Source organism: Streptomyces sp. NPDC005728 (assembly GCF_040630895.1).
GTDB lineage: Bacteria > Actinomycetota > Actinomycetes > Streptomycetales > Streptomycetaceae > Streptomyces.
In genome coordinates, this window is record NZ_JBEXYL010000062.1 from 1 (window position 1) to 56,332 (window position 56,332).

At 71.4% G+C, this 56,332-nt stretch carries 49 protein-coding genes and 5 pseudogenes (1 of these 54 cut by a window edge); 22 read left to right on the top strand and 32 right to left on the bottom strand.

What is annotated here, in order from left to right; genetic code table 11:
- The 6 genes from ABZ471_RS32190 to xylB all read right to left on the bottom strand — a co-directional run.
- A partial coding sequence (locus ABZ471_RS32190) for an aldehyde dehydrogenase family protein (protein ID WP_359071380.1) occupies positions 1-503 on the bottom strand: 503 nt, incomplete at its 3' end.
- A gap of 56 nt (positions 504-559) precedes the next feature.
- On the bottom strand, positions 560-1,867 hold the full coding sequence (locus tag ABZ471_RS32195) for a GAF domain-containing protein (RefSeq protein ID WP_359071382.1): 1,308 nt from the start codon (positions 1,865-1,867) through the stop codon (positions 560-562).
- A gap of 78 nt (positions 1,868-1,945) precedes the next feature.
- Positions 1,946-2,548 carry an N-acetylmuramoyl-L-alanine amidase gene (locus ABZ471_RS32200; RefSeq protein WP_359071384.1) on the bottom strand — a complete coding sequence of 201 codons (603 nt, stop codon included), beginning with the start codon at positions 2,546-2,548 and terminating at the stop codon, positions 1,946-1,948.
- A 62-nt stretch (positions 2,549-2,610) separates the two neighbouring features.
- Positions 2,611-3,624: an acetamidase/formamidase family protein gene (locus ABZ471_RS32205; protein WP_359071385.1), complete on the bottom strand. Its 1,014-nt coding sequence runs from the start codon at positions 3,622-3,624 to the stop codon at positions 2,611-2,613.
- A 517-nt stretch (positions 3,625-4,141) separates the two neighbouring features.
- On the bottom strand, positions 4,142-5,347 hold the full coding sequence (locus ABZ471_RS32210) for an ROK family transcriptional regulator (RefSeq protein ID WP_359071387.1): 1,206 nt from the start codon (positions 5,345-5,347) through the stop codon (positions 4,142-4,144).
- Positions 5,348-5,404: 57 nt separating this feature from the next.
- Positions 5,405-6,850, bottom strand: a complete 1,446-nt coding sequence (gene xylB, locus ABZ471_RS32215; RefSeq protein WP_359071389.1) for a xylulokinase — start codon at positions 6,848-6,850, stop codon at positions 5,405-5,407.
- Positions 6,851-7,034: 184 nt separating this feature from the next.
- Here xylB and xylA point away from each other — a divergent pair, with 184 nt between their 5' ends.
- Together xylA and ABZ471_RS32225 are read left to right on the top strand one after the other, a co-directional pair.
- The gene (gene xylA, locus ABZ471_RS32220; RefSeq protein WP_359071391.1) at positions 7,035-8,201 is read left to right on the top strand and encodes a xylose isomerase; all 1,167 of its coding nucleotides are present in this window, start codon (positions 7,035-7,037) and stop codon (positions 8,199-8,201) included.
- A gap of 346 nt (positions 8,202-8,547) precedes the next feature.
- Positions 8,548-8,838: a hypothetical protein gene (locus tag ABZ471_RS32225; protein WP_359071392.1), complete on the top strand. Its 291-nt coding sequence runs from the start codon at positions 8,548-8,550 to the stop codon at positions 8,836-8,838.
- A gap of 11 nt (positions 8,839-8,849) precedes the next feature.
- Here the strand turns inward: ABZ471_RS32225 and ABZ471_RS32230 are convergent, their stop codons facing one another.
- The 4 genes and pseudogenes from ABZ471_RS32230 to ABZ471_RS32245 all read right to left on the bottom strand — a co-directional run.
- A complete protein-coding gene (locus ABZ471_RS32230; RefSeq protein WP_359071451.1) occupies positions 8,850-10,190 on the bottom strand; it encodes an esterase-like activity of phytase family protein in 1,341 nt (446 codons plus the stop codon).
- A 165-nt stretch (positions 10,191-10,355) separates the two neighbouring features.
- A pseudogene (locus ABZ471_RS32235) lies at positions 10,356-10,881 on the bottom strand (SWF or SNF family helicase); the annotation flags it as partial.
- 675 nt (positions 10,882-11,556) lie between these two features.
- The gene (locus ABZ471_RS32240) at positions 11,557-13,584 is read right to left on the bottom strand and encodes an ATP-dependent DNA helicase (RefSeq protein WP_359071394.1); all 2,028 of its coding nucleotides are present in this window, start codon (positions 13,582-13,584) and stop codon (positions 11,557-11,559) included.
- A gap of 407 nt (positions 13,585-13,991) precedes the next feature.
- Positions 13,992-15,546, bottom strand: a pseudogene (locus ABZ471_RS32245) (SNF2 helicase-associated domain-containing protein); the annotation flags it as partial.
- A gap of 214 nt (positions 15,547-15,760) precedes the next feature.
- Between ABZ471_RS32245 and ABZ471_RS32250 the strand changes: the two are divergent.
- Positions 15,761-15,943, top strand: coding sequence for a hypothetical protein (locus ABZ471_RS32250; RefSeq protein WP_359071395.1), 183 nt, complete (start codon positions 15,761-15,763; stop codon positions 15,941-15,943).
- A 95-nt stretch (positions 15,944-16,038) separates the two neighbouring features.
- Here ABZ471_RS32250 and ABZ471_RS32255 read toward each other — a convergent pair whose 3' ends face one another.
- A complete protein-coding gene (locus ABZ471_RS32255) occupies positions 16,039-16,893 on the bottom strand; it encodes a hypothetical protein (RefSeq protein WP_359071397.1) in 855 nt (284 codons plus the stop codon).
- A 142-nt stretch (positions 16,894-17,035) separates the two neighbouring features.
- Positions 17,036-17,332, bottom strand: a complete 297-nt coding sequence (locus tag ABZ471_RS32260; RefSeq protein WP_359071399.1) for a hypothetical protein — start codon at positions 17,330-17,332, stop codon at positions 17,036-17,038.
- Between the two features lie 98 nt (positions 17,333-17,430).
- Here ABZ471_RS32260 and ABZ471_RS32265 point away from each other — a divergent pair.
- Positions 17,431-18,307 (top strand): annotated as a pseudogene (locus ABZ471_RS32265) (oxygenase MpaB family protein).
- On the opposite strand, the gene ABZ471_RS32270 reads toward ABZ471_RS32265, so the two are convergent.
- A complete protein-coding gene (locus ABZ471_RS32270) occupies positions 18,284-18,817 on the bottom strand; it encodes a PadR family transcriptional regulator (protein WP_359071400.1) in 534 nt (177 codons plus the stop codon). The pseudogene ABZ471_RS32265 and the gene ABZ471_RS32270 sit on opposite strands and share 24 nt — an antisense overlap.
- Positions 18,818-18,938: 121 nt before the next feature.
- Here ABZ471_RS32270 and ABZ471_RS32275 point away from each other — a divergent pair, with 121 nt between their 5' ends.
- Complete coding sequence (locus ABZ471_RS32275; protein WP_359071401.1) at positions 18,939-19,694, top strand: alpha/beta hydrolase; 756 nt, start codon at positions 18,939-18,941, stop codon at positions 19,692-19,694.
- A 13-nt stretch (positions 19,695-19,707) separates the two neighbouring features.
- Here the strand turns inward: ABZ471_RS32275 and ABZ471_RS32280 are convergent, their stop codons facing one another.
- Positions 19,708-20,307: a methyltransferase domain-containing protein gene (locus ABZ471_RS32280; protein WP_359071403.1), complete on the bottom strand. Its 600-nt coding sequence runs from the start codon at positions 20,305-20,307 to the stop codon at positions 19,708-19,710.
- Positions 20,308-20,459: 152 nt separating this feature from the next.
- On the opposite strand from ABZ471_RS32280, the gene ABZ471_RS32285 reads away from it, so the two are divergent.
- From ABZ471_RS32285 to ABZ471_RS32305, 5 genes are all read left to right on the top strand, one after another.
- Positions 20,460-21,233 carry an MHYT domain-containing protein gene (locus ABZ471_RS32285; RefSeq protein ID WP_359071405.1) on the top strand — a complete coding sequence of 258 codons (774 nt, stop codon included), beginning with the start codon at positions 20,460-20,462 and terminating at the stop codon, positions 21,231-21,233.
- Between the two features lie 48 nt (positions 21,234-21,281).
- On the top strand, positions 21,282-23,804 hold the full coding sequence (locus tag ABZ471_RS32290; RefSeq protein WP_359071406.1) for a nitrate- and nitrite sensing domain-containing protein: 2,523 nt from the start codon (positions 21,282-21,284) through the stop codon (positions 23,802-23,804).
- On the top strand, positions 23,801-24,238 hold the full coding sequence (locus ABZ471_RS32295; RefSeq protein ID WP_359071408.1) for a roadblock/LC7 domain-containing protein: 438 nt from the start codon (positions 23,801-23,803) through the stop codon (positions 24,236-24,238). Before ABZ471_RS32290 ends, ABZ471_RS32295 begins: the two co-directional genes overlap by 4 nt.
- A gap of 18 nt (positions 24,239-24,256) precedes the next feature.
- The gene (locus tag ABZ471_RS32300; protein ID WP_359071410.1) at positions 24,257-24,670 is read left to right on the top strand and encodes a DUF742 domain-containing protein; all 414 of its coding nucleotides are present in this window, start codon (positions 24,257-24,259) and stop codon (positions 24,668-24,670) included.
- A 197-nt stretch (positions 24,671-24,867) separates the two neighbouring features.
- On the top strand, positions 24,868-25,470 hold the full coding sequence (locus ABZ471_RS32305) for an ATP/GTP-binding protein (protein WP_359071412.1): 603 nt from the start codon (positions 24,868-24,870) through the stop codon (positions 25,468-25,470).
- Between the two features lie 3 nt (positions 25,471-25,473).
- Here ABZ471_RS32305 and ABZ471_RS32310 read toward each other — a convergent pair whose 3' ends face one another.
- Positions 25,474-25,902, bottom strand: coding sequence for a PPOX class F420-dependent oxidoreductase (locus ABZ471_RS32310; RefSeq protein WP_359071414.1), 429 nt, complete (start codon positions 25,900-25,902; stop codon positions 25,474-25,476).
- A gap of 92 nt (positions 25,903-25,994) precedes the next feature.
- Between ABZ471_RS32310 and ABZ471_RS32315 the strand changes: the two genes are divergently transcribed.
- Positions 25,995-26,408 (top strand): roadblock/LC7 domain-containing protein, encoded by a 414-nt coding sequence (locus ABZ471_RS32315; protein WP_359071415.1) that lies wholly within the window; start codon positions 25,995-25,997, stop codon positions 26,406-26,408.
- Between the two features lie 126 nt (positions 26,409-26,534).
- Entirely contained in the window at positions 26,535-27,590 is a 1,056-nt protein-coding gene (locus tag ABZ471_RS32320; protein WP_359071417.1) for a DUF6397 family protein, read from the top strand.
- Positions 27,591-27,601: 11 nt separating this feature from the next.
- Here the strand turns inward: ABZ471_RS32320 and ABZ471_RS32325 are convergent, their stop codons facing one another.
- Both ABZ471_RS32325 and ABZ471_RS32330 read right to left on the bottom strand, forming a co-directional pair.
- Positions 27,602-28,468 carry an acyl-CoA thioesterase II gene (locus ABZ471_RS32325; RefSeq protein ID WP_359071419.1) on the bottom strand — a complete coding sequence of 289 codons (867 nt, stop codon included), beginning with the start codon at positions 28,466-28,468 and terminating at the stop codon, positions 27,602-27,604.
- Between the two features lie 19 nt (positions 28,469-28,487).
- Positions 28,488-31,001 (bottom strand): DUF3516 domain-containing protein, encoded by a 2,514-nt coding sequence (locus tag ABZ471_RS32330; protein WP_359071420.1) that lies wholly within the window; start codon positions 30,999-31,001, stop codon positions 28,488-28,490.
- 145 nt (positions 31,002-31,146) lie between these two features.
- Between ABZ471_RS32330 and ABZ471_RS32335 the strand changes: the two genes are divergently transcribed.
- Positions 31,147-31,941: a metal-dependent hydrolase gene (locus ABZ471_RS32335; RefSeq protein ID WP_359071422.1), complete on the top strand. Its 795-nt coding sequence runs from the start codon at positions 31,147-31,149 to the stop codon at positions 31,939-31,941.
- Positions 31,942-31,955: 14 nt separating this feature from the next.
- On the opposite strand, the gene ABZ471_RS32340 is transcribed toward ABZ471_RS32335, so the two are convergent.
- The 4 genes from ABZ471_RS32340 to ABZ471_RS32355 form a co-directional block, all read right to left on the bottom strand.
- Entirely contained in the window at positions 31,956-32,219 is a 264-nt protein-coding gene (locus ABZ471_RS32340) for a type B 50S ribosomal protein L31 (protein ID WP_359071424.1), read from the bottom strand.
- Between the two features lie 42 nt (positions 32,220-32,261).
- Positions 32,262-32,732 carry a DUF5709 domain-containing protein gene (locus ABZ471_RS32345; RefSeq protein ID WP_359071425.1) on the bottom strand — a complete coding sequence of 157 codons (471 nt, stop codon included), beginning with the start codon at positions 32,730-32,732 and terminating at the stop codon, positions 32,262-32,264.
- Positions 32,733-33,200: 468 nt separating this feature from the next.
- A complete protein-coding gene (locus ABZ471_RS32350) occupies positions 33,201-34,982 on the bottom strand; it encodes an ABC transporter ATP-binding protein (protein WP_359071426.1) in 1,782 nt (593 codons plus the stop codon).
- Complete coding sequence (locus ABZ471_RS32355; RefSeq protein ID WP_359071428.1) at positions 34,979-36,805, bottom strand: ABC transporter ATP-binding protein; 1,827 nt, start codon at positions 36,803-36,805, stop codon at positions 34,979-34,981. The genes ABZ471_RS32350 and ABZ471_RS32355 overlap by 4 nt, the downstream gene beginning before the upstream one ends.
- A 236-nt stretch (positions 36,806-37,041) precedes the next feature.
- Here ABZ471_RS32355 and ABZ471_RS32360 point away from each other — a divergent pair, with 236 nt between their 5' ends.
- The 3 genes and pseudogenes from ABZ471_RS32360 (at position 37,042) to ABZ471_RS32370 (ending at position 41,061) form a co-directional block, all read left to right on the top strand.
- Positions 37,042-37,797 carry a L,D-transpeptidase family protein gene (locus ABZ471_RS32360; RefSeq protein WP_359071453.1) on the top strand — a complete coding sequence of 252 codons (756 nt, stop codon included), beginning with the start codon at positions 37,042-37,044 and terminating at the stop codon, positions 37,795-37,797.
- A gap of 81 nt (positions 37,798-37,878) precedes the next feature.
- Positions 37,879-39,513, top strand: coding sequence for a peptide-N4-asparagine amidase (locus ABZ471_RS32365; RefSeq protein WP_359071430.1), 1,635 nt, complete (start codon positions 37,879-37,881; stop codon positions 39,511-39,513).
- Positions 39,514-39,681: 168 nt separating this feature from the next.
- A pseudogene (locus tag ABZ471_RS32370) lies at positions 39,682-41,061 on the top strand (cation:dicarboxylase symporter family transporter).
- 59 nt (positions 41,062-41,120) lie between these two features.
- Here the strand turns inward: ABZ471_RS32370 and ABZ471_RS32375 are convergent.
- Entirely contained in the window at positions 41,121-41,570 is a 450-nt protein-coding gene (locus ABZ471_RS32375; protein WP_359071431.1) for a MarR family transcriptional regulator, read from the bottom strand.
- A gap of 115 nt (positions 41,571-41,685) precedes the next feature.
- Between ABZ471_RS32375 and ABZ471_RS32380 the strand changes: the two genes are divergently transcribed.
- Positions 41,686-43,494 carry an ABC transporter ATP-binding protein gene (locus ABZ471_RS32380; protein ID WP_359071432.1) on the top strand — a complete coding sequence of 603 codons (1,809 nt, stop codon included), beginning with the start codon at positions 41,686-41,688 and terminating at the stop codon, positions 43,492-43,494.
- Between the two features lie 74 nt (positions 43,495-43,568).
- Positions 43,569-44,462 (top strand): endolytic transglycosylase MltG, encoded by an 894-nt coding sequence (mltG, locus tag ABZ471_RS32385; protein ID WP_359071434.1) that lies wholly within the window; start codon positions 43,569-43,571, stop codon positions 44,460-44,462.
- A 15-nt stretch (positions 44,463-44,477) separates the two neighbouring features.
- Here mltG and ABZ471_RS32390 read toward each other — a convergent pair whose 3' ends face one another.
- The 5 genes and pseudogenes from ABZ471_RS32390 to ABZ471_RS32410 form a co-directional block, all read right to left on the bottom strand.
- Positions 44,478-45,563, bottom strand: coding sequence for an NAD(P)-binding domain-containing protein (locus ABZ471_RS32390; RefSeq protein WP_359071436.1), 1,086 nt, complete (start codon positions 45,561-45,563; stop codon positions 44,478-44,480).
- 81 nt (positions 45,564-45,644) lie between these two features.
- Positions 45,645-46,657 (bottom strand): annotated as a pseudogene (locus ABZ471_RS32395) (ABC transporter substrate-binding protein).
- A 45-nt stretch (positions 46,658-46,702) separates the two neighbouring features.
- Complete coding sequence (locus ABZ471_RS32400; protein WP_359071438.1) at positions 46,703-47,458, bottom strand: ABC transporter ATP-binding protein; 756 nt, start codon at positions 47,456-47,458, stop codon at positions 46,703-46,705.
- A complete protein-coding gene (locus ABZ471_RS32405) occupies positions 47,431-48,333 on the bottom strand; it encodes an ABC transporter permease (protein WP_359071439.1) in 903 nt (300 codons plus the stop codon). Before ABZ471_RS32405 ends, ABZ471_RS32400 begins: the two co-directional genes overlap by 28 nt.
- Before the next feature lie 136 nt (positions 48,334-48,469).
- Positions 48,470-48,553 carry a putative leader peptide gene (locus tag ABZ471_RS32410; protein WP_349817350.1) on the bottom strand — a complete coding sequence of 28 codons (84 nt, stop codon included), beginning with the start codon at positions 48,551-48,553 and terminating at the stop codon, positions 48,470-48,472.
- A gap of 122 nt (positions 48,554-48,675) precedes the next feature.
- On the opposite strand from ABZ471_RS32410, the gene ABZ471_RS32415 reads away from it, so the two are divergent.
- The 3 genes from ABZ471_RS32415 to ABZ471_RS32425 all read left to right on the top strand — a co-directional run bounded on the left by ABZ471_RS32415 (position 48,676) and on the right by ABZ471_RS32425 (position 51,196).
- Entirely contained in the window at positions 48,676-49,098 is a 423-nt protein-coding gene (locus ABZ471_RS32415) for a secondary thiamine-phosphate synthase enzyme YjbQ (RefSeq protein WP_359071441.1), read from the top strand.
- Positions 49,099-49,337: 239 nt separating this feature from the next.
- Positions 49,338-49,541, top strand: a complete 204-nt coding sequence (locus ABZ471_RS32420) for a cold-shock protein (protein WP_094222296.1) — start codon at positions 49,338-49,340, stop codon at positions 49,539-49,541.
- A 170-nt stretch (positions 49,542-49,711) separates the two neighbouring features.
- On the top strand, positions 49,712-51,196 hold the full coding sequence (locus ABZ471_RS32425) for a DEAD/DEAH box helicase (RefSeq protein ID WP_359071443.1): 1,485 nt from the start codon (positions 49,712-49,714) through the stop codon (positions 51,194-51,196).
- A 135-nt stretch (positions 51,197-51,331) separates the two neighbouring features.
- On the opposite strand, the gene ABZ471_RS32430 is transcribed toward ABZ471_RS32425, so the two are convergent.
- The 3 genes from ABZ471_RS32430 to ABZ471_RS32440 form a co-directional block, all read right to left on the bottom strand.
- Positions 51,332-52,072 (bottom strand): class I SAM-dependent methyltransferase, encoded by a 741-nt coding sequence (locus ABZ471_RS32430; RefSeq protein WP_359071445.1) that lies wholly within the window; start codon positions 52,070-52,072, stop codon positions 51,332-51,334.
- A gap of 119 nt (positions 52,073-52,191) precedes the next feature.
- The gene (locus ABZ471_RS32435) at positions 52,192-52,407 is read right to left on the bottom strand and encodes a DUF4177 domain-containing protein (RefSeq protein WP_116152660.1); all 216 of its coding nucleotides are present in this window, start codon (positions 52,405-52,407) and stop codon (positions 52,192-52,194) included.
- A 211-nt stretch (positions 52,408-52,618) separates the two neighbouring features.
- Positions 52,619-53,806, bottom strand: coding sequence for a cytochrome P450 (locus tag ABZ471_RS32440; RefSeq protein WP_359071447.1), 1,188 nt, complete (start codon positions 53,804-53,806; stop codon positions 52,619-52,621).
- Between the two features lie 99 nt (positions 53,807-53,905).
- Between ABZ471_RS32440 and ABZ471_RS32445 the strand changes: the two genes are divergently transcribed.
- Positions 53,906-55,198, top strand: coding sequence for a hypothetical protein (locus tag ABZ471_RS32445; RefSeq protein ID WP_359071448.1), 1,293 nt, complete (start codon positions 53,906-53,908; stop codon positions 55,196-55,198).
- Between the two features lie 7 nt (positions 55,199-55,205).
- Here ABZ471_RS32445 and ABZ471_RS32450 read toward each other — a convergent pair whose 3' ends face one another.
- The gene (locus ABZ471_RS32450) at positions 55,206-56,027 is read right to left on the bottom strand and encodes a LuxR C-terminal-related transcriptional regulator (RefSeq protein ID WP_359071455.1); all 822 of its coding nucleotides are present in this window, start codon (positions 56,025-56,027) and stop codon (positions 55,206-55,208) included.
- Between the two features lie 239 nt (positions 56,028-56,266).
- On the bottom strand, positions 56,267-56,332 hold the 3' end of the coding sequence (locus tag ABZ471_RS32455; RefSeq protein WP_359071450.1) for a hypothetical protein. Its footprint extends 1,677 nt past the window's final position; 66 of the gene's 1,743 nt are visible here — the last part of the coding sequence; its start codon lies beyond the right edge, outside the window; its stop codon occupies positions 56,267-56,269.

The following is a 56,332-nucleotide window of genomic DNA, read 5'->3' on the forward strand; positions in this document are numbered from 1 at the left end:
CGCCCGGCCGGACGGGCGAGACGGTGCAGCAGCAGGGGGTAGAGGCGGAGCAGCAGCAGGGCCGCGATGATGCCGGTCAGTACCGGGGCACCCTCCTGCGCGCGGATGGCACCCGCGAAGTAGCGGAAGTGGTCGATGGCGAGCGGGATGTCGGCCGCCAGCGTCTCGCGCACCGGCTTGCCGTTCTCCCAGCTCTCGGCCACCGCGAGCGATTCGAGATGGGCCTCCATGCGGTCGGCGATCTTCAGCAGCGTGTCGGAGCGCTCGGTCACCGACGTACGGCCCCAACCGGGCGCGGCCTCGTGCGCCGCGTCCAGCGCCCGCTCGACGTCCTCCGCGGTGCCGCGCGCGATCTCGGTGAACGGCAGTCCGTTGACCGGCGACGGATTCTCGAAGTACTGGCCGCGCAACGGCGGCACGTACTCACCGCCGATGAAGTGGTCGTAGCGCGCCTGGTAGGAGACGATCGCGCCCTCGGTGCCGGGTGCCGCGTAACGGGTCATGCTGGTCTGCCTCCCGGTGAAGCGCTGCCCGCCGTTGGGCAGCTCCCGGCGCGAGGCTAGGCGGGCGGACGTTGCAAGTAGGTTGCGCCGCCGTTCTGCGCGGGTGCCCGGCACATCGGCACGGCCAGCTCGGCCTCCAGCGCCGCGAGCCGTGCCCGCACCGGTGCCGTGGGCCGTACCGCCGCGAGGGCCCGCCACACGTCGAGGTCGTCCTCACCCCACGGAGCGTCCGCCCAGCCGGAGAGCAGATCGGGGTCGCCGTGGGCGATCAGGGCCGTGCGCAGCCCGTCGGCGAGGCGACGCCTGAGCCGTACGACCGCCGGGGCCTGCGACCCGGGCAGCAGCGGGCCGCTGTAGGCCTCCACCGCCGATGTGAGCGCACCCGCCTGCAGCCGCCGTTCCACGAAGGCGGCATCGGACTCGACCTCCGCCGTCAGCCGGTACGGCCGGGAGGCGAGCAGCCCCGGCCCCACCAGCCGTCTCAGCCGGGCCAGTTCGGCGCGCAGCGTCACCGGGGTCACCGACTCGTCCGCGTACAGAGCACAGAGCAGTTCGTCGCCGGTCAGCCCCTCGGGATGGCGGGCGAGGAGGGCGAGGATCTCGCTGTGCCTGCGGCTGAGCCTGATCCGGCCGCCGTCCAGGCGGAGTTCGGCCTCGTCGCGGCCCAGCACGCTCAGCAGGGCGGAGTCCTCGGCACGCCGGGGCGGGGCGAGCAGCGCGAGCTGTGACTCGGCGGCCCGCGCCACCGCCTGGACGAAGCCCAGACTGTGCGGATGCGCCAGCCCGTCCCCGCCGGTGATGTCGACGGCGCCGAGGACCCGGCCGGTGTGCGGATCGTGCACCGGCGCGGCCGCACAGGTCCACGGCTGCACCCGCCGTATGAAGTGCTCCGCCGCGAACACCTGTACCGGTCTGTCCAGGGCGACCGCGGTACCCGGCGCGTTGGTGCCGACGGCCGTCTCCGACCATCGTGCCCCCGGTACGAAGTTCATCCGGTCCGCCAGGCGCCGGGTCGCCGCATGCCCCTCGACCCACAGCAGCCTGCCGTGCGCGTCGCACACCGCGAGCAGATGCTCGCCGTCGGCGGCGAACGTGCCCATCAGCTCCCGGAACAGCGGCATCACCTGGGCCAGCGGGTGCCCGGCCCGGTAGGTGCCGAGGTCGCCGTCGGTCAGCTCCACGCGCGCGGTGCCGTCCGGCCCCACACCGGCTCGTGCGCTGCGTCGCCAGGATTCGGCCACCACCGACCGCACCGGGTGCGGCACCGTGCCCGCCGTGGTGAACGTCTCGTGCGCCCGACGCAGCACCCGGACTCGCTCGGCAGGGTCGGCCCCCGGCTCCAGGGCCACCCACGGATCGGTCAACTCGTCCTCCCGGGAGGTGGAACGGCTGGGACCATCGTCACGCGCCGTGTTCGCGCGGACAACCGGTTCGACGTCCGCCTAGGCGAAATTGACCAGGTTGAGGTAGCGGACCCAGTCCCAGTTCGGTCCCGGGTCGGTGTGGTCGGTGCCCGGCACCTGGTAGTGGCCGATGACGTGGTCCCTGTCCTTGGGGATGCCGTATGTGGCGCAAATCGCCGCGGTCAGCTTCGCGGACTGCTCGTAGAGGGCGTTGGTGAAGTAGGCGGGCTGGTCCACCCAGCCCTCGTGCTCGATGCCGATGCTGCGGGTGTTGTAGTCCCAGTTGCCCGCATGCCAGGCGATGTCGGCCTCGTGCACGCACTGCGCGACATGCCCGTCGGCCGAGCGGATCACATAGTGCGCGGACACCTTCTTCTGCGGGTTCTGGAAGATCGCCAGTGTGTCCGGATACGTCTCCTGGGTGACGTGGATGATCACGCGGTCGATGTCGTAGGCCGCGGGGCGGTCGGAGGAGGTGTAGTTGCCGGTGCTCGCCGGCTGCCACTCGGCCGAGGGGTAGTCGACGGTTCCCTCCGCTCCCGCGCGGGCGGCGGGGAGCAGCGCGTAGGGGGCGGCGGCGAGAGCCGCGCCCCTCAGGATCCGTCGCCTGCTGAGCTGTGGTCCGGGCGGGTTCGTGTCCATCGTCGGCTGCCTTTCAGGAACGGGGTGTGGGGGCGACACCGGCCTGGGCGACTGATGTGGCGTCAGAGGCGGAGCGCTCGTGCGGTCTCCCGCAGCCGCGCGTGCATGCCGCGGTGAGTCTCCCGCGCAGGCAGCCACTCCTTGCGGAGCTTGGCCACGCACGTGTAGTTGGTGTCGCACACGTTGGCCAACGGCGATTCGACCGCCTGGGTTGCGAACTGATACGCGTCCAGCTCAGTGAACCCGTAGTCGCGCACCAGCCACTGCACCAGGTCGAGCTGCGATATCCGGAACGCGTCCTCCAGCGGGCGCGCCGAGCCGGTCGAGATGAGATGCGTGTCCGATTCCAGCCTGGGCCAGGGAGTGGCGACGTCCTTGAGGAGATCGACGATCACCACGGTGTTCATCGCGCATTCCACGGCCACCCCGCAGGTCTCGCCCTCACCCTGCCGTGCATGCCCGTCGCCGAGGCTGAGCAGGGCGCCCTCGACATTGACCCCCAGATAGCAGGTGACGCCGGCCCGCATTTCGGGCGTGTCCATGTTCCCGCCGTGCGCGTCCGGGACCAGGGCCGATCGCACCTCCAGGTTGGCCGGGGCCACGCCCACCGTGCCGTGCATCGGGTCCATGGGCAGTTCCAGCTCGAGGTCACTTTCCTGCGCCCGGAAGAGGGCGGTGCGCCGGGTGCGGTCGAGCTGCCAGATCCAGACTCGCTCCGGGAGCGGGGGCTGCAGCGTGGCAGTGGTGTGCGTCGAGGTGAGCGCGCCGAAGAGGGGGACCGTGGTCGACGCGGCCCAGTCCCGGGCCGGTTCGACGGACACGAAGTGCACCGCCACGGTGTCGCCGGGTTCGGCACCCTCGACGTGGAAGGGGCCGGTCTGAGGATTGAGGAAGGGAAACTCGCAGACCTCGGAGACGAGGTCCTTCTCCGACCGCACCCGCCCGGCGAAACAGTCCTCGGTGTAGAGGTCGAGAACCGTTCCGGGTTCGATCCGGGCCACCGGGGGAGCACCGCCGAAGGTCCAGGCGTACTCGTCCGGTTCCGGACGCACGGTCAGGATGCGGGGGTCGGTCATGGCGGCGTCGGTCCTTTCTGCGAGGCGGTCATGGGGTGGTGCCGGCCGGTTCGCTCCGCGATGACGCCGTCTCAGCACCCGCAGCGCTGGCAGTACACGCGGTACTGGCAGCGCCCGCGGTACTGGCAGCACCCGCAGCACCACCAGCAGCAGCACACCGGCCGTCGACAACTCCCGCGCCAGGTCGGCCACGCCCCCGATCGTCTCCCCGTGCACGTGTCCCCCCGATGCGTGTCAGCCGACCGTCACTCGACGCGTGAGCATCCCCTCGATCCGCGAGCGGTCCACTGCGAAGGCAGGTCCGGCGGCGCCTCTCGTGCGAATCACGGTACGGCGCGGGGGAGTTGGGCAGAAGGGCGCGCCGAAGTTCCGTGGACAAGCTGCGCACTGTGGAAATCTCGGCCACCCGATCGAGTGGGATCAGGCAGTCAGCAGGTCCTTGGAACCCACCGTGTCGCAAGGGACGAGCAGGAGTCCGACCGCCCGTCCACCGGGCGTCGCACCCGTCTCCGAGTCGTCAGGGCCGTTCCGCCACCGCCGCCGGATCGTCGAGGACGGCCCGTACGACCGAGTGTGCGGCGCCCAGGAGCGGGCCCTCGGGCCCCAGTCCGGACACCGACACGGGACAGGCCGGCCCCGCCGTACGGCCCGTCAGTTCGGCCTCCAGCGAGGGCAGCAGCCAAGGGGAGAGGCCGGCGAGTGCCCCGCCCAGGACGACCGTCTCGGGGTCCAGCAGATTGACCGCGCCGGTCAGGGCTATGCCGAGCGCCGTACCGGCGTCGTGCAGAGCCCCCCGTACGGTCTCGTCGCCCTCCTCGGCGCGCTCCGCGAGCAGGCCGACCAGATCCTCGTGCGGCTCCAGCCCGGCCGCGCGCAGCACCGCCTCCTCGCCGGCGTACTGCTCCAGGCACCCGCGCCCGCCGCACGGACAGGGGGGTCCTTCCGGGTGGACGGGCACATGGCCCAGTTCGCCCGCGAAGCCCCGCGTGCCGCGCAGCAGGTGCCCGTCCACGACGACCGCGGCGCCGATGCCGATCTCGGCCGACACGTGCAGGAAGTCGCGTGGGGCACCGGAGCCGAGCCACAGCTCGGCCAGGGCACCGAAGTTGGCCTCGTTGTCCACGGTCAGCGGCAGGCCGGGCAGCAGCGGGCCGAGGTCCGTGTCGTTCCAGTCGAGGTTCGGGGCGCGTACGACCGTACGGCCGTCCCGCGCCACCAGGCCCGGCACGGCGACCGCGAGACCGGCGGGCCACAGCTCCTCGCGCTCCGCCTCGGCCACGACCCGGCGGATCAGCGCCGTCAGCTCCTCGATCACCGACGCCGGAGCACGGCCCCGGTTCGCGCCGTGCCGCACGGCCCGGGCGCGGACCCTGCCGCGCAGGTCGACCGCGCACACCGCGAGGTGATCGACGCCGACCTCGGCCCCGATGCCGGCGGGACCGCGCCCGCTCACCGCGAGAGCCGATCCGGGGCGACCCACCCGGCCCGGCCGTTCCGGGCCCAGTTCCTCCAGCAGCTCCCAGCTCATCAGCTCGTCCACGAGGGTCGACACCGCCGCCCGTGTCAGGCCGATGTGCGAGGCGACCGCGGCCCGTGACAGCGGGCCCTCCGCGCTGACGGCGTGCATCACCCGGGCGAGGTTGCGCCGGCGCATGCCCTGCTGGGTGTCCGGCAGGGAGCGTCCGGTACCGGCCGGGCGGCCCTCGTGCAGCGGTGCGGTCATGCCCTGGTCAATCCTCGGTGTCTACGGCCGGGCTCAGCTCGGGTGGTGCGGCTGGCCTCAGCGTGATTCCGGCCCCCGCTCCAGCAGCGGGGCCGCGTCGGAGAGTACCCCGCTGATCCTGGCCAGCGTCGTCTCGTCCCGCTCCACGGCCTCCAGTACCGGGCCTGCGGCCGTGTTCCAGCGGCGGGCCACCGCGGCCGGGTCCTCGCCGGTCAGCAGGCCCGCAGCCTGCGCCGCGGCACCGAGGGCGACCAGTTCCCTGGCCTCCGGGACCTGGACCGGCCGCCCCGACAGCCGCCGTACCGTCTGCTGCCATGCGGTGCCCCGGGCTCCGCCGCCGATCAGCAGCAGCGGGGTGGTGCGGTCGGCGTCCTCGTCGAGGACCAGGTCGAGCGCGCCGAGCAGTGCGTGCACCGCGCCGTCGTAGGCCGCCTGCAGCAGCTGGCCGCCGGTGGTGTCGTGCCGCAGCCCGTGCAGCAGGCCGGACGCGTTCGGCAGGTTCGGGGTGCGCTCGCCGTCCAGGTAGGGCAGCAGGGTGACGGACGTACCTGGCTCCACGGCCTCCCGGTCAAGGCCCAGCAGGGCCGCGACGCGGTCCACGGCGAGCGTGCAGTTCAGGGTGCAGGCCAGCGGCAGCCAGTCCCCGTGTGCGTCGGCGAAGCCCGCCACCGTGCCCGTCGGGTCGGCGGGGCGGCGCCTGGAGACGGCGTACACGGTGCCCGACGTGCCGAGGCTCAGCACCGGGGTGCCCGGCCGCAGGCCGAGGCCCAGCGCGGCGGCCGCGTTGTCGCCGGTGCCCGGCGCCACCAGGGTGCCCTTGGAGAACGGCAGGTCGTGGTGTTCGCGCACGGTGCCGGCCACCTCGCCGGGCCGCACCACCCGGGGCAGCAGCGTGGGGTCGAGCCCCACGTGCGCCAGCGTCTCCTCGTCGTACGCCTCCGTCCCGGACGCCCACCAACCGGTGCCCGAGGCGTCGCCGCGGTCCGTGGTGCCGTGCCCGGTCAGACGCTCCGTGAGGTAGTCGTGGGGGAGCCGCACCGCCCTGGTGGCACGCACCGCCTCCGGCTCGTGCTCGGCCAGCCACGCCCACTTCGTCACCGTGAACGAAGCCCCGGGCACGCTGCCGGTGCGCTCCGCCCAGCCCTTGGGACCGCCCAGCTCCTCGACGAGCCGGCGGGCCTGCGGTGCCGAGCGGACGTCGTTCCACAGCAGCGCCGGGCGTACCGGCTCGCCCCGCTCGTCCAGGGTGACCAGGCCGTGCTGCTGGCCGCCGATGGACACCGCGGCCGCCTCGTGCGCAGGTTCACCGCACTGGCGCAGCGCCTCGCACAGCGCATCCCACCACTGGCGCGGATCACTCTCCCGGCCCGCACCCGAGGACACGGTGTGCGGCGCCTGACCGCTCGCCACGATCTCCCCGGTGGCCGCGTCGACGACCAGCGCCTTCGTGGATTGCGTGGACGTGTCCACACCGACGACGAGCGGACCCTCGGCTGCTGACATCGGCTCTCTCCTCTTCCGCGGCTCTGCGGGATGTGCTGTGAGCTGGCAAGACGTCGATCGACGACACCCGTCGAATGGCACCTTGTCGGCAAAGACTCACCGTGTCTCTTCCCAGAGGTGCTCCCGCATACTAATTTGTAAACGGCCATGACGAAATAGCCGTACCCACGCAAGGAGCCGCGGCATGAGCTACCAGCCCACCCCCGAGGACAGGTTCACCTTCGGCCTGTGGACCGTCGGCTGGCAGGGAAGGGACCCGTTCGGCGACGCCACCCGCCGTGCCCTCGACCCGGTCGAGACGGTGCAGCGTCTGGCCGAGCTCGGCGCCCACGGGGTGACCTTCCACGACGACGACCTGATCCCCTTCGGGGCCGCCGGCACCGAGCGCGAGTCGCACATCAAGCGTTTCCGTCAGGCCCTGGACGCGACCGGCATGTCCGTCCCGATGGCCACCACGAACCTCTTCACGCACCCCGTCTTCAAGGACGGCGCGTTCACCGCCAACGACCGAGACGTCCGCCGCTATGCGTTGCGCAAGACGATCCGGAACATCGATCTCGCCGTCGAGCTGGGCGCGAAGACGTACGTCGCCTGGGGTGGCCGCGAGGGCGCCGAGTCCGGCGCCGCCAAGGACGTGCGCACGGCCCTCGACCGGATGAAGGAGGCCTTCGACCTCCTGGGCGAGTACGTCACCTCACAGGGCTACGACGTCCGCTTCGCCATCGAGCCCAAGCCGAACGAGCCGCGCGGCGACATCCTGCTGCCCACCGTCGGCCACGCGCTGGCCTTCATCGAGCGCCTGGAGCGCCCCGAGCTGTACGGCGTCAACCCCGAGGTGGGCCACGAGCAGATGGCCGGGCTGAACTTCCCGCACGGCATCGCTCAGGCCCTGTGGGCGGGGAAGCTCTTCCACATCGACCTCAACGGGCAGTCCGGCATCAAGTACGACCAGGACCTGCGGTTCGGCGCCGGTGATCTACGGGCCGCCTTCTGGCTCGTCGACCTTCTGGAGAGCGCCGGTTACGAAGGGCCCCGCCACTTCGACTTCAAGCCGCCGCGTACCGAGGACCTCGACGGCGTGTGGGCGTCGGCGGCCGGCTGCATGCGCAACTACCTCATCCTGAAGGAGCGTTCCGCCGACTTCCGTGCCGACCCGGAAGTCCAGGAAGCGCTCCGGGCCTCGCGCCTTGACCAGCTGGCTCAGCCGACCGCGGCGGACGGCCTCCAGGCCCTGCTCGCCGACCGCACGGCGTTCGAGGACTTCGACGTGGAGGCGGCCGCCGCCCGCGGGATGGCCTTCGAACAGCTCGACCAGCTGGCGATGGACCACCTGCTGGGCGCCCGGGACTGATTGCGCACGCGCGCGTGCGAGTCTGTTTCCGAGCGGCCCGCACGCGCGCGTGGCTGCCGATCTCCAGGGGCCTCGGCGAGGAGCCTGTCCTGCTGCCCGGCCGCGCATGTGAGAGACGGCGGAATGGTGCGGTCCGTGACATGAGCCCGTATCAGCTTCCGTGCGCGGGTGGCCCCGTGACCGGTCGGTGGCGACTCTGGACGGTATGCCCCTGCCTCCCGTACCTCCCGTGCCGCCCGAACCGCCGCGTGGTACCCCGCCTCCGTCCGGCGGTTTCGGACCGCCGCCCGGCGGCTACGGCCCACCCGCGTCGGGCGGGCCGGACCGGTCATGGCCGCCGGAGCCCTTGCGACGCAGCCGCGGCCCGTTGTTCGCCCTCCTGACCGTCCTGGTGGCCGCCGCGGTCGTCCTCGCCGTGGTGCTGATGGGTTCCGGAAGTCACGGCACGGGGGACGAGAAGGGGCCGGACGGGAGCGGCACGAGCGCGAGCCGCTCTCCCCGGCCCTCCTTCAGTCTTCCCACCGAGCTGCCCAGTCGGCTGCCGTCGCGGCTGCCGACCGAGCTGCCCTCAGGATTCCCGAGCACCCTGCCGAGCGAGCTGGAGTCGCTGCTGCCCTCTCAGGGTCAACTGCCCTGAGAGGGCCCCTCTCACAAGCCCTTGGGCAGTCGCACGTACGTCAGGATCGTCTTGACCCCGCTGTCGACCAGATGGCCCTGGGCGTCGAACGCACCCGCGCCGTCGGTCATCCCGAAGTCGTTGTCGTTGATGAGAGCGAGCGTGTCGTGGTCCACGCGCGCGACGCCCTCGATCTTCCCGGGCACACCGCTCACCTTGCCCAGGTCGACGACGAGCCGCTTGCTCAGCACCGGTACGCCTGCCGCGGCCGGGTCGTCCAGCTGCTCCAGCGACGGAGACGTCATGTCGTCGTCCCAGGAATCGCCGAGGATGTCGGCCTTGTGCCCCAGCCTGACCAGCTGGAGCCGGGCCGCCCTGTCGGTACGCTCCTCCACCAGCAGCCGGTCGCCGCCGACGGCCACGACCGAGGAGATCTTCAGTTCGGACGTGTCGTCCTCGCCGGGGTCGACGACGTTCACCGGGTCGAAGCGGTAGGCGTACTCCGCGGTGACGGCCTTCTTCCGCGGCGAGAAGCGCAGCAGACGGGTCGTGCGCGAGGCGTCCCCGGCGCCCGAGTCGGGCAGCGAGAGCGGGCTCTGCAGAGCCATCACCAGATCGCCGCCGGGAAGCTGTGCCAGCCCTTCGAAGCCGCGGTTGATCTTGCGGTGCAGCAGGACGGACGGCAGGGCCTCCACCACCGGGTAGTCGGCTCCGGTGAGGTTCAGCCCTTTGGGCACATAGCGGGTGAGCACCTTCCCGCGCGCGGAGACGTGGATCAGCGAGGGGCCGTACTCGTCCACGAGCCAGAAGGTCCCGTCCGTGGCCCGCACGATGCCCTCGGTGTCCAGACCGTTCGGGTTGTGCGACAGCGGCGTCGAGGCGTCGTACGTGTACGGAGCCTCGTCCCGGCTCTTCTGGTTGGGCAGACCGGTGACGGCCTTGCCCGAGGACGTGGTGAGCGGGATCGCGTCGACCACCTCGATCTCGTCCCCGCAGACCCGGATCTTCACGATCGCAGGATCGAATCCCGGCACCGGGAAGGTCCGGCGCTTCTTGCCGTCCACCTTGATCTGGCCGTTGGGGCCGCGGTCGGTCACGGTCCAGTACTCGCCCTGGCGGCCGGCCGGGTAGATGTCGCTGCCGATGCCCCCGAGATCCACTTCGCGGTCGTTGTCCACGCTTCCGGGCAGCAGCGCGTTGCTGAACGCGCCGAGCGGGATCTCCCCGAGGGTCGCCGTACGGATGACACGGGCGTCCCCGGACGGCGTCGCCTCGGCCGTTCCCGCGGCCACCAGGGCGGCGGCCAGGGCCAGGGGCAGGCCCGTGGCGACGGAACGGGGTATGCGGGGCCGGCCGGCGGACTGCGGGGACATCGTGCCTCCTGGGGACAAGTTCGTTGACTGTGGCCACATTTGGGCCCCAGGAGGAACGCCGCACGACCCAGGGGTGAACAAGTGGCGTCCACCGCTCGTCGGATCGTTTCCGCCAATGGATGACGACCTGTCAGATACTTCCCTTCGCTGATCCTCAGGGCTGAGGCGCGCCGCAGCCACCGCCGTCGCCGGATCGCGGTCCGCTTCGCCGGCCGGAACCCAGCGGCCGTCCTCCTCGCGGTACGGCCACCACCGGCCGTCCCGGCCCAGGCGCAGCTGGACCGCCTCGTCCGGGGCGGTCCAGCGTTTGCCGGTCCGCCGGAACGGCGGCCGTTCGTCCTCCTCCCATGCCGCGTCGAGAGCCGCACGCGCGCGTGCGAGGGCCACGCGCCGCCGCTCCTCCGGTGCGCCAGGCGTGCACGGCCGTGGCCAACCCGTCACGGCCCCGCCCCGACCCTTCGGCGAGCCGGTCGGCAACAGCACCGGATGCCGGTCCGTCGGCGAGCCGAACGACGTCCTGAGCAGCCGTCAACTCCCATACGTCGGCGAGCAGGGCGGGATCCTGAGTAGCCGTCAACTCCCATAGATGCCCGCCGCTTCGCTCACCGGCGCCGAGGGCCAGGCCGAGCATCCGACGGGCCTCGGCGGCCGTCCGTCCGGCCAGGTACTCCAGTGCCGCAGCATCGATCCCGGACACCGGAGCCACCATCGCTAACAAGAACAAGGAGATCGTCCGGCTTCGCGACGATGTCCAGGGATTCCTGGCGGAGAACACGCGACTGACCCTGGAGAACGAGGAGTTGCGGGACGTGCTCAGCGGGCGCCCGAGCAACGTCACTCCGCTGCGGGCGGGACCAGGTAGCCGGTGAGCGGTAGCGCGAGACACTATCCCGCACTGCGAATCCATTACAGCCTGGTGGTCGCCTACTCGTCCGAGGCGAACCCCTCGGACGGGTAGAGCAGGTCGCAGACTCTGTCGGTCTGAGTGTGCGTGTCTCGATGCTCGCCATGGCACAGATGCTGCGTCCGCAAAAACGGGGGTCTGAGGTTTTTTCGGCAGCCCGTGGACACCCGCGTGGACACTGGAGATCGCAAAAAGCCCCTGACCGGCATAGTGCCTGGTCAGAGAGCTTTCTCTGAGGTAGCCCCGACGGGTCACACAGCAGATGGATGCTGGACGTGCCGCTGGTCATCAGATCCGTGTGCTCGCTGGACCGATCTGTCGTATGAGTACCGGTTCGCGGTTCGCTTCGGGCGAGCGTGAGTTCTGCCGACGAGGCCAGCGGGGCCGCCAGGCCGGCCTGCGTACGTTGACGGCGCGTTGGGGCACTTGTGCGCCCGCGGCGACCACGCGGGCGCCGCGCCATCATGCGGGCTGGGTGGTGATGGTGCACAGGCGCTTGGTGGCCCGGGTCAGGGCCACGTACAGGTCCCTCTCCCCGCCGGGGTGGGCCGTGATGATCTCCTCGGGGTTCAGGACGACGACCCCGTCGAACTCGAGGCCACGTGCTTCGGACGCGGGCACGATGCGTGCGTGGTCGGCGATGCCGTGAGCCGTCAACTGGCTCACCCGGGTGTCCGCGCAGATCACTCCCAGGAGTTCGTCCGGCTGCGCGGTGCTCTGGGCGCGCAGTTCCTCCACGACGGCGGTGACCAACCCGTCCCCATGTGTGGTCACGGTGCGCGGGCTCTCACCGCTGCGCAGTGACCGTGTGGGCCGCTGGTCCGGAGCGATCCGCGCGAGCAGGTCCCGGACGCTCTCCAGGATCTCCTGCGTGGTGCGGTAACTGACCGTCAGGTCGTGCAGTCTGAACCGCGTCCCGACATGCGGGCTCAGGGCTTCCTTCCAGTCGCGTGCCGTCGTGGCCGGGCCCGATTGGGCGAAGTCACCCACCAGCGTCATCGCCCTCGCCGGGCAGCGGCGGACGATCATCCGCCACTGCATAGCGGTCAGTTCCTGCGCCTCGTCGACGACGACGTGCCCGTACGTCCGCTCGGGCGGGCCGTCGACCAGGCTCGCCGCCTCGTCCAGCAACGGCACGTCCGCATCGGTCCACGGGACGTCCGGGGCACGCAGGAGAAGGGACCGCTCCTGCGGGGTCAGGGTCGGCAGGCGCTCGGCCAGGGCATCGGCATCCGTCAGCAGTGCCTTCACGAGGTCGCCGGGTACCAGCCTCGGCCACAGCGCCTCGACCGCCCGGTCGACACCGGCGTCGTCGAGGAGATCGGCCCCGATGGCGTCCAGGTCCAGCTCGTGGACCGGACCCGGGTCGGCGGCGCCCTCGGCACGGCGCTGGGCGACCCCCGTGAACCGGTCGAGGTTCAGGCCCGTCATCTGCTCGGCATCGGCGTCGATCTGCTCCAGGAGGTCGCCCATGTCCCGTTGCATCGCGTCGGTGACGGCGTCGACCAGGAGTTCCTTGAACGCCTGGCGCGCGGGGTTGTGGCCGGATGCGGCCGCCAGGGCGGCGGCGCGTGCAGTGGCGACCTCCTTCTCGGACAGGTGGACCAGTTCCTGCCCGACCCGGACGGTGAAGTCACCGGCGGGGGCCTGGTGGTCTCGCAGCAGGCCGGCCAGGGCGTCGGCGAGGTCCAGGCCGCCCTTGAGGCGCGCCGTGTCGAACGGGTCCACTGCGTCCGGGGACACTCCGGCCAGTTCCTGACAGGTCGCCAGATCGACGTCGTTCTCCCCGAGCGAGGGAAGGACCTGGGAGATGTAGTCGAGGAAACGGGCGTTGGGGCCCACCACGAGGACGCCTTCCTCCGCGGCGCGCGGGAACGCGTACAGGACGTAGGCCGCTCGGTGCAGGGCGACCACCGTCTTGCCGGTGCCGGGCCCGCCCTGCACCACGGTCACCCCGCGGTGGGCGGAGCGGACGATCTCGTCCTGCTCGGCCTGCAGCGTCGCGACGGCCGCGTGCATCCTGCCCGTACGCCGTGCCGACAGAGCCTCGGTCAACGGGCCGTCCCCCACGACGTCTTCGTCGGTCGGGGCGGTCCCGTCGAGCAGTTCGTCGCTCACCGAGACGACCGTGCGCTCCTCGAGGCGCAGGTGCCGACGCCGCCGCAGATCCATCGGGTGGACCGGTGTAGCCTCGTAGAAGGGCCGCGCCGCGTTCGCGCGCCAGTCCACGAGCAGCGGCAGTTCGTCCTCCTCCGTGTGCAGTCCGATCCGCCCGATGCGCAGGGCCGTGCCGTCCGTCCAGTCGATGCGCCCGAAGACCAGCCCCTTCTCGGCGCCTTCCAGCCGGCCGATCTCCTTGGTCAGACGGTCGGCGGCGATCTCTCTCTCGTACGCCTCGCCGGCGCCGTCCGCCGGGGCCTTCAGCACACTCGCCCGGTTCGCTCGCGCCTCGGCAAGCCGCTGTGTGAGCAGCTCATACAATGAGGACACGTAACCTTGCTCCGATTCAACCGCATGCACGGCAGAATCATTTATGTTTGACAACAAGGGACTCCTTCGATTCGAGCCGCACCATACGGTCAAAGTTCCCTAAAGGTAAGTCTTGACTTACTTGTTGCGTCTATGTCCTTACGGCTGACCGCACTTCGTGTCATGCATTCCGTCGTTTCCCTTGAATGCCGGTGATGTTTTGCCGTGCACGGGAAAGGCAGTGAATCCACGGGAAAGCTTCGTGGTCGCGTCACAGGCCGGGACGGGGCTGGCCTGCATTCCAAATGCGGACACCGGCGGCCGCCGTGATCCGGTTGTGTGACGCGGCGAGTTGGGTGATGTTCCCGCCGCCGTGTGCGGCCCGGATGCCGGACCTCAACGACTCAACATGCTGACTTGACAGGGAAGATCAGCGTGACCGTCTTGCCGAGACCCATGTCGTCGGCCAGACAACAGCCAAGCCCGAGTGCCGTCGTCCGGGCCGGCCAGCCGAGACCCCGCAGCTGGTAGTCGCGCAGGGTGGCGGAAAGAGCCGACGGTTGGGCCACGGGCTGCCCCGCCTCCGGATCCGACAGCCGCTCCCGCAGCTGCGTCAGCCACCCCGTGGGCCCTACCTCGACCCGGTGGCCATCGACCTCGGCCGAGCCCGTCAGAGCGGCGGCCAGAGCCTCGACCGGAGCGATGGAGCGGTCCTCCCGGGCTCGGGCGCGCTCCGCCTCCCGGGGGTCGACCAGCACCCACCGGTCGCGCAGCCGCACGAGTGGACGCTTGGCCTCGGCGAGCTGGTCCAGTTCGTCGCGCGACAGCTCCCGCCCGCCGAGCGCGAACCGCCGGCGGAACGTGAGCAGGGCATCGGCCGAGAGGAACGACGGCAGCGTCGAAGCCTCCCCGACCGGCGGACCGACCGCCGCGTGCGCCGTCAGCTCGCGCGAAAGCTCCCTCGGCCAGTGCACGTCGACTCCTACGGCGGCCAGTGCGCGGGCGCCCTCGCCCAGGAGTTCGGCGATCTCGTCGTCGGCAAGCTCGACGGCGTCGGGAGCGGTGGCGGAGAGCAGAGGCGTCAGAGGAAGCCACGCCCGGGCCGCCCGGCGCAGTGCCAGCAGCGTGTTCGCCGGCGCGCGCGGGCCGAACGCCTCGCGTGCAGGTCCCGAGCCTGACCAGAGGCCGACGGCGTCCACAACGTCCGCGGCCCCGCTCACGCCGTGCACCTGGAGCACCGCACGGAACCGCACCGGCGCGTCGTCCTCGTGTGCGGCGTCGTGGAGACCGGGCGCCTCCACGCGCAGCGACAGCCGCACGCCCGCGTCGTGGCCGGCGGCGATGTCGTCGGCCGACGCGCGCAGGCCGGGCAGGTGCTGCGGTCCGGGTGCCGTGTAGGCAGGATCGCCCGTCACGAACGACGCTGCAGGGGTGCGGGGGAGTGTGTCGGCGACCGCGTTCGAGGAAGGCGCGCAGCAGCCGCTCGGGTTCGGGCAGCCGGGGCCGCCCGTCGCGGGTGAGCGGCACGGCGTGGGCCTGCGGAGGCATGGCCGCGGCGAGATCGCGGACCAGCTCCGTGTCGCGCGCGGACAGCGGCCCCACGCGCCAGGCGTCGTGATCGCCAGGGGAGAGACCCGGCAGGAGCAGGCCGCGAGACAGAAGGTGCAGCGCCAGCAGTCCGGCCGTGCTCCAGAAGGTGGTGGCCGGGTGACACCCGGAGTCCGTACGCGCACGCGTGAGCACGGGCAGGGCGGCGCGCACCGGCAGCAGCAGGGCGGGCAGCCTGACCCGCTCGACGGCACCGTCCGGTGCGGGCAGCACGAGGTCCAGCTCCGAGGCGGTGCCCCGGGCGACGGCGGGGAGAGCCTCGCCGTCCGGCCGCCAGAAGGCCATGCGACCGGCACGGGCGGGGTCGGAGGGCACGAACACTGCGGAGCAGTAGGCAAGTTCGGACAGGCTGGACTGTGGTGCCGTGGGAATCATCTGCACAGGTCTGCAGCACTCCTCAAGTTTGACTAGTCGCCTCGAAATGGCCGAGGGTACAGCACGCCGAGAGCTCACCCCGAAGGCATACTCTGTGAGCTGGACCACTAGGGGGTGCGTCTCAGGGGTTTCTCAGGGCCGGGCTTCGGAACCGCGGGAAGCGCGAAGCCGTTTTCGGAGCAGAGAGCGGCAGTGGCCGCGAAGGAGGCGAATCATGTCCAAGAACGCGAAGATCGCCGCAGGAGGCGTGGCGGTCGGTCTGATCCTGCTGATATGGCTGCCCTGGTGGGTGTCGTTCCTCATCGTGGTAGGGGTCCCGGTCGCCGCGTACCTGACGCTGGACCCCTCCCAGCGGCGCAGGCTCCGCCGGGCCACCCGCAAGGAACTCGGCCGCTGAGAGACGGGTCGACGGGCAGGCGTGTCGCCGAGATGGCTGCACGCGCTCAGGGCCGTCGAGGGCCGCGCGTTCGTAAGGGCGCGGCCCCGGCGGGGTCAACTGGGTCGCACGGCCATCTTGTCGAGGGCTTCCAGAAGGCCGGGCAGCTCGAGGCCCCGACCCACCGGGAGGACCTCCCCGGGCTCCTCGTCGAGCAGCACGAACGCGATGTCGTCGGTGCGGGCCACCATCGACCACCCGGGCCCGTCGGCGCGCAGCGTCCGGGCGTCGCCCGGGGCGAACGAAGAGCGCACCCGGCCGAGCGGCGGCGGCGAGTCTATGTAGCCACGCGCCTCCGCCAGGACACGCCGGACGCCCTGGTGGCCGCCCTGCGGGGCGCCTTCCTCGCCGCCCGCCGCCTCTGCCGTCTTTGCGGCCTCCGTAGTCTCTGCCTGCCCACCCGGCGCGGGGAAGTGGCCGTCGCCTATCTGGTCACGCCAGGCCGCCCACTGCAGCGCGATCTCGTCGGCGCCCAGGCGTCGCTGAGCAGGTCCCCAGTCAGTGGTGTCCGGCGGGGTCAGGACGAGCCCGTCCGAGACCTCGGGGGCGGGGTCGTGCGGCGCGGGCACACCGGGTGCGGCGACCGCGAGCGCCAGTGGCCAGCCCGGCAGGGCGGCCACCACCGTGCGCTCGTCCGGCGACAGCTCGTACTCCATGCCGCAGTCCCAGGACGCGATCGCCACGGCCACCAGCGAGACGTCGTCGATGACCACGGTCCAGCGGGCACCGTCACCGTCCTGCCCGAGCACCAGGCCGTATCCGTCGGCGCGCGGCACCAGGCCCAGCGCCGCGCAGGCCTCCGGGTAGTCGTCACCCAGCACGCTCGGAAACTGCGCCGACGTCAGCAACACCGCCGTGAGCACATACAGCGCCTCGTCCGCGGCGACGGCCTCCTCGTCCGTCCCGGCCATTCCTGCCTCCCCAGTGGTTCGTCCATCGGCGCGCACCCTAGTGCGAGCGGAAGCCGCTTGTCACGACTCCGCACACCACGCGGAGCTGCAGGTTTCCGCCTGGACAGGGGCGAAACGACCGCCGTGGGCGACAGTCTTCTTCTCAGGCCGCCGGCAGACCGAGGAGGTCTCGGGCCACCGCCCGGGGCGACTCGTCGCGCTCCCGGGCGAGCGCGATGACGGCCCGGCACGCAAGCTCGTTGACGCCGAACGAGAGCGCCTCCGGCGACACCCATGCCGCCGCCTCGTCGATCCGGTCCTGATCGTCCTCCGCGTGGGCCGCCACGTAGGCGGCTGCCGCTTCGAACAAGTTGTGTGCACGCCGGTCCCCTGTGCCCGCCGCCTCCCGGTGCGACGGGGTGCGGAATCTGGCGGCGTACTTGCGTATCGCGTCGAACATGTGCCCCACCTTCCCCCTGAACGGGGTCGTCACTGATCGCCCAGCTGCTTTTGTTCAACGTAGAGTTGGAGCTTCGGCGGCAGAAGGGGGACGGCGCGGTGAAGCGCTTCGAGCGGCTCGAGCAGATCCGCCGGATGGACCCGGTGGCGGACGCTCTGGAGATCTACCGGCTCAGCATTGCGTTCGAATTCCCGTGGGACTACACCCGGGCCCTGTACCGCACCTACGCCGTTCCCGCCATCGGGAGGCTGCTCGCCGAGACGGCGGAGCTGACCGGGCGCACACAGAAGCGGTACGACGACACCGTCCTGCTCCTCGACGCCATCGTCGAGCACGGCTTCGTCACCGACGAGGGCCGTACGGCCATCCGCCGTGTCAACCAGATGCACCGCAGCTACGACGACATGCGGTACGTGCTGTCCACCTTCGTGGTGGTGCCCAAGCGCTGGATCGACACCTACGGCTGGCGTCGCCTGTCCCGGCACGAGATCGTCGCCACCGCCGAGTACTACCGCACCCTCGGCAGGCAAATGGGCATCCCAGGCATCCCCGAGACCTACGAGGAATTCGAAACGCTCCTCGACTCCTACGAGGAGGCGCACTTCGCCTGGGACGAGCAGACGCGGCGGGTCTCCGACGCCACGCTCGACCTGATGGCGTCCTGGTACCCGCGCCCGCTCGCACCCCTGCTGCGCACGACCACGCTCGCCCTGCTCGACGAGCCGCTGCTGCGCGCCTTCCGCTACACACCGCCGGGCCCGGCCGCCCCCGCCCTCGTGCGCCGCGCGGTCCGGACGCGTGGCCGCCTGGTCCGGCTTCTCCCGCCGCGCACCGCACTTCGCACGGCAGAACTGGGAGATCAAGGGCTATCCGAACGGCTACCGGCTCGCCGACCTCGGCACCCGCCCGGTCCCGGGGGTGGGCGGCTGTCCGGTGCGGCAGCGGGACACCTCAGCCACCGGCACCCTCGAGTGAGGCGAGGGTGGCGCGCAGCCAGGCCAGTTCGGCCCGGCTCGTGGCACGCGCGATGGTGAGGACACCGCGCCGGAACGGATCCTCCAGTTCTTCGGCGGCCAGCGGCCGGTCGCCGTCGTAGAAGAAGCTCGCCGGTTCCTCCAGGAAGGCCAGTCGGCGCCGTAGAACGGCCGCCTGGGCCGCGTGATCGTCCAGGTGGCGCAGGAACGCGAGCAGCGTGAACCAGTGGTTCTCGTCGGTGATCTCGCGCTCGCCGGGGTCGGCGAGGCGGCGCCGCAGCTCCTGCCTGCCGTCCTCGGTGAGCGTCAGTACGTGCCGCGGCGCGGCCACCGCGCCGGGCTCGGTGGCCCGCGCCAGCCACCCCGCCTTCTCCAGCCGCTTGATCGCCGGGTACAGCGTGCTCTCGGCGACGGGCCGTACGTGGCCGGTGAGTGCGGCGATGTGCCTGCGCAGGACGTAGCCGTGCAGCGGGGCGTCGTACAGGAAACCGAGGATGGCGAGTTCCAGCATGGCCGCATTCTCTCGTAGAGCCGCGGGTCACCGTACAGCGAGGTCTGGTTATTTCGCTTCCGCTATACATCGGCGTCGATGTATAGTGCTTACGTCATCGCGGGAATCAGGGAGGGGCATCGTGAAGCAGGCCGCATTCGACAGCAGGGGAAGCCTGATCCGGTGGACCGAGGTGCCCGGTGAGGAGCCCGCGCGCGTGTACCTGCACGGACTCGGATCGGTTTCCGCCGTGTACCACGCGCACATCGCGGCCCGCCCCGAACTCGCCGGCAGACGCAGTCTGTTCGTGGACCTGCCCGGGCACGGCATCAGCGACCGGCCCGAACACTTCGGCTACACGCTGGAGGAGAACGCCGACGCAGTGGCGGTCGCCTTGGACCGGGCCGGTGTCACCGGCGCCGAGCTGGTCGCGCACAGCATGGGTGGCGCCGTGGCCATCGTGCTCGCCCACCGGCGGCCCGACCTCGTCTCCCGGCTGGTCCTCACGGAGGCCAACCTGGACGCCTTCCCGCCACGGACGGCCGCCAGCAGCGGAATCGCCGCCTACGGAGAGGACGAATTCGTCGAAGAGCAGTACGCGCGCGTGCTGGAGACCGTCGGGCCGCTGTGGGCGGCCACCATGCGACTGGCCGATCCGCGTGCGCTGCACCGCACGGCCGTCGGTCTGCGGCGCGGCTCGGACCCCGTGATGCGCACGATCCTGGAAGGGCTGACGATCGACCGGGTCTACCTTCAGGGCGAACGCAGCGGCGAACTCCCTGGCAGGGACGACCTGGAAGCCGCCGGGGTCCGCGTGGTGACGGTGCCGCACGCCGGCCACAACGTCATGTTCGACAACCCCGACGCCTTCGTGGCGACCGTGGCGGGACAGAACTGATCCGTCCCGGCCGTCAGTTCTCGCGTATCGCCAGCGCGAGGAAACGGGTGTCCTCGTCGACGTACGACGTCATGCGCCATCCCGAGCGGGCCAGGAGAGGCCCGAGATTGGCCTCGGCCCGGAGGTCGTCGGGGGTGATCTGCCGCCCCTGACGTGCCGCCAGGGCCGCCCGGCCGATGGGATGGAACAGCGCGAGCGTGCCGCCCGGTCGCACCACCCGGACCAACTCGCGCAGGTTCTCGGCGGGCCTCGGCAGGTGGGCGACCAGGCCTGCCGCGAACACGGCATCCAGGGACCCCGGCCGCAGCGGCAGCGCGGCGACATCCGCGAGCACCAGGCGCCCGTCCCGGTTCCGGCCCGCCCGTACGGCGGCCTGGAGCATCGCCGGGGTCAGATCGACCCCGGCCACCACCCCCGAGGGCCCCACGGCGGTACGCAGAGGCGTCAGGGCCCGGCCGGTGCCGCAGCCCGCGTCCAGCACGCGGTCGCCCGGGCGCAGGCCCAGGTCCGCGACGGCGGCCGCGTAGGCGGGGCCGTCGTCGGGGAACCTGCTGTCCCAGCCGGCCGCGCGAGCGGTGAAGAACTCCTGCACATGTGTGTGGTCGTCGCTCATGCTCCGCATGATTCCTCACCGACACGGGGGATATGACTGCGCGCATGTTCGAGCTGGACGCGATCGTTCCATCACCTCTCTGTGTCATATTCCAACACCTTTCGAAATGCGCCCCCTTTGTGCGCCCCTGCCCCGGCTAGCGTCCCGGGGCCATGGGACACCTGGACCACGCCGCCTTCGGCTGGCTTACCCCCGCGCTGTCGTACGTGATGGCCTGCATAGGCGCCGCCCTCGGACTGCGCTGCACCGTGCGCGCGCTGGCCACCACCGGCCGGTCGCGCCGCAATTGGCTCGTCACCGCAGCCTCCGCGATCGGGACGGGCATCTGGACCATGCACTTCGTGGCCATGCTCGGCTTCCGCGTCAGCGGCACCGACATCCGCTACAACGTGCCGCTGACCATCCTCAGCCTGATCGTCGCCATGGTCGTCGTCTGCGCCGGCGTCTTCGCCGTCGGCTACAGCCGGGACCGCAACCGCGCGCTCCTCCTCGGAGGGCTCACCACCGGGCTGGGCGTCGCCAGCATGCACTACCTGGGCATGGCGGCGGTACGGCTGCACGGTCACGTGCAGTACGACCCCGCCCTCGTCGGGCTCTCGGTCCTGATCGCCGTCGTGGCGGCGACCGCGGCCCTGTGGGCGGGGCTCAACATCAAGTCCCCCCTCGCGGTCACCCTCGCCTCCCTCGTCATGGGGGCGGCCGTCAGCAGCATGCACTACACCGGGATGTTCGCGGTGAGCGTGCAGGTCACCCCCTCCGGCGAGGGCCTGCCCGGGGCCACGGCGATGCAGTTCATCTTCCCCCTCGCCGTCGGCCTCGGGTCCTATCTGTTCCTCACCTCGGCCTTCGTCGCCCTCTCGCCCACGGCCGACGAGCGCGAGGCGTCCGCCTCGGCCCAGCAGCCCGTCCAGAGCGTCGCCCGCTAGCAGGAGCCCGGCCCCGGAGCCCCGACCCACGTCCCGAGCGAGGAGGCCATGCGCCCACCCCGTAGCAAGCCCAGAGCCGGCACCCCGGCGCAGTCCCCGCCCCCGCCGCGCGGACGCCGCGCGCACGCCGGACCGCCGGCCGACGAGAACGCGGACCACCCGCTCGACACGCTGCCGGACAACGCGGCCCCGCGCGCGGGCCGTTGGCGCACGCGCCCTCGCACGGTGCGCGCCAAGGTGGTCTGCCTGCTGATGGTGCCCGTCGTCTCCCTGCTCGCCCTGTGGGCGTACGCCACCGTCAGCACCGCCCAGGACGTCGCCCGGCTGCGCCAGTCCCAGCGGGTCGACGCCGAACTGCGCGCCCCCATGGCCGCCGCCGTCACCGCGCTGCAGACCGAGCGGGCCGCCGCCGTGCGCTACGCCGCCGACCCGGGCGCGGGACGCGACGACGACCTCGAAGGCCTCGCCGTCCGCACCGACCGTGCGGTGGCCAAGCTGAGGCTCGGCGCCGGCCACACCGTCGCCGACAGCCAGGAACTGCCCGCCGGAGTTGCCGGCCGCCTCGAGGGCTTCGTCGGCGGCGTGGGACACCTTCGCGCGCTGCGGGCCGCCGTACGCGACCACAAGGCCGGCTGGGGCGAGGTTTACGAGCAGTACACGAAGACGATCGCCACCGCGTTCACGGTCGACGGCGCCCTCACAGGCATCCAGCAGGCGGACGTCGGCTCCGACGCGCGCGTGCTGCTCGAATTCTCCTGGGCCACCGAGGCGCTGGCCCAGGAGGACGCCGTCCTCGGTAGCGCGCGCCCCGCCGCCGGGCTGCAGGGCGCACGACTGCGGCTGTTCGGCGCCGCCGCGGCCACGCGCCGCAGCCTCACCGACGCGGCCGTCGCCGACCTTCCCGGCCCCCAGCGCGCCGCCTGGCGCGACCTGGCGGGCAGCAGTGCCTACACCGGCCTCACCGCCACCGAGGACAAGATCCTCGCCGCCGGACCCGGCGCCAAGGCGGTCGACACCGCACCGGCGAGCCCGTGGAACACCGCCCACGCGCGCGTGCGGGACGGAATGCGGTCCATCGCGTCGGACACCGGCCGCGCGGTCGCGGGCCGGGCCGACCCGTTCACGCGCGGGCTGCTGACCCCGGCAGGCGCCGCGGTGCTCTTCGGCCTTGCCGCTGTCGCCGCCTCGCTCGTCATCTCCGTCCGCATCGGACGGGCCCTCGTGGTCGAGCTGGTGAGCCTGCGCAACGACGCCCTGGAGATCGCCCGCCGCAAACTGCCCGCGGCTATGCGGAAACTGCGCGCCGGCGAGGAGATGGACATAGAGGCCGAGGCGCCGGCCGGACCGCCCGCCGAGGACGAGACCGGTCAGGTCGCCGAAGCCCTGACCACCGTGCACCGTGCCGCCCTGCACGCAGCCCTGGAACGCGCCGAACTCGCCAGCGGCATCTCCGGAGTCTTCGTCAACCTGGCCCGCCGCAGCCAGGTGCTGGTCCATCGCCAGCTCAACCTCCTGGACAGCATGGAGCGGCGCTCCGACGACCCCGACGAGCTGAGCGACCTCTTCCGCCTGGACCACCTCACCACCCGGATGCGCCGCCACGCCGAGAGCCTGATCATTCTCTCCGGCGCCGCACCCGGCCGGGCCTGGCGCATGCCGGTGTCCCTCACGAACGTCGTACGCGCGGCTGTCTCCGAAGTCGAGGACTACGCGCGCGTGGAGGTACGCCAACTCCCGGAGGCGTTCGTCGTCGGCGCGGCGGTGGCCGACCTCACCCACCTGCTCGCTGAACTCGTCGAGAACGCGGCTCAGTTCTCGCCGCCCCACACGCGCGTCCGCGTCACCGGTGAACCCGTCGGCAACGGCTACGCCCTCGAAGTCGAGGACCGGGGCCTCGGCATGGGTGCCGACACCCTCGCGGAGGCCAACCGGCGGATCGAGCAGTCCGAGGCCCTCGATCTGTTCGACAGTGACCGGCTAGGACTCTTCGTGGTCAGCAGGCTCGCCTCCCGGCACGGCATCAAGGTGCACCTGCGCACCTCCCCTTACGGAGGCACCACAGCGGTCGTCCTGGTGCCCACCGCCCTGTTGCACACGGGTTCCGCGGAACGCCCCGCCCGCGCGGAAGTGGAAGCACGGCCGGAGCAGCCGCGCGAGTACGCGCGCGTGCCCGACACGCCCCCGCCCCCCAGCGCGGTCACCGCACACACCGGTCGGCCCGCCCTCACCGTCACCGCCCCGGTGCCGCCGACCCCCGCACACGAACCCCCGCCCCCCGGAGTCACCGCCTTGAGGCTGCACCGCCCGCCCGACGACTCCGAACCCTCCGACGACCTCCCGCGCCGCGTGCGCCAGGCGAGCCTCGCCCCCCAACTCCGCCATCAGCGCCCCGAAGAGCCGGGCCCGGCATCCGCCCCACGCGGCGACGACCGGCGCACCCCCGAACTCGTACGGGACCGCATGGCGGCCTACCGCGACGGCTGGGCCCGCGGCGGCGGCAGGCAACCCGGCCGCGCCGCCGCACCGGAACCCGCATCGGGCAGTGACACCACTGAAGGAGACCCGGCATGATCCAGGACCCGAACATGAGGGACGCCCAGCGAACCGGCGAACTCGACTGGCTGCTGGACGATCTGGTGATGCGCGTGGGCGAGGTACGACACGCCGTCGTGCTGTCCAACGACGGCCTGGCCGTCGGCGCCTCCACCGGCCTCCCACGGGAGGACGCGGAGCATCTCGCCGCTGTGGCCTCCGGCTTCAACAGCCTGGCCAAGGGCGCAGGACGACACTTCGGAGCGGGCGGCGTCCGCCAGACCATGGTGGAGATGGATGACGCCTTCCTCTTCGTGGCCGCCGCCGGAGAGGGTTCCTGCCTGGCCGTGCTCACCGCCGTCACCGCCGACATCGGCCTGGTCGCGTACGAGATGGCACGCCTGGTCAAGCGCGTGGGCGAGCACCTCTTCACGGCGCCCCGCGTCGCCGCCCAGCCGCCCGCCGCCGGATGAGCCGGAAGGGCGGCACCGATGACCGAGAACCCGACCGGCGGCCCGCGCGAGCCGGGCAGCCAGTGGTACGACGGCGAAGCCGGACCCCTGGTCCGCCCCTACGCCATGACCGGCGGACGCACCCAGCCCGGCCCCACCGGAGTGCGCTTCGATCTGATCGCTCTTGTCACCCTCGACCCCGCCGCACCGGCGGCGGACGACGACACCGCGCTCGGCCCCGAACACCGTGCCCTGGTCGACCTGTGTCGCACCGAGACACAGTCCGTCGCTGAACTCGCGGCCGACGCGGACCTCCCGGTGGGTGTGGTCCGCGTGCTCCTCGGCGACCTCCTGGAGCTGGGCTGCGTCACCGTCAGCCGCCCGATCCCCCCGGCCCACCTGCCGGACGAGCGCATCCTGCGCGAGGTCATCGAAGGGCTGCGGGCGCTGTAGATGAACATTCACAATCCGACGGGCGCCTCGCCGCATCCCGTTCCATGCGCGATCCGGAACCGACCGGGCATGAAACGGTCACATCAGGCGTATTCCGGTCCGATCCCCCGGAGGGATGCCGGAGTTGTCATGATGCTGACTTCCTGTCCCGAGCACCTCGACCCCGCCCGCAGCCGGCCCTGTTGAGAGAAGTGATCATGGTCTCCGAGCACTCCGACGCCGCCGGCGACATGTCCGCCCTGGCGCTGAAGATACTGGTCGCCGGCGGCTTCGGCGTCGGCAAGACGACCCTCGTCGGGGCCGTCAGCGAGATCCGCCCGCTGCGCACGGAGGAACTGCTGAGCGAAGCCGGCCAGTTGGTGGACGACACCGACGGCGTGGACCAGAAGGTCACCACGACCGTCGCCATGGACTTCGGGCGCATCACCATTCGCTCCGGGCTCTCCCTGTACCTCTTCGGTACACCCGGGCAGGACCGGTTCTGGTTCCTGTGGGACGAACTCTCGCAGGGAGCCCTCGGCGCAGTGGTCCTCGCCGACACCCGCCGGCTGGAGGACTGCTTCCCGGCGGTCGACTACTTCGAGCACCGGCGCATCCCGTTCGTGGTGGCCGTCAACTGCTTCTCCGGAGCACGCAGCTACGGCGCCCACGACGTCTGCCGGGCCCTCGATCTGGACCGAGGGACACCCGTGGTGCTGTGCGATGCGCGCGACCGGGACTCCGGCAAGGAGGTGCTGATCCGCCTCGTCGAGTACGCCGGGCGGATGCACACCGCCCGGCTGCTGGACTCGGTGGGCTGAGTCTCAGCCGGCGACATCCTTCAAGGCCACCACCTTGTCGACGGTGACCCGGACCAGCAGTTCGCCCGGGACGCCGTTGCGGGCACCGAACTCCTCCGCGCGCTCCTCTCCCATGTACCGAGCCGCGACCCGGGTGGCCCACTGGCGCACCTCGTCCAGGTTCTCCGACAGCCGGGCGCGCCCGTTCAGCACCACGAAGTGGAAGGGGGGCCGATCGTCGTCCACGCAGAGGGCGATCCGTCCGTCACGGGCGAGATTGCGCCCTTTCACGGTTTCCTTGCCGGTGTTGAAGACCAGCTCGTCCCCGTCCAGCACGAACCAGATGGGGGCCACATGCGGGCTCCCATCGGCGCTGACGGTGGACAGCTTGCCGGTTCGGGTGCCGTACGAGACGAACGCCCGCCATTCCTCATCGGTCATCTTCTGTGCCATACGTCCATCCTGCTTGCCCGGACGCCGGTCGTGGGGAAGGCTGGCGGACAGATCCTCCAGCCAGGGGGAGGCGTCACACGGGGAGACGGAACATGGCGCAGAACCAGGGACTCGGATGGCTCCTGGACGATCTGACCGAGCGGGTGGACCACGTGCGGCACGCACTGGTCCTGTCCAACGACGGGCTGGTCACGGGGGCGAGCACAGGCCTTCGCCGCGAGGACGCCGAGCATCTTGCGGCGGTCGCGTCGGGGCTGCACAGTCTGGCCAAGGGGTCCGGCCGTCACTTCGGGGCGGGCGGCGTGCGCCAGACGATGATCGAGTACGACGACGCCGTCCTGTTCGTGACCGCCGCCGGTACCGGCAGCTGTCTGTGCGTGCTCAGCGGTGCGGAATCCGACATCGGTCAGATCGCCTACGAGATGACCCTGCTCGTCAACCGTGTCGGCGAACACCTCGGCGTGGATGCCCGGCAACCCGAGCGTGCACCGATATCTGACCTCTGACCTGCGTAATCGCCTCGCCTTGCAGAGTTGTCCACAGGCTCGCCACGCGTTGCGTCCCGGCGGCTACGGTGTGTGCACGGCGAACGCACAGGGCGTGAGCCACCCGCTCCACGGGGGAGTACGACCATGTCGGGAAGCGCCTTCGTCCCAACCCGCCCCATCACCTGCGCACCGAGCCGTGCAGCGCGTGAACTCGGACTCAAGCGAGGCGAGTTCGCCCTCGCCGTCCAGCTCGGCCGCATCCGCACCGTGCCCGACGAGGGCGGCGGGGGACGCCGGGTCGAGTGGGCCGAGATCGACCGGCTGCGCGCCCAGCCCGGCTTTCCCGGAACCCTCGGCGAGCGCGTGCGGGTCGTGGGCACGGCGGAGGGCGCCGCGCTCATGGAGATCCCCGCGGGCAGGTTCACCCGGCTCGCCCGCCTGGGTCTGCTGGTGCCGGTGCGGTTCTATCTCAATCGCTACCGAGCCGTGGTCTGGCTCTATCTGGCCGAAGACCTACAGCAGTTCGCGGCCGACGACAAGAACGCACCCCTGCTCAAGGGGCGTACGCCGGAGAGCCTGAGGGGCCAGCTGGAGGCCGGGGTGGACCTGCGGGCCCGCAACTGGCGGGGGCGGCACCTCGGATTCCTGCTGAGGCAGGCCGAGGCCCCGTGGGCGCGGGCCGGGGCCGTGGCCGCACTCCTCCCGCCCATCGAGATCGCGGACGTCGTCAGGGACCCTTATGAGCGTGCCCAGCTGAACCGCTTCCGGGCCGCTCTGCCCGATCACGGAGCACCCGGGTCACCCTTCGCGCACCTTGCCGAGCAACTCATGACGGCGCAGGACCCGGACGAGATCAGCTGGTTGCGCAGCGACCTGGCCCACGCGGTGGAGCAGGTGCGCGCCCACGCACCGGCTCCGCGTCCGGCCGCACGGCACGCCGGTCCCGCAGGACAAGCGCCCGAACGGCACAGCCGTCCTGCGGCGCGCACCGCCGCAGGGCACACCGGGCGCGAGGAGGACCTGGCTGCACGGCACACCTGGCGCGAGGACGGGCCGGCCGTAAGGCACACCGTGCCCAAGGCGGCGCCGACCTCGCCGACCCCGCCCCGGGACCACGAGCCCGGGCCGCGGACATCGCGGCCGAACCGCGGACTGCGGGCCTGGCTGCGCCGCAGAAACCCCCGGGCCGAGGGGGCCTGAACGCCGCCCTGCTACAGGGCCCGGAACAAACCTTCCTGGACGACCGAGACGAGCAGCCGCCCCTGCAGGTCGTAGATACGCCCACGGGCCAGACCGCGCCCGCCGTTGGCGATCGGGGACTCTTGGTCGTACAGGAACCACTCGTCCGCGCGGAACGGCCGGTGGAACCACATGGCGTGGTCCAGTGAGGCCAGGTCGAAGTTCCGCGGACCCCACAGGGGTTCGACCGGGATGCGGACCGCGTCCAGGAGGGTCATGTCACTGGCGTAGGTCAGTGCGCACGTGTGCACCAGCGGGTCGTCACCCATCGGCCCGACCGCGCGCATCCACACGGCGCTGCGCGGCTCGGCCCCCTCGATCTCCTCGGCGTGCCAGCGCAGCCGGTCGACGTAACGGATGTCGAAGGGCTGGCGGCGCGCCATCCGCTCCAACTGCTCCGGCAGCGCGCCCAGATGCTTGCGGATCTCCTCGGTCACCGTCGGCAGTGACTCCGGGTCCGGCACCTCACGGGCCGGCGGCAGCTGGTGCTCGAACGGTCCTTCCTCAGGCTGGTGAAAGGAGGCGGTCAGATTGAAGATCGTGCGGCCCTGCTGCACGGCCGTGACCCGGCGCGTCGTGAAGGAGCGCCCGTCGCGGACCCGCTCCACCTGGTACACGATCGGCACGCCCGGCCGGCCCGGGCGCAGGAAGTACGCGTGCAGCGAGTGCACGGGGCGATCGCCGTCCGTGGTGCGCCCGGCGGCGACCAGTGCCTGGCCCGCCACCTGGCCGCCGAAGACTCGCTGCAGGGACTCCTGCGGGCTTCGACCACGGAAGATGTTGACCTCGATCTGCTCCAGGTCGAGCAGGTCGACCAGTCTCTCGGCCGGGTTCGTCATCGGTGGGAATCTCCTGTGCTCACAGCTGGCCGACTTCGGTGACACGTACGACCGCCTGGCCCTCGGCGTCGGAGGCTGCCAGATCGATCTCCGCGCTGATGCCCCAGTCGTGGTCGCTGTTCGGGTCGTCGAAGATCTGGCGGACGCGCCAGAGGCCGCTCTCCGGCTCCTCCTTGATGACCAGCAGCTTGGGGCCACGGGCGTCGGGGCCGGTGCCGAGGTCGTCGTACTCGTCCCAGTACTTGTCCATCGCCTCGCCCCACGCGTCGGCGTCCCAGCCGGACTCGGCGTCCATCTCGCCCAACTCCTCGACCTGGTCGAGAGCGGCCAGTTCCACACGGCGGAACAGGGCGTTGCGGACCAGGACCCGGAAGGCGCGCGCGTTGGTGGTGATCGGCTTGACCTCGTCCGCCTTCTCCTGAGCCTCCTCGGCGGTCATCTCCTCCGGGTTGGCCAGCTGCTCCCACTCGTCCAGCAGGCTGGAGTCCACCTGGCGCACCATCTCGCCGAGCCACTCGATCAGGTCCTGGAGATCCTCGGACTTCAGGTCGTCCGGGATGGTGTGGTCGAGGGTCTTGTAGGCGCTGGCGAGGTAGCGCAGCACGATGCCCTCGGTACGGGCCAGCTCGTAGAAGGACACCAGCTCCGTGAAGGACATCGCCCGTTCGTACATGTCCCGGATGACGGACTTGGGCGACAGCGGGTGGTCGCCGACCCACGGGTGGCTCTTGCGGTAGGTGTTGTACGCGTGGAAGAGCAGTTCCTCCAGCGGCTTCGGGTAGGAGATGTCCTGGAGGCGCTCCATGCGCTCCTCGTACTCGACACCGTCGGCCTTCATCGCCGCCACGGCCTCGCCGCGCACCTTGTTCTGCTGGGCGGCGAGGATCTGCCGCGGGTCGTCCAGAGTGGACTCGACCACGGACACCATGTCGAGGGCGTAGGAGGGAGATTCGGGGTCGAGCAGTTCGAACGAGGCGAGCGCGAACGTGGACAGCGGCTGGTTGAGGGCGAAGTCCTGCTGGAGATCGACCGTCAGTCGGACGATGCGGCCCTCGGCATCCGGCTTGTCGAGCTTCTCCACGATCCCGCCGTCCAGCAGCGAGCGGTAGATCGCGATCGCCCGCCGGATGTGCCGCAGCTGCTGCCTGCGCGGCTCGTGGTTGTCCTCCAGAAGGTGGCGCATCGCCTCGAAGGCGTTGCCGGGGCGCGCGATCACGGAGAGCAGCATCGTGTGCGTCACCCGGAACCGCGAGGTGAGCGGCTCGGGTTCGGACGCGATCAGCTTCTCGAAAGTGTTCTCCGTCCAGCCGACGAAGCCCTCCGGTGCCTTCTTGCGCACCACCTTGCGGCGCTTCTTCGGGTCGTCGCCCGCCTTCGCGAGGGCCTTCTCGTTCTCGATGACGTGCTCGGGAGCCTGCGCCACGACGAGTCCCGCCGTGTCGAAGCCGGCCCGGCCGGCCCGGCCCGCGATCTGGTGGAACTCGCGGGCGCGCAGCGTGCGCACCCGGCTGCCGTCGTACTTGGTCAGCGCGGTGAACAGCACCGTCCGGATGGGCACGTTGACGCCGACGCCGAGGGTGTCCGTGCCGCAGATGACCTTCAGCAGGCCGGCCTGGGCGAGCTTCTCCACCAGACGCCGGTACTTGGGCAGCATGCCGGCGTGGTGGACACCGATGCCATGGCGGACGTAACGGGAGAGGTTGCGACCGAACTTGGTGGTGAAGCGGAAGTTGCCGATCAGCTCGGCGATCTGGTCCTTCTCCTCGCGCGAGCACATGTTGATGCTCATCAGCGCCTGCGCCCGTTCCACGGCCTGCGCCTGCGTGAAGTGCACGATGTACACCGGGGCCTGCTTGCTCTCCAGCAGGTCGGTGAGGGTCTCGGTGAGCGGGGTGAGCTGGTACTCGTAGGAGAGGGGCACCGGGCGGGTGGCCGAGCGGACCACCGAGGTGGGGCGGCCGGTGCGGCGGGTGAGGTCCTTCTCGAAGAAGGACACGTCACCCAAAGTGGCCGACATCAGGATGAACTGCGCCTGCGGGAGTTCCAGCAGCGGGATCTGCCAGGCCCAGCCGCGATCACCCTCCGCGTAGAAATGGAACTCGTCCATGACGACCTGGCCGACGTCCGCGTTCTTGCCGTCGCGCAGCGCGATCGACGCCAGCACCTCGGCGGTGCAGCAGATCACGGGTGCGTCGGCGTTCACGGACGCGTCGCCGGTGAGCATGCCGACGTTCTCGGTACCGAAGAGCTTGCACAGTTCGAAGAACTTCTCCGACACCAGCGCCTTGATCGGGGCCGTGTAGAAGGTGACCTCGTCCCGGGCCAGCGCGGCGAAGTGCGCACCCGCGGCGATCATGCTCTTGCCGGAACCGGTGGGCGTCGAGACGATCACGTTCGCCCCGGAGACCGCCTCGATCAGCGCCTCCTCCTGGTGCGGGTAGAGGGTGAGGCCGCGCTCCTGCGCCCACGACTCGAAGGCTTCGTACAGGGCGTCGGGGTCGGCGGTCGGCGGCAGCTGATCGATGAGGGTCACGCACCCATCTTGCCTGGCCTTGTCCCCGAGGGGGGAATCGGCTGCCGGTACGAAGATCATGGCCGCTACGCTGTGTCGCCGACGGCGCGTCAGCGCACCGCGGCAACTGGACAGCGGCACACGAGGAATGGGGCGGAAACCGGCCATGATGGGACCAGCACACTCACTGTCGGGGGCCGCGGCCTGGCTCGGCGTCGGAGCGGCCGCCGCCGCGGCCGGGCACCCGATGCCCTGGCCGGTCCTGCTCGTCGGCGCGCTGATCTGCGCCGGCGCCGCGCTCGCCCCGGACCTCGACCACAAGGCGGCCACCATCTCGCGGGCCTTCGGGCCGATCTCGCGGTGGATCTGCGAGATCGTGGACAAGCTGTCCTACGGCGTCTACAAGGCGACCAGGAAGAAGGGCGACGCACGTCGCACGGGCGGCCATCGCACACTCACGCACACCTGGCTGTGGGCGGTCCTCATCGGGGCGGGCAGCTCCGCGCTGGCGATCGCCGGGGGCCGGTGGGCAGTGCTGGCGATCCTCTTCGTGCACATGGTGCTGGCGATCGAGGGTCTGCTGTGGCGGGCGGCCCGCGGCTCCAGCAGCGATGTCCTGGTCTGGCTGCTCGCGGCGACGAGCGCCTGGATCCTCGCGGGGGTCCTGGACAAGCCGGGCAACGGCTCCGACTGGCTGTTCACCGCGCCGGGGCAGGAGTACCTGTGGCTGGGGCTGCCGATCGTGCTGGGTGCGCTGGTGCACGACATCGGGGACGCGCTGACGGTGTCCGGCTGCCCGATCCTGTGGCCGATCCCGGTGGGCCGCAAGCGCTGGTACCCGCTCGGGCCGCCGAAGGCGATGCGGTTCCGGGCGGGCAGCTGGGTCGAGCTGAAGGTGCTGATGCCCGTGTTCATGCTGCTCGGGGGAGTGGGCTGCGCCGCGGCCCTCAACGTGATCTGATCCACCCGGCCCCGTCAGTTCGCCTCGTCCGGCTCCGTCCCGCCGTACCGGCGCTCGAACCGGGCGACGCGGCCCTCGGTGTCCACCGTGCGGGCCTTGCCCGTGTAGAAGGGGTGACTCTCGGAGGAGATCTCCACGTCGACCACCGGGTAGGTCTCGCCGTCGTCCCATTCGATGGTCTGCTCGCTGCGCGCGGTGGACCGGGTGAGGAAGGCGTAACCGGCGGAGCGGTCCCGGAAGACCACCTGGCGGTACTCGGGGTGCTTGTCCTGCTGCATGGCGGCTCCTCGCGTGGGGCGGTCGGGCAGGGGGCGTCCGGGTCAGCCGGAGAGGGAGTCCTCGTCGACGATGTGCATCGCTGCCTCCTCGGCGGAGGCGGCGGCTCCGTCGATGCCGACGTCGGTGGCGACGAGCGCGCTCTCCTCGTCCTCGTGGGCGCCTTCGTCGGGGGCGACCAGACGGCCGGAGCGCAGCGCGCCGACCTCGTTGTCGAGGAGTTCGCCGTCGGTGCCGTCGCAGTCCCCGATGCCGTCACCGTCGGGCGCCCCGGCATCGGGCAACTCCTCGGCGAGCCGCTGGTCCAGTGTTTCCCCGGTCAGGCGTTCGTTCGCCGTCACGCCGGTGTGCTCCACCGCCCACGGCCGCTCGGGAGGGGACCAGCCGCGGTCCAGCGGGTCCTCGACGCCGTCGAAGTCCAAAGTGTCCTCGACGTCGAGCAGGCCCGAGTCCTCCCGGATCTCCGAGGCGTCGGGCTGGTAGACGTCGTCCCCCCATCCGTCGGCGCTGTCCACGGGTACCTCCAGGTGATGAGGACGGCCTCGTGCCCTCGTGGGGGGCAGCGTGCCGTCGGCACGCTCGGCACGGGATTCACGTGGCGGGAACCGACGGGTCCCCGGCCGTTCCCCGAGCCGGTGCCGCTATCCAGCCTTCCACCCCTGTTCGGCACCGCGCAACGGCACGGGCCATGGCCTGGGGCTGCGCCCCCCGGCCAGGCCCCGCCGCCGTACCCCGGCCAGGCCCCGCCCGCGTACACCTGCGCGGGCTCGCCCCCGCGCCCCTGGCAATCTTCGCCTGCCCGTCGCGCTCTCCGCGGCAGCCCACCGGTGCCGCGAGCGCCGCAGTGCTGCGTGCGTTCGGTCCGTCGCGGCTGCTCACCTGTGCCATGCATGGACCAGTGTCGTGTGCGCCTCGTCCGTCGTGGCGGCTCACCCGTGCGGCGAGCGCCGCAGTGCTGCCGACGTTCGGTCCGCCGCGGCAGCTCACCCGTGCCACGAGCGCCACAGCGCTGCGTACGCCCCGTCCGCTGCGACCAGCTCCTCGTGGCTGCCCAGCTCACTGATGCGGCCGCTCTCCACGACGGCGATCACATCGGCGTCGTGAGCGGTGTGCAGGCGGTGGGCGATGGCGACCACGGTGCGGCCGTCGAGGACGCGGGCCAGGGAGCGTTCCAGGTGGCGGGCCGCGCGCGGGTCGAGCAGCGAGGTCGCCTCGTCCAGGACCAGGGTGTGCGGGTCGGCCAGCACCAGCCGGGCCAGCGCGATCTGCTGGGCCTGCGCCGGGGTGAGCGCCAGCCCGCCGGAGCCGACCTCGGTGTCCAGGCCGTCGTCCAGCGCCCGCGCCCAGCCGTCCGCGTCGACCGCGCCCAGGGCCGCCCACAGCTCGGCGTCGGTGGCGCCGGTGCGGGCCAGCAGGAGGTTGTCGCGCAGGGAACCGACGAACACGTGGTGCTCCTGGTTGACGAGGGCGACGTGCGAGCGGACGCGTTCGGCCGGCATCCGGGAGAGTTCCGCGCCACCGAGGGTGATGCGGCCGTCCCGCGGCGCGTAGATGCCGGCGAGCAGCCTGCCCAGGGTGGACTTGCCCGCGCCGGAGGGGCCGACGAGGGCCAGGCGGGTGCCCGGGGCGACCTTCAGGGAGACCTTGCGCAGCACATCGACGCCCTCGCGGTAGCCGAAGTGCACCCGGTCGGCGTGCACGTCCCGGCCACCGGGGGCCAGCGCGGCGTCCCCGGCGTCCGGCTCGATGTCCCGGACGCCGACCAGACGGGCCAGCGACACCTGGGCGACCTGCACCTCGTCGTACCAGCGCAGGATCAGGTTCACCGGGTCGACGAGCATCTGCGCGATGAGCGCACCCGTGGTCAGCTGGCCCACCCCGATCCAGCCCTGCAGCACGAACACGCCGCCGGCCATGAGGACCGAGCCGAGCACGAGGACGTGGACGGCGTTGATGACCGGGAAGAGCACGGACCGCAGCCACAGGGTGTAGCGCTCCCAGGCGGTCCACTCCTTGATCCGCGTCTCCGACAGGGAGATGCGCCGGGCGCCCAGGCGGTGCGCCTCGACGGTGTGGCCCGCGTCCACGGTCTCGGCCAGCGCCGCGGCGACGGCGGCGTACCCGGCGGCCTCGGAGCGGTAGCCGGAGGGCGCCCGTTTGAAGTACCAGCGGCACCCCGCCACCAGCACCGGTACCGCGAGCAGCACCGCGGCCGCCAGCGGCGGGGCCGTCACGATGAGCCCGCCGAGCAGCAGCAGGGCCCAGACGACACCGATCGCCAGCTGCGGCACGGCCTCCCGCATGGCGTTGGCGAGGCGGTCGATGTCAGTGGTGATGCGGGAGAGGAGGTCGCCGGTGCCCGCCCGCTCCAGCACGCCCGGCGGCAGCCCCACCGAGCGGACGAGGAAGTCCTCGCGCAGGTCGGCCAGCATCCGCTCGCCGAGCATCGCACCCCGCAGCCGCACCTGCCGGACGAAGAGGGCCTGCACGAGAAGCGCGAGCACGAACAGTCCCACGGTCAGGCCCAGATGAAGTTCCCGCGCCCCGTCCGACACCCGCTCGACGAGGCCGCCGAGCAGGTACGGGCCCACCATGGAGGCCACCACGGCCACCGTGTTGACGGCGATGAGCAGCAGGAAGGCCCGGCGGTGCCGACGGAACAGCTCGGTCACGTAGGCGCGCACGGTCGAGGCCGCGCCGACGGGCAGGGTGGTGGCGGTCGTCGGGGCCGCCGGGTCGTACGCCGGTGGCGCAACGCCGATCATGCGCTCTCCTCGATCTCTTCCAGTCGGTCGAAGGCGCCCAGGAGGGCGCCCTCCTCGGCCAGATCCGCGTCTGCGTCGACCGTGGCCAGTTCCTCGTCGGTCTCCCTGGTCACCACGGCCCGGTACCGCGGTTCGGTGTCGACCAGTTCGCGGTGCACGCCCACCGCCGCGACCTCGCCCGCGTGGACGAGAGCGATCCGGTCCGCGCGGTCCAGCAGCAGCGGCGAGGAGGTGAACACGACCGTCGTCCGGCCCGAGCGCAGCCGGCGCAGCCCGTCCGCGATCCGGGCCTCGGTGTGCGAGTCGACCGCGGAGGTCGGCTCGTCCAGCACCAGCACCTCGGGGTCGGTCACCAGGGACCGGGCCAGCGCGAGCCGCTGGCGCTGGCCGCCCGACAGGGAACGGCCGCGCTCGGTGATGCGGGCGTCCATCGGGTCGGCGGTGTCCAGTGATCCCTGTACGAGTGCGTCCAGGACGTCCTCGCACTGCGCGGCCGTCAGCGCGTCCTCGGCGCGCACGGCACCGGAGGAGGGAACGTCGAGCAGTTCGCGCAGCGAGCCGGACAGCAGCACCGGGTCCTTGTCCTGGACGAGGACGGCGGTGCGGGCGCTGTCGAGCGGGAGGTCGTCGAGCGGCACCCCGCCGAGCAGCACCGCGGGGCCCGGCTCGGCGGGGTGGCCGCCGAGCCGCTCCGCGAGCCGGCCGGCCGCGTCCGGGTCACCGCACACCACCGCGGTGAGCCGGCCGGCGGGCGCGAGCAGACCGGTGGCCGGGTCGTACAGGTCGCCCCCGGGCACCTCGGCCGCGCGGGATCCGTCGGCGTCCGTGGACCGCTCCAGCGACAGCACGCGCGCGGCCCGCTTGGCCGAGGGCCGGGAGAAGGAGTACGCCATGGCGATCTCCTCGAAGTGCCGCAGCGGGTAGTTGAGGACCATGACCGCGCTGTACACGGTGACGAGTTCGCCGACCGTGATCCGGCCCTGGCGGGCCAGGTGGATGCCGTGCCAGACAACCGCGATCAGCAGCAGTCCGGGCAGCAGTACCTGGATCGCGGAGATCAGCGACCACATCCGGGCGCTGCGCACGGCCGCGTGCCGTACCTCCTGCGAGGCGCGGCGGTAGCGGTCGAGGAACAGCTCCTCACCGCCGATCCCGCGCAGCACCCGCAGCCCGGCGACCGTGTCGGAGGCCAGCTCGGTGGCCCGGCCCGCCTTCTCGCGCTGGATGTCGGCGCGACGCGTGGCCCGGGGCAGCAGCGGCAGCACGGCGAGCGCGACGACCGGCAGACCCACGGCGACGACCACACCGAGGGCCGGCTGGTAGACGACCAGGCCCACGCAGACCACGACGACCGTCAGCGCGGCGGCCGTGAAGCGGGAGACGGCCTCGACGAACCAGCCGACCTTCTCCACGTCGCCGGTGGAGACGGCCACCACCTCGCCGGCCGCGACCCGCCGGGTCAGCCCGGAGCCCAGCCGGGCCGCCTTTCGCGCCAGCAACTGCTGGATCCGGGCGGCCGCGGTGATCCAGTTGGTGACGGCGGCCCGGTGCAGGAAGGTGTCGCCGACGGCGATGCCCGTACCGCACAGCGCCATCAGACCACCCGTCAGGGCGAGCCGGGTGCCGGAACGGTCGATGACCGCCTGGACGGCGAGACCCACGCAGAAGGGCAGGGCGGAGACGGAGACGAAGTGCAGCAGGCCCCAGGCGAGTGCTTTGAGCTGGCCGCCCAGCTGGTTGCGCCAGAGCCACCACAGGAAGTGAGGACCCGAGCGTGCATCAGGTACGCCGGGGTCGGGATACGGAAGGTCTTGGATCTGCATGACTTCCCATTGGCTCGTGTCAGGGGTGATGGGGGCGGCGACAAGCCGTGACAGAGTCGCGTCGCAGAGTGGTGAATTTCAAACGGTTTTCCCAGCGGCCTGCGCGGTCCGCCGGGTTCCGGCCACGTGCCACGGCCCGGTGGGGCGTGCCTCGCGCAGGCCCGTGGTCCGGCTCGGTGGGTGTCCGGAAGGCGGCACATTCGGCCGGTACGCGATGCCACCATGGTCGCGTGCAAATCAGCGGCGTGTGGCGTGTGACGGCCGCGGTGGCGGCCTGCGGGACCTTCCTTGCGACCCTCTCCGCGTGCGGCGGCGCCGTGCCAGGAGAGACCCGCGCCGAAGGGGCTCAGGGCCGCCGCGACCAGAGCACACACAGCTCCACCGGGCAGGGCGCTCCCGGAGGCGGCACGACCGGGATCCCGGGTGTCGGCGAGCGTCTGTACCGGCGGATTCCCGCCGTCTCGCGCCAGGTCGTCGCCGTGTACGGCGAGGGCAGCGGCTCGGCCGACTCCACAGTGGTGCTGTACACCCGGCAGGGCGCCGGCTGGCGTCCGGCGGGCGGCTGGCCCGCTCACAACGGCCGCAACGGCTGGACGCTCCATCACCGGATGGGTGACGAGCGCAGCCCGGTGGGCGTGTTCACGCTCTCCGACGCGGGCGGTGTGCTCGCCGACCCGGGGACCAGGCTGCCCTACGACCAGGACGCGGGAGCCTATGCGCCTCCGGCCGAGTGGGACGAGGCGCACCAGCACGACTTCGACTACGTCATCGCCATCGACTACAACCGGCTCAGGGGGACCCCGCCGCACGACCCCACCCGTCCCGAGGGCGAGGGCAGAGGCGGTGGCATCTGGCTGCACCTCGACCACGGCAGCGGCACCTCGGCCTGCGTCAGCCTCTCCAAGGAGGTCATGAGGTACCTGCTGCACACGCTCGACCCCGCTCTTCACCCGGTGGTGGTCATGGGCGACCGCGAGGAACTGCACGCCTGAGGCGTGCTCCCCGGCCGGGACTGGCCGAACCGCCCGAGGCCTCATTGCGGGGCGGACCCGTCTGCCCGTAGAACACCGGCCATGAGAAGACGGATAGTCATGTCCATGCTCGCCGGGGCGGCCCTCCTCGCGGGCACGCTCTTCGGCACCGGTGCCACGGCCGCTCAGGCGGGGACCCGAGCGGCCGTCCGGGCCGCCGACGTTCCGGCCGAGTTCGGTACCGACTGGCACGACCCGGTGACGGCTGCCCCGTCCGTCGCCCGGCCGCAGGGCCGGTCCTGCCAGGTCACCCTCGCCGAGGCCCAGTTCCGTGACTTCACCCCGTACCGGGGCGCGTACACACCGCCCCGCGGCTGCGGCGACCGCTGGAGCAAGGTCGTCCTGCGCCTGGACGGCAAGGTGAAGGGCCGTCAGTACGACCGCCTCGGCTATCTGCACGTCGGCGGCGTGGAGATCCTGCGCACCTCGACGCCCGAGCCGTCACCGGACGGCATCGAGTGGCATGTGGAGAAGGACGTCACCCGTTACAGCGACACCTTCCGCGGCCCGCAGGACGTCGAGATGCTCATCGGGAACGTCGTGGACGACACCTACACCGGCGTCATCGACGTCAGGGTGACGCTCACCTTCTACGCGGGCAGGCCCGAGGCCCCGGCCCCCGACCGCGTCCTCACCCTCGCCGACACGCCCGACGGCACGACCCTCACCACCCCGCGCAACAGCGAGCGCATCGTCGCCGAGGTGTACGCCACCGGATCCGGCGGCGGCTGCGAGGAGTTCTGGTACCTCACCGTGGCCGACCCGGCGTCGTACTCCTGCAAGGCCGACCACGGGCCCTACCGCGAGGTGCAGATCAAGGTCGACGGCCAACTTGCCGGAATCGCCGCGCCGTTCCCGAACGTGTGGACCGGCGGCTGGTCCAATCCCTTTCTCTGGTACGTCGTCCCGGGCCTGCGGGCCTTCGACGTCAGGCCTGTCGAGTACGACCTCACGCCCTTCGCCGGGCTCCTGAACGACGGACGCCCGCACCGCGTCGAGGTCTCCGTCGTGGGCGTGCCCGCGGGGCAGTCCGGCTGGAGCGCCCCCGTGAACGTCCTCGTCTGGCAGGACGCCCGTCGCGCGCACGTCACCGGCGCGCTCACGGAGGACAAGGCGACCGATCTCGCCAACTCCTCGACCTACACGCCCGGTTCGGAGAACAGCGTCGACACCGCGGCGGGCCATCGCCTCACCGTCTCCGGATACCTGAACACCTCGCACGGCCGCGTGACCACCACCGTCACCCGCACGCTCGCGAACACCTCCGCCCACCGCTGGACCGACGGCGAGAACACGGACGGGCTGGACGCGACCTGGACGGACGACGAGACGGTCGGTGTCCGGGGTCAGGGGCCCGCCCGGACGACGCACACGCACCGGACGTACACGATGAACGGCGCCACGACCCTCGGCGCGGACGACCGGCTGCGCACCGTGCTGACCCTCGGCGACCGGGCGACGGTCGTGGAGCGGCAGGGGGGCCGGCGCACCGCGTGGTCGCGGTTCGACGACACCTACAGCGGCGACGCCGCGTACACGATCAACGTCCCGCGCGACCAGCGGCACGCGGTCGGCACATCGAGCGAGCGCTATCGCCGCTACGGCTCGGACGGCTGCTACGACCGTTCGCTGACGAGCGTTCAAGGGGTGCTGACGGACGACCGCAGCCGCTGCTGAGGCCCGCGGTAGGGCGTGCGCCACTCGCGGTGTGATCTACACGGCTGTCACGCGGGTGTCTCGGGCGCGATCAACGGTCCCTCCAGAGTGATCGACACGGAAACCGCCTTCCGGATCGCAGAAGTACCCTCCGGCTTCTGTGTGTCGACGTCCCCTCCAGGAGTGCCCGTGCCGCAGTCCGTACCGTCTCTGCCGCGACGCGTCGCACGCATACTGCGAACCTCCCTCTTCGCGCAGGTCGCCTGCCCGCTCGTGCTCGGCATCGTCGTCGGAAAGCTGTGGCCGGACTCGGCCACGGCTTTCCAGCCGCTCGGCGACGGTTTCGTACGCCTGATCAAGGCGGTGATCTCGCCGCTGGTGTTCTGCGTGGTCGTCGTCGGCATCGCCAGGGCCGGTGACCTGAAGGCCTTCGGGCGGATCGGGCTCAACGCCCTGATCTGGTTCGAGGTCGCCTCCACGGCCGCGCTGCTGATCGGTCTCATCGCCGCCAACGTGGTCGGTCCGGGCTCCGGCATGCACGTCGATCCGGCCAAGCTCGACGCCTCGGCGCTCGACCAGAAGACCCAGGGCGGATCGCTGCCGTCCACCACCGAGTTCGTCCTCGACGCGCTGCCCGACAGCTTCGTCGGCGCGTTCGCCGACAACGCGTTGCTCCAAGTCCTCGTGCCGGCCTGCCTGGTGGGCGCCGCGCTGCTCCACCTCGGCCACAGCAAGGTGCCGAAGATCCTGCCCGCGGTCGAGCAGGTGCAGGAGGTCGTGTTCGCGGTCGTCGGCTTCGTCGTGCGGCTGGCCCGATGGCCGTGTTCGGGGCGATGGTCCACCTGGTGGGGCAGTACGGCCTGGGCGTCATCAAGACCTACGGCAAGCTGATCGTCCGGTGCTACGCCGTCGCGGCCCTGTTCCTCGTGCTGCTCGCCGTCGCGCTGCGGCTGGTCAGCGGGCTGAGCCTGTGGAAGTTCGTGCGCTACACCCGTGAGGAGCTGCTGCTCGCGCTCGGCACCGCCTCCGGCGAGACCGTGATGCCGCGCATGATGCAGAAGCTGCGCCGGGCGGGCTGCCGGGACGACGCCGTGGGCCTGGTGCTGCCCACGGGCTACTCCTTCAACCTCGACGGCGCCTCGATCTACCTCCTACCTCTCGATCGGCACCCTGTTCATCGCGCAGGCCGTGGGCGTCGACCTCGGCCTCGGCCGGCAGATCACGGTCGTCCTCGTGCTCATGCTGACCAGCAAGGGCATGGCGGGCGTTCCCGGATCGGCCTTCCTCGCGCTGTCCGCGACCGCGAGTTCCCTCGGAGTCATCCCCGCCGGAGCGGTCGCCCTGCTGCTCGGCGTCGACCGGATCATGGACTCGATGCGCGTCACGACCAACCTGCTCGGCAACTGCGTCGCCGTCTTCGCGGTGTCCCGCTGGGAGGGCGCGCTGGACAGCGTACGGGCGAAGAAGGCGCTCGACGGCGAGATCACGGTCGCGGCGGAGGAGGTGTCGCGGGAGGCCGCCGCCGTGCCGGTGGCGTCCGTCAAGGAGCCCGGCCCCGAGGCCGGCTGACCCTCCCCGACCGCACGCGGCCCCCGCTCCGAACCTCGCCGAACGGGGGCCGCGGCCGTTCAGCAGCGGTTGGCCGCCTCGCCGTCGATCAGTGTGTCCAGCAGCACGCCGAGCACCTGGCGCTCCTTCTCCGTCAGTGGAGCGAGGATCTCCTCGGCGGCCGACCGGCGCGCGCCGCGCAGCTCGCGCAGGGTCGCACGGCCCTCGTCCGTCAGCTCGATCCGGGTCACCCGCCGGTTCGTCGGATCCGGCACCCGCCGCACCTTGCCGCCCGCCTCCAGCCCGTCGACCAGGGTCGTCACCGCGCGCGGCACCACCTCCAGACGCTCGGCGAGATCCGCCATGCGCGGGGGCGAGCCGTAGTGCGCGAGGGTGCGCAGCAGGCGGGACTGGGCCGGGGTGACGCCCACGTCGCGTCGCTCCAGGTGGCGCTTCTGGATGCGGTGCACCCGGCGGGTGAGCCGCAGCAACTGCTCGGCGAGCAGGCCGTCGGGATCGGGGGTGGTCATGCGGGAACAATATCAGGATGCCGTTCATTGTGAGTATAGGTAACAATGAGCTACGATCCGTCAGTCATCGTCGGCAGCTCTCCGCGCCGACGCCTGTTCACCTCCGTAGGAGCCCATGCATCCCGACCGTGAAACCTCCTGGAACCCACCTGCCGACGCCAAGGAACAGCCCCGGCAGGTGCGCCGCATCCTGAAGCTCTTCCGCCCCTACCGCGGGCGGCTCGCGATCGTCGGCCTCCTGGTCGGCGCCTCCTCGCTGGTCTCGGTGGCCACACCGTTTCTCCTGAAGGAGACCCTGGACGTCGCGATCCCCGACGGCCGCACCGGCCTGCTGAGCCTGCTCGCACTCGGCATGATCCTCAGTGCCGTCCTCTCCAGCGTCTTCGGCGTGCTCCAGACGCTGATCTCGACCACCGTCGGGCAGCGCGTCATGCACGACCTGCGCACCGCCGTCTACGGCCGCCTGCAGCGCATGTCGCTCGCCTTCTTCACCCGCACCCGCACCGGCGAGGTGCAGTCCCGCATCGCCAACGACATCGGCGGCATGCAGGCCACCGTCACCTCCACCGCCACCTCCCTCGTCTCCAACGTCACCAGCGTGGTCGCCACGATCGTCGCGATGCTCGCCCTCGACTGGCGGCTGACGGTCGTCTCACTGCTCCTGCTGCCGGCCTTCGTGTGGATCAGCCGCCGCGTCGGCAACGAACGCAAGAAGATCACCACCCAGCGCCAGAAGCAGATGGCCGCGATGGCCGCCACGGTCACCGAGTCGCTGTCCGTCAGCGGCATCCTGCTCGGTCGCACGATGGGCCGCTCCGACTCGCTCACCACGTCCTTCGCCGAGGAGTCCGAGCGCCTGGTCGACCTCGAGGTGAAGGCGAACATGGCCGGCCGCTGGCGCATGGCCGTGATCACGATCGTCATGGCCGCGATGCCCGCCGTCATCTACTGGACCGCGGGGCTGGCCCTCCAGTTCGGCGGCCCGCAGGTCTCGCTCGGCACCATCGTCGCCTTCGTCTCCCTCCAGCAGGGCCTGTTCCGCCCGGCCGTGAGCCTGCTGGCGACCGGCGTCCAGATCCAGACCTCCCTCGCACTCTTCCAGCGCATCTTCGAGTATCTGGACCTGCCGATCGACATCACCGAGCGCGCGGAGCCGGTCCACCTCGACGAGGTCAAGGGCGAGGTCCGCTTCGAGCAAGTCGACTTCCGGTACGACAAGGACGACGGGGCCCGTCCCGTCCTCCACGGCATCGACGTCACCGTGCCCGCAGGCGGCAGTCTGGCCGTGGTCGGCCCGACCGGCGCCGGCAAGTCCACGCTGGGCTATCTGGTGCCCCGGCTCTACGACGTCACCGGGGGCCGCGTCACCATCGACGGCGTCGACGCGCGCGACCTCGACTTCGACACCCTCGCCCGCGCGGTCGGCGTGGTCTCGCAGGAGACGTACCTGTTCCACGCTTCGGTCGCCGACAACCTCCGCTTCGCCAAGCCCGACGCCACCGACGAAGAGCTGCACACCGCAGCCCGGGCCGCCCAGATCCACGACCACATCGCCGCGCTGCCGGACGGCTACGACACCGTCGTCGGCGAACGCGGGCACCGCTTCTCCGGCGGCGAGAAGCAGCGTCTGGCGATAGCCCGCACCATCCTGCGCGACCCGCCGGTCCTCATCCTCGACGAGGCGACCAGCGCCCTGGACAACCGCACCGAAGCCGCGGTGCAGGACGCCATCGACGCCCTGTCGGCCGACCGGACGACTGTCACCATCGCCCACCGCCTGTCCACCGTCCGCGGTGCGGACCAGATCGTGGTCCTGGACTCCGGCCGGGTCGCCGAACGGGGCACGCACGAGGAGCTGCTGGAACTGGACGGGCGGTACGCGGCCCTGGTGCGCCGGGATGCGCAGCTGGAACCGACGGGCTGACGCACGACGGCGATCGCAGCCGACAAGCTGACGATATGTCGGATTTACGGTGATATGCGTATTACCGTACCCGCATGTACTCGAACACTCCGCCACGCAGCACGATGCGACTGACGCGCCGGGGCAGGCTCCTCCTCATCGTGACCGGCGCCGTCCTGGCCGGCACCGCCGTGGCGGTGCCGCTGCTGAGCCGGGGCGGCGGTCACGTAGCGGTGAAACCGCCCTCCACACTGGTCATCCCGGAGGGCTGGCGCGCGAGCCAGGTCTACGACGCGATCGACAAGGCCCTCGCACTGCCCTCGGGCAGCACCGCGAAATCGATCTCCAAGGCCGACCTGCAGTTGCCCAGCGCGGCCGCGGGCAACCCGGAGGGCTACCTCTTCCCGGCCACCTATCCGTACGAGAAGGGGGCGACCCCCGAGTCGCTGCTGCGATTCATGGTCGACACCGCCAAGAAGAGGTTCGACGGGACCCCGGTCGCGGCCGGGGCGCAGCGCAGCCCGATGAACGTCTACCAGTCCGTCACCATCGCCAGCATCGCCCAGGCCGAGGCCGCCACCAAGGCCGACATGGGGAAGGTGGCCCGGGTCATCCTCAACCGGCTGCAACGGGGCATGCCGCTGCAGATGGACTCCACGATCAACTACGCGATGAACCGCAACACCGTGCACACCAGCGTGGACGACACCCGCATGGACAGCCCGTACAACTCCTACCAGCGCATGGGTCTGCCGCCGACCCCGATCGACAACCCCGGCGAGGACGCGATGCATGCCGCGATCAACCCGCCGCCCGGCGAGTGGCTGTACTTCGTCACGCTCAAGCCGGGCGACACCCGCTTCACCGCCGACTACTCCGAGCACCTGCGCAACGTGGCCGAGTTCAACGCCCGCCACCAGGTAACGGGACAGCCGCAGGCGGCCGGCAGCAGCCCACAGCAGCTGCCAGGCACACAACCGCCCCGCTGAGCAGCCTGCGGGGCATCACACGGCGACCGACCTGACCGGCTCCTCGGCCAGCAGCCGCCGGATGTCCCGTACGGCCGCGCGGCCGGTCCGGTTGGCACCGATCGTGCTGGCCGAAGGGCCGTAGCCGACGAGGTGGATGCGTGGATCCGCGACGGCGCGGGTCCCCTCGACCCGGATCCCGCCCCCCTGCTCGCGCAGCCGCAGCGGCGTGAGGTGATCGAGGGCGGCGCGGAAGCCGGTGGCCCAGAGAATGACGTCGGAGTCCACGCGGCGCCCGTCGCTCCACTCCACACCGTCCGGGGTGACCCGGTCGAACATGGGCAGCCGGTCCAGGACCCCGTCGGCCAGGCCCTGCCGGATGGCGTCGTTGAGCGGAAGTCCCGTGACGGAGACCACACTCCTCGGCGGCAGGCCCTGCCGTACCCGCTCCTCCACCAGCGCCACCGACGCCCGGCCCGCCTCCTCGCCGAACGGGCCCTCGCGAAAGACCGGGGGCCGCCGAGTGACCCAGGTGGTGGCCGCCGCGTACGGGGCGATCTCCAGCAGGTGCTGGGTGCCCGACGCGCCGCCGCCGACGACCACGACCCGCAGTCCGGCGAGTTCCTCGGGCCCGGCGTACTGCGCGGTGTGCAACTGCCGTCCGCGGAAGGTCTCCTGACCGGGGTAGCGCGGCCAGAACGGCCGGTCCCAGGTGCCGGTGGCGTTGATGAGCGCCCGCGTGGACCAGATGCCGTCCGAGGTCTCCACGAGCAGCCGCCCGGCGTCCCCCTCACGTACGGCCCGTACGTCGACGGGGCGCCGTACCCGCAGGTCGAAGGCGTGCTCGTAGCGGTCGAAGTACGCGCGGATGACCTCCGCCGAGGGCCGCGCCGGATCGGCGTCCGTCAGCTCCATGCCGGGCAGGGAGTGCATCCCGTGCACCTTGCCGTACGTCAGCGAAGGCCAGCGGAACTGCCAGGCGCCGCCCGGCCCCGGGGAGTGGTCCAGCACCACGAAGTCGCGGTCCGGCCCGAAACCGGCGCGCCGCAGGTGATAGGCGCCGGACAGACCGGCCTGTCCGGCGCCTATGACGACTACCTCGACCTCGCGCATCTCGTTCACGCTCCTGCCAACCGCGAGGCGGCCGTGGATCTTCCCGGAGGCCGGGCGCCCCTCGGCGACCGGCTCGGGGACACCGGGAACTCAGCTCTTGGCCGGAGTCGTCGACGGGGGCAGGTCGCCGTTGAACCGCCTGTCCACGAAGTCGCCGAAGTCCACCTCCTCGGGATGAGCCGCAACTCGGTGAAGGTGTCGGCGATCTTCTGCTCGGAGGCGACGAGCGGCTGATCGACGGCGACCGGGACGCGCGTGGCATTGCTGCGCTTCACCGAGGCCAGTGCCACCTCGTAGGGCAGTCCGGTGTCCTTCGCCCACACCTTGGCCCACTCCTCCTGGTGGTCGTGGACCCACGCCTGTGCGCGCCGCAGTCGTGCCAGGTAGTCCTTGACGGCAGCGGCCTTCTTCGGATCCTTCAGCGCGGCGGGCGCGGCCACCTGGAAGGTGAGCCCGTTGGTGATGCCGTCGCCGGTGGTGAGTACCCGGCCCTGCTTGGCCTGAAGGATCTGGGAGGTGTACGGGTCCCACACCGCCCACGCGTCCACCTTGCCGGAGGTGAACGCGGCGAGCGCGTCGGCCGGCTGCAGGTACTTGACCTTCACGTCGCTCAGGCCGAGTCCGGCCGCCTCGAGGGAGGCGACCAGCTGGTAGTGCGCGGAGGAGCCCTGCGCCACGGTGATCGACCTGTCCTTGAGCTGGTTCGGCCGCGTCAGCTTCGAGTCGTTCGGCACGAGGATGGCGTCGCCCTGGGACCTGACGTGCCAGGCGGCCACCACCGAGATCTTCGAGCCGGCTCCGGCCGCGAAGACGGGCGGGGTGTTGGCGACACCGCCGATGTCGACGGCCTTGGCGTTGACGGCCTCCAGCAGCGGCGGGCCGGAGGTGAACGTCGACCACTTGATCTTGTAGTCCAGGTTCTTCAGCTCGCCCGCGGCCCTCAGGATGGCCTCCGAACCGCTCTTCTGGTCACCGACGTTGAGCGTGACGGAGCCCTTCCCGTCGATGCCGGCGCCCGCGTCGGCGGACGAGTTCCCGCCGCAGGCGGTGAGCAGGAGGGCGAGGGGCAGGAGCAGTGCGGCGGGGGCGAGGCGTCGTCGCATGGCGGTTCCGTTCCAGTGCACGGGGGAGGGATCGAGCGGGGGTGTTCAGGCGGCTTCGGCGGCCGTGTCGACGCCGAGCCGCTCCAGCAGTCCGGAGCGGAGCCCGGCGAAGCGGGGGTCGGCGATGTCACGCGGCCGGTCGAGGTCTATGCGCTGTTCGTGGGCGATGCGGCCGCCGTCCATCACCAGGACGCGGTCGGCGAGCAGCACGGCCTCCTCGACGTCGTGCGTGACCAGCAGCACGGCGCAGCCGCGGCGCTGCCACAACTCGCCGACCAGCCGCTGCGCCTTGATCCGGGTCAGCGCGTCGAGGGCGCCGAACGGCTCGTCGAGCAGCAGCAGATCGGGCTCGCGCACCAGGGCCCGGGCGAGGGAGGCGCGCTGTGCCTCGCCGCCGGAGAGGGTCTTCGGCCAGGCATCGATGCGGTGGCCGAGGCCGACCTCGTCCAACGCCCGTTCGGCCACGGCGCGTTCGGGCCTGCCGGGCAGGCCGAGCAGTACGTTGCGCCACACCTTCTTCCACGGCATCAGCCGGGGTGCCTGGAAGGCGACGGCCCGGCGGCGGGAGACGAGGGCGGTGCCCTCGATGTCCCGGTCGAGGCCGGCGAGAATGCGCAGCAGCGTGGACTTGCCGCAGCCGCTGCGGCCCAGCAGGGCGACGAACTCGCCCGGTGCGATGTCGAGTCGGAGGTCGTCGATGACGGCACGTCCCTCGAAGGAGCGGGTCAGCCCTTCGACGTGCACTGCACTGGACACCCGGGTCGCCACGGGGCTCACCGGCCGGTGAACGTCGGTCGCCATTGCAGCAGCAGCCTTTCGAGGGAGCGGACGATGAAGTCGGCCAGCAGGCCGAGGAAGGCGTAGACGATCAGGCAGACCACGATCACGTCGGTGCGCAGGAAGTCTCGTGCCTGCACCATCAGGAAGCCGATGCCGGCGTCGGCGTTGACCTGCTCGGCAAAGACCAGGGCGAGCCAGGCGATGCCGAGCGAGTAGCGCAGCCCGGTGAGCGCGCCGGGCAGGGCGGCCGGGAGCACCACGTGGCGCACGAGACCCCAGCGGGACAGCCCCAACGACTCGCCGGCCTCGATGAGTTTTGAGTCGACGCCGCGGATGCCGGCGTACACGTTGAGATAGAGCGGGAAGGTCACGCCGAGCGTGATGATCGCGATCTTCGGGGCCTCGCCGATGCCGAACCAGATGATGAACAGCGGGATGAGGCCGACGAACGGCACCGTGCGCAGCATCTGTACGGGCGCGTCCACCAGGTCCTCGCCGACCCTGAACAGCCCGGAGAGCAGGGCCAGTCCGGTGCCGATCACGGTGCCGAAGAGCAGCCCGGCCGCGACGCGATGAAGTGAGGTGCCCATGGCCGAGGGCAGCGAGCCGTCGGCGACCAGATCCCAGCCGACCTGGGCGATCCGGCCCGGCGCGGCGAGCACGTCCGAGGCCAACAACCCCGTACTGCTGAGGAGTTGCCACAGGGCGAGCAGCAGCAGCGGGCCGGTGGTGCGACGCAGCCAGCGCGGGACACGGGCGCGGCGGCTGGAGGCCGGGACGAGAGGCTGGAGGTCCGGGGAGGAGCGCTCGGGCTGGGCCGGTCCGGCCTCGACGTATTTTGATATACCGGAAATATCGGGTTCCGGTGGGCCGGGTGGGGCATGGCTGATGCTCATGGATGCTCCACGGCAAAGGGGAGGGCGGGGGATACGGCTCGGCACCGCCGCGTCAGGCCCGCCTCACCGGCTCACGGGTGACGTGCGGGTACGGCGGCAGACCGCGCCGAAGGGGAGAAGAAGAGGGAAAAGGGCGTCAGCAGCCGCGGCGACACGCGGCGGAGGCCACCCGCAGCAGGTCGATGTGACCGCGCGTGGTGAGCAGGGCTGAACGCAACATGCGGCTGAAAGTAGCCAGACGGGAGCTCCGCGGTCAACGGCGTCTCGTCCGGTGGACCCGTCGCACCGGGAAACGGTCCCGCCGCGAGGTGTGAAACCCGGCGTATGGGCCAGGATGGGGGCATGTCAGATGCCTTCACCACTCGGATGCTGAACATCGCCACCGGTTCCCGGGAGCGGGTCGTCGACCTGACAGCCGACTGCGAGGAGTTCCTGCGCGAGGCGGCGGCCGGCCGTGACGGCCTGCTGAACATCTTTGTGCCCCACGCGACCGCCGGCATCGCCGTGATCGAGACGGGCGCCGGAAGCGACGACGACCTCCTGGCCACCCTGCACACCCTGCTCCCCGCCGACGACCGCTGGCAGCACCGGCACGGCAGCCCGGGGCACGGCCGCGATCACGTCCTCCCCGCGATCGTCCCGCCGCACGCGACCCTCCCGGTCATCGGCGGCCGGCTGGAGCTGGGCACCTGGCAGTCCGTGTGCCTCGTGGATACGAACAGGGACAATCCGAACCGGAAGGTCCGTCTGTCGTTCCTGGGGTGAGGTGGCGCGGAAAAGAATCGGATGTTCCATGCCGAGGCGGGGTAAAGTAGTGCGGATGTGGGTACCGTGCTAAACTGGCGGTAGTTGCAGTTGTGGTTCCCGAAACTTCAAGTGCCTTGGCGGCTGTATGTCGTCGGGCATTTTTGTATCTCCGGTGCTTATCCGGACGGGGTTCATTGTCGCAACGCAGGGGTTCACACGGTGTGGGCCCCCGGGCACTGTCCCCAAGGAGATGTGACATGGCTACTGGCACCGTCAAGTGGTTCAACGCGGAAAAGGGCTTCGGCTTCATCGAGCAGGACGGCGGCGGCCCTGACGTCTTCGCGCACTACTCGAACATCGCCACCCAGGGTTTCCGTGAGCTCCAGGAAGGCCAGAAGGTGAGCTTCGACGTCGTCCAGGGCCAGAAGGGTCCGCAGGCGGAGAACATCACTCCCGCCTGACGCTGAAGCGTATGACATAGCTGGGGCCCCGCCTTGTGGCGGGGCCCCAGTTTACTGCTTTTTGCATTTCAGTGGATTTTTTGATCTCATATTCGGCTCGTTCTTGCAATTCGTCCGACTTATTTCTGTCGGGAATTCCTCGATGCGTGCCCCGTCGAGGAAGGTTCTCCATGAGCCGTTCAGCTCGCACGAACGATCGTTTTCGTCCCCAGCGGCAGGGTCGCCCCGACGCTGGTTCAAGCGGCAACAGGCGCCGTCCCTCCGCACCACAGGGAGAGTTCGCACTACCGGACACCGTCACCCCCGCCCTCCCCGCGGTCGCGTCCTTCGGTGAACTGGACATGCCCGTCGAGTTGCTGGAGATGCTCACCAGCCTTGGCCTGGACAAGCCGTTCCCGATCCAGGCCGCCACATTGCCGAACTCCCTCGCAGGGCGCGACGTCCTGGGCCGTGGGCGCACCGGATCGGGCAAGACGATCGCCTTCGGCCTGCCGCTCCTCGTACGCACGGCCGGTCAGCGTGCCGAGTCGCGGAAGCCGCTGGCCCTGATCCTCGTCCCCACCCGCGAGCTGGCCCAGCAGGTCACCGATGCGCTCGCCCCGTACGCCCGGTTGCTGAAGCTGCGGCTGGCCACTGTGGTCGGCGGGATGTCGATCGGCAGGCAGGCCGGCGCGCTGCGTGCCGGGGCCGAGGTGGTCGTCGCGACTCCTGGCCGCCTCGCGGATCTCCTCGAGCGCAGGGACTGCCGCCTGGACCGGGTGAACATCACCGTCCTGGACGAGGCCGACCAGATGGCGGACATGGGCTTCATGCCGCAGGTCACCGAACTGCTGGACCAGGTACGTCCCGACGGCCAGCGCATGCTGTTCTCGGCCACGCTGGACCGCAACATAGACCTCCTGGTCCGTCGTTACCTCCATGACCCGGTGGTCCATTCGGTGGACCCGTCGGCGGGCGCGGTCACCACGATGGAGCATCACGTGCTGCAGGTGCACAGCGCCGACAAGTACGCCACCGCCACCGAGATCGCTGCCCGCGACGGGCGCGTGATCATGTTCCTGGACACCAAGCACGCTGTCGACCAGTTCACCAGGCACCTGCTGAGCAGCGGCGTCAAGGCCGCGGCGCTGCACGGCGGCAAGTCGCAGCCCCAGCGCACCCGCACCCTGGCACAGTTCAAGACCGGTGACGTCACGGCGCTGGTGGCCACCAATGTCGCGGCTCGGGGCATCCACGTCGACGACCTCGATCTCGTCGTCAACGTCGATCCCCCCAGCGACCACAAGGACTACCTGCACCGCGGTGGCCGTACCGCCCGCGCCGGCGAGTCCGGCAGTGTCGTCACGCTGATCCTCCCCAACCAGCGCCGGGACATGGCCCGTCTCATGTCCGACGCAGGCATCAGGCCGCAGATCACACAGGTCCGCTCCGGCGAGGCCGAGCTGAGCCGCATCACCGGCGCCCAGGCTCCCTCCGGTGTCCCCGTCGGCGGCAGCGGCCCGGTCGCGGAGCGCCCGAAGCGCGGCGGTGCCCCCTTCCGCGGTATGGGCACCCGCCCGGGGCGGGCCGGCGGCGGTGGCGAATCTCGCCGGTCTGCTGAGGCCCGCCAGATTGCCGAGGCCCGCAAGGCCGCCCGGGTCCGTCGTGGCGCATAGGCCGGCAACGGTGCTCTCGTACCACCGCGCGTCCTGACCTCCCCGGTCCGCCTCGGGCTCCCCGAGGCGGACTTCCCGTGAGGGTGTGGACATGCCTGTACATCTCGGGGTCCCAGCGGACAAGGCTCAGGAGACTCAGGCCGGCTTGCGCCACACGGAGATGTGCTTCGTGGAGTCCTGCGTGAACGGCGCCCCGTTCCAGTCCGCGACGCGTCGTTCCAGCTCGAGCCCCGCGATCCGTGCCATCAGGTCGAGCTCCGCCGGCCACGCGTACCGGTGCCGGGAGCTGCCGCGGCGGTAGCGGCCGTCGTCGCCGTCGCGGGTGAAGTGGTGCGAGACGAGCATCTGCTCGGCCAGGTCGAAGGTGTCGAAGCCGAGATGCCGCACGGAGACGTCGAACGGCACCGCGACCTGGCCGGGCGGCAGGAAGCGCAGCGGCGGCACGCCCAACTCGATGACGAATCGGCCGCCGGGGGCCAGATGACGTGCGGCGTTTCGGAAGCACTCGACCTGCTCGTCCTGCGTGAGCAGGTTCGTGATGGTGTTGTAGACGAGATAGACCAGGGCGAACTCGCCGGGGACGGCGGTCGTGGTCATGTCCCCGATGGTGACCGGGAGCGTGTCCTCGTCGATCTTGCGTCGCAGGACCGCTGCCATGTGTTCGGACAGCTCGATGCCCACGACCGGTACGCCGCGTCTGCGGAGCGGGACTCCCACTCGTCCGGTTCCGACGGCGAACTCCAGCGCCCGGCCGTCTCCGGCGAGTTCGGTCAGGAAGTCGAGAGTCGGTCCTAGAACATCGGCCGAGGACATCCTGCTCTCTTCGGCGTCGTAGCGGTCGGCGGTCGCCCGGGTCCACAGCTCACTGCTCGTCACGGGCGGCTACTTTGCCGGGCGCGGCAGGGCGTTGTCGACGTGTTTTCACACCCTCCCGATGGCGGGCGCCAAGAACGCTCCGATCCTCTCGACCACCGGCTTCCTCGCCCTGAACGGTCTTATCGGCGCGGACGCTCCAGAGTGAGGAGCAGGCCCTCGACTGCACCGGGACCTATACGGCCCTTGACGTCGGCGGCCGTGATCGCCTTGAGCGCCCAGCCGTCCTCGGCGTGCTTGTTCAGAACCTTCTCCAGCTTGTCGCTGTCCAGTGCGTCTCCGATCAGTGACTCGCGGAAGGTGACGACCTTGTACTCGAGTGCGTAGGGGTTGCTCATGGCTGGGGCCTTCCCGTGGATGGACTGGCTGACGGAACCGGGGACAGCCAATCACCGATCGACGTTGCCGTACACGGCGGGGTGGGGGTCGGGTCATCGGGCCGTCCTCAGCGACAGCGAGCGCATCGGCGCTCACTCGCCCGAACCGCTCGCCACCTGGCCCTCTTCGACGGGCCGGTACAGCGCAACGTGGGAGCGGCCCTGCGTCGAGTCAGCGCTGCGCCGGCACGTCCCAGCGGACGCGCACAGCGGGTGGCTTCCGGAAGACCAGGCCTCTGGGCGCGGTGGGCGAGGCAGGGTCCAGCCGCAGGCCGGGAAGGCGGTCGAGGAGTGCGAGGAGGCACGCGCGGGTCTCCAGGCGGGCGAGGTGGGCGCCCAGACAGAAGTGCGGGCCGTGCGCGAAGGCCAGCTGGAGGCGGGAGTTGCCCCGTCGCAGGTCGAAAACGTCGGGGTCCTGGAAGACCGCGGGGTCGCGGTTCGCACCGGCGAGCGAGACGACCACCAGATCACCGCGCCGCACGTCGGCCCCGCCGATCCTCACGTCGGCGGTGGCGTAGCGGTCCACGACCGCCGCGGCGGGTTCCAGGCGGAGCGATTCCTCGATCGCCGCGTCGACCAGGCCCGGATCGGCATGTACGAGGGCGAGTTGACCCGGGTGTGCCAGCAAGTGCAGTACGGCGTTGGTGATCATGCCCTCGGTGGTTTCGATGCCGCCGAACATCAGCACGGCAGCGTTGGCGACCACCTCCGGCAGCTTCAGGCGCTTGTGCTCGGCCGCCGCGACCAGCAGCGAGGCCTCGCTTCCCGCCCCGACCGTCGCCTCGACGCTCTCTCGCAGCTGGTCGAACGCCGCCGCCCCGGCGGGGTTTGCCGGCACCCCGGCGGTGATGTCGGAGACCGCGCTCACGATGGCGTCGTACCAGGACAGCACCGCCTCGGCATCCGCGTCGACCAAGCCCAGCGCCTCGGCGACGACAGCGACGGCCAGCGGCCCGGCCACCTCCCGGCGCAGTTCGGCGCTGCCACGCGGCCGGATGCTTTCCACCAGCCGGGCGGCATCCTGCTCCACGAACCCGGTGAACCGGTCGTGCACGTCCTGCGTGCGGAACGGGTCGGTGAAGGGGGCGCGGTGCCGCTTGTGCTCGGCGCCCTCCAGGGAGAGCATGCTCGGACCGACCACCTGGGCGGTGGAGAAGCGGGGATCGTCCACCGTGAAGGTCGCCGCGTCGCGCATCACGCGCAGTGCGAGATCGCGCCGGGTAACCAGCCAGCCGCCCAGTACGGGGAGCCATGAAACCGGTTCGCGCTCGCGCAGCAGGGCCAGCCGGGGGTGGGGGTCGTCCTCCAGCTGGGTGAGCGTGGTCGCGGAGCCGAGCGGAAACCGGCGCGCTGTCACCATGGGAGCTGCCCCCTGTTCCTGTTCCTGGAATTCCGGCCTGCCCGGAGCGTATGCGTCTCCGGGGGTGAGCCGAGTCGCCACAGCAGGCTCAGCGAACTGGTGGCGGTGGACGGAGCCGACCTCATCGCGCTGAAGCCGCTGGACAGGGAGGGCGGCCTGACCCTGCTGGCCGACCACTGCGGGCAGGACACCGTGACGGCCGACCCGGCGGCGGCCGCGCGCCTCGTCGAGCTGTGCGGCGGCCTGCCGGTCGCCCTGCGCATCGTGGCGACCCGACTGCTCACCGACGACTCCCTCACCCCGGCCGACCTCGCCGGCGAACTGGAGGACGAGGCCGACCGGTTGGACGGCCTCTTGCTGCCCGGCAGCACCCACTCGGTGTCAGCCGTCCTCGGACCGTCCTACCGGCTGCTGCCACCCGGACCGGCCCGGATGTTCCGTCTGCTCGGCTGGGTCCCGGCCGGCCTCTTCGACGCCGGGGTCGCCGCCGCTGCGGCGGGCGTCGACACCCGGACGGCCCGACGGCTGCTGCGCGAACTCGCCTCCGCCAGCCTGCTGGAGACCGAACGCGACGGCCGCTACCGCCTGCACGACCTGGTCCGCCTGTACGCCCGAGAGCGGGCGGTCGAGGAGGAGCGGGCCGCCGAGGAGACCGCCCTGCTCGACCGGGTGGCGACCCACTACCTCGTACTCGTCGCCCTCGCCGACCGAGCCCTGCGCAAGGACCGGCTGCGGATCGCCGACCTGTCCGCGCTCCTGGCAGGGGCCGCCGACCCCTTCGCCGCCGTCGCCGGCCCCTCCGCGCTGAGCTGGCTCGACGCCGAGTGCGCCGCCGTCCTGGCCGTCCTGCCGGCCGCCGTACGCCACGGCCTGCACGCCGTCGCCTGGCCGCTGGCCGAGGCCTTCACGGCCCTCTTCCTCCACCACCGCTACCTGGGAGCCTGGAAGGAGTCCCTGGAACTGGGCGCCGAGGCCGCCGCCGCGCTCGCCGCGGCTCCCGACACCCCGGGCGACACCGCGGCCGACGCCACGGCAGGCGAGGCGCGCCTGCGCAGCCTGCTCTCCCGTCCGCTGACGGATCTGGGCGAGCACGACCGCGCCCGCACGGAGCTGGAGCGCGCCGTCACACTGGCCGAGTCGACCGACCGTCTGCTGCTGCGCGCGTCCGTCCAGGAGTTCCTGGGCCGCTACCTGGACCGTTCCGACCCGCCCCGCGCGGTGGAGACGTACCGGTACTGCCTCGACCTCAACCGGCGTGCCGGGGACCGGCGTGGCGAGGCCCTGGCCGCCTTGTTCCTGGGCTGCTCGAGGATCGAGGATCGAGGATCGAGGATCGAGGATCGAGGATCGAGGATCGCGCACCGTCGCCTTATCAAAGGACAAGTTGGCTGACAACCCTTCAGGTCTGCTCGCTCCCGGACCGCTCCACGGTAACCAATCGCGGAGGGCCGGCACAGGGCCCCCGGGAGCCGGGGGACGGGACCAGACCGAGCCGCTGGGCCCGCAGCACCGTGCCGACCCGGTCGCGGGTGCCCAGCTTGCGATAGATGTTCTCCACGTGCTTGTGCACCGTACGGGCCGAGATACCGAGGCGGCGGCCGATGGCGTCCGCGGTCAGGGCATCGGCGAGCAGGAGCAGGACGGCCGTCTCGCGGGGCGTCAGCGCGCAGTCCGCCGCCCGCTCGTCCGCCGTTCCGGCCGCGGCCAGAGCCCGCCGCCACTCCTCCAGCAGCTGCCGTTGCCGCTCCACGCCGGCCAGCAGCGGCTGCGCGCGCTCGGCCATCGTGAGGTGGTCGTCGGTGAAGTCCGCACCGGACCGGTAGACGAGGCACCCGGTGATCGGCGGGCTGCTGCCGGGCAGTGGTACACCGAGGACGTGGTCGGCGTCGAGGACGTCACGGAGCAGACGGGCCGTCGGGCTGCCCGGCCAGTCCCGGCCCGCCGCACGGTGCGCGGTGACCGGGGTGCGGTCGGGCCGGCCCGCGTAGTGGTGGGCGAAGGGGTAGCCCGCGCGCAGCAGACCCAGGTCCGACTCCCCGAGCCCGGCCAGTTCGACGGCGGCGGCGTCGGGCGAACCACCGACCGTGCCCTCGCTCTGGCTCCAGTCGTCCAGTTTGTGGACGACCGCCTCGCCGCCGCACAGGTCCGTCAGGGCGGCGCCGAGCAGCGGCCACAGACGCCCGGGCTCCCGTTCGTGGAGTGCCGCGACGGCGACCGCCATCAGGCGCTCGTAGGCCCTGTCCAGCCCGTGTACCACGTGTTCCTCTCCGTGTGCCGCCCACGCACTGCTGTCCTGCTCCGGCGGCTCCTACGTACTTGTACGCATACCCCTGCCGTCCCCGCCTGGCCCACACTTCAACCCGGCGGCACCGACCTGCTCGGACGCACGCCGGGCGGGCCGCCGACGCGGGGGAACGGCGGCCCGCCCGGCGTGGCCGCCACCCCTCGCTCTCGCCTGCCTCAGGCACCCCAGGCCGCGGCGCACAGCGCGCGGTCGACCTCGTCGGTGTAGCGGGCGGCGGCCAG

Bases quoted from the DNA above. Each gene is read 5' to 3' on its own strand.
- ABZ471_RS32200 (WP_359071384.1), bottom strand. From the start codon at position 2,548: ATGGACACGAACCCGCCCGGACCACAGCTCAGCAGGCGACGGATCCTG.
- ABZ471_RS32205 (WP_359071385.1), bottom strand. From the start codon at position 3,624: ATGACCGACCCCCGCATCCTGACCGTGCGTCCGGAACCGGACGAGTAC.
- ABZ471_RS32210 (WP_359071387.1), bottom strand. From the start codon at position 5,347: ATGACCGCACCGCTGCACGAGGGCCGCCCGGCCGGTACCGGACGCTCC.
- xylB (WP_359071389.1), bottom strand. From the start codon at position 6,850: ATGTCAGCAGCCGAGGGTCCGCTCGTCGTCGGTGTGGACACGTCCACG.
- xylA (WP_359071391.1), top strand. From the start codon at position 7,035: ATGAGCTACCAGCCCACCCCCGAGGACAGGTTCACCTTCGGCCTGTGG.
- ABZ471_RS32230 (WP_359071451.1), bottom strand. From the start codon at position 10,190: ATGTCCCCGCAGTCCGCCGGCCGGCCCCGCATACCCCGTTCCGTCGCC.
- ABZ471_RS32250 (WP_359071395.1), top strand. From the start codon at position 15,761: ATGTCCAAGAACGCGAAGATCGCCGCAGGAGGCGTGGCGGTCGGTCTG.
- ABZ471_RS32255 (WP_359071397.1), bottom strand. From the start codon at position 16,893: ATGGCCGGGACGGACGAGGAGGCCGTCGCCGCGGACGAGGCGCTGTAT.
- ABZ471_RS32260 (WP_359071399.1), bottom strand. From the start codon at position 17,332: ATGTTCGACGCGATACGCAAGTACGCCGCCAGATTCCGCACCCCGTCG.
- ABZ471_RS32270 (WP_359071400.1), bottom strand. From the start codon at position 18,817: ATGCTGGAACTCGCCATCCTCGGTTTCCTGTACGACGCCCCGCTGCAC.
- ABZ471_RS32280 (WP_359071403.1), bottom strand. From the start codon at position 20,307: ATGAGCGACGACCACACACATGTGCAGGAGTTCTTCACCGCTCGCGCG.
- ABZ471_RS32285 (WP_359071405.1), top strand. From the start codon at position 20,460: ATGGGACACCTGGACCACGCCGCCTTCGGCTGGCTTACCCCCGCGCTG.
- ABZ471_RS32290 (WP_359071406.1), top strand. From the start codon at position 21,282: ATGCGCCCACCCCGTAGCAAGCCCAGAGCCGGCACCCCGGCGCAGTCC.
- ABZ471_RS32295 (WP_359071408.1), top strand. From the start codon at position 23,801: ATGATCCAGGACCCGAACATGAGGGACGCCCAGCGAACCGGCGAACTC.
- ABZ471_RS32300 (WP_359071410.1), top strand. From the start codon at position 24,257: ATGACCGAGAACCCGACCGGCGGCCCGCGCGAGCCGGGCAGCCAGTGG.
- ABZ471_RS32305 (WP_359071412.1), top strand. From the start codon at position 24,868: ATGGTCTCCGAGCACTCCGACGCCGCCGGCGACATGTCCGCCCTGGCG.
- ABZ471_RS32310 (WP_359071414.1), bottom strand. From the start codon at position 25,902: ATGGCACAGAAGATGACCGATGAGGAATGGCGGGCGTTCGTCTCGTAC.
- ABZ471_RS32315 (WP_359071415.1), top strand. From the start codon at position 25,995: ATGGCGCAGAACCAGGGACTCGGATGGCTCCTGGACGATCTGACCGAG.
- ABZ471_RS32320 (WP_359071417.1), top strand. From the start codon at position 26,535: ATGTCGGGAAGCGCCTTCGTCCCAACCCGCCCCATCACCTGCGCACCG.
- ABZ471_RS32325 (WP_359071419.1), bottom strand. From the start codon at position 28,468: ATGACGAACCCGGCCGAGAGACTGGTCGACCTGCTCGACCTGGAGCAG.
- ABZ471_RS32335 (WP_359071422.1), top strand. From the start codon at position 31,147: ATGATGGGACCAGCACACTCACTGTCGGGGGCCGCGGCCTGGCTCGGC.
- ABZ471_RS32340 (WP_359071424.1), bottom strand. From the start codon at position 32,219: ATGCAGCAGGACAAGCACCCCGAGTACCGCCAGGTGGTCTTCCGGGAC.
- ABZ471_RS32350 (WP_359071426.1), bottom strand. From the start codon at position 34,982: ATGATCGGCGTTGCGCCACCGGCGTACGACCCGGCGGCCCCGACGACC.
- ABZ471_RS32355 (WP_359071428.1), bottom strand. From the start codon at position 36,805: ATGCAGATCCAAGACCTTCCGTATCCCGACCCCGGCGTACCTGATGCA.
- ABZ471_RS32365 (WP_359071430.1), top strand. From the start codon at position 37,879: ATGAGAAGACGGATAGTCATGTCCATGCTCGCCGGGGCGGCCCTCCTC.
- ABZ471_RS32375 (WP_359071431.1), bottom strand. From the start codon at position 41,570: ATGACCACCCCCGATCCCGACGGCCTGCTCGCCGAGCAGTTGCTGCGG.
- ABZ471_RS32380 (WP_359071432.1), top strand. From the start codon at position 41,686: ATGCATCCCGACCGTGAAACCTCCTGGAACCCACCTGCCGACGCCAAG.
- mltG (WP_359071434.1), top strand. From the start codon at position 43,569: ATGTACTCGAACACTCCGCCACGCAGCACGATGCGACTGACGCGCCGG.
- ABZ471_RS32400 (WP_359071438.1), bottom strand. From the start codon at position 47,458: ATGGCGACCGACGTTCACCGGCCGGTGAGCCCCGTGGCGACCCGGGTG.
- ABZ471_RS32405 (WP_359071439.1), bottom strand. From the start codon at position 48,333: ATGAGCATCAGCCATGCCCCACCCGGCCCACCGGAACCCGATATTTCC.
- ABZ471_RS32410 (WP_349817350.1), bottom strand. From the start codon at position 48,553: ATGTTGCGTTCAGCCCTGCTCACCACGCGCGGTCACATCGACCTGCTG.
- ABZ471_RS32415 (WP_359071441.1), top strand. From the start codon at position 48,676: ATGTCAGATGCCTTCACCACTCGGATGCTGAACATCGCCACCGGTTCC.
- ABZ471_RS32420 (WP_094222296.1), top strand. From the start codon at position 49,338: ATGGCTACTGGCACCGTCAAGTGGTTCAACGCGGAAAAGGGCTTCGGC.
- ABZ471_RS32425 (WP_359071443.1), top strand. From the start codon at position 49,712: ATGAGCCGTTCAGCTCGCACGAACGATCGTTTTCGTCCCCAGCGGCAG.
- ABZ471_RS32435 (WP_116152660.1), bottom strand. From the start codon at position 52,407: ATGAGCAACCCCTACGCACTCGAGTACAAGGTCGTCACCTTCCGCGAG.
- ABZ471_RS32440 (WP_359071447.1), bottom strand. From the start codon at position 53,806: ATGGTGACAGCGCGCCGGTTTCCGCTCGGCTCCGCGACCACGCTCACC.
- ABZ471_RS32450 (WP_359071455.1), bottom strand. From the start codon at position 56,027: ATGGCGGTCGCCGTCGCGGCACTCCACGAACGGGAGCCCGGGCGTCTG.